Origin of the sequence: Nocardia sp. NPDC057455, assembly GCF_042802775.1 — a bacterium.
In the GTDB taxonomy this organism is placed as follows: domain Bacteria; phylum Actinomycetota; class Actinomycetes; order Mycobacteriales; family Mycobacteriaceae; genus Nocardia.
Genome location: NZ_JBHVDM010000040.1, coordinates 1 through 54,930 on the forward strand (window position 1 = coordinate 1; position 54,930 = coordinate 54,930).

Sequence of the window (54,930 nt, forward strand, 5' to 3'; positions counted from 1 at the left end):
TGGCCAGACCGATACCGCTCCCGCCGCCGGTGACGACGGCGACTCGATCCTGTAAGCGCTGCAACGTATCTCCTGTCGGATGTGCGGGTGTCACTGCGTGGCGAGGAAGACGTTCTTGGTCTCGGTGAAGGCGCGCGCCGCGTCCGGCCCGAGTTCGCGTCCCAGCCCGGATTGCTTGAAACCCCCGAACGGCGTCCAATACCGCACGGACGAATGCGAATTCACCGACAGATTGCCCGCCTCCACACCGCGGGCCACGCGCAGCGCCCGGCCGACGTCCCGGGTCCAGATCGAACCGGACAAGCCGTAATTCGTGTCGTTGGCGATGCGCAGCGCATCGGCCTCGTCCTCGAACGGAAGCACCGCGACCACCGGGCCGAACACCTCCTCGGTGAGCACCCGGTCGGTCGGAGCCCCGGGCAGCACCACCGTCGGTGGATACCAGAATCCCGGTCCATCGGGCGCGCTCCCGGTGAACGCGACCTCGGTGGACGGCTGCACGAACGCGGCGACGCGCTCCCGGTGCGCGGCCGAGATGAGCGGCCCCATCTCGGTGGACTCGTCGGACGGGTCACCGACCCGCACACCACGCACCGCCGGTTCCAGCAGTTCTAAGAAACGGTCGAATACGGTGCGCTGCACGAGTATTCGCGAGCGGGCGCAACAATCTTGCCCGGCGTTGTCGAAGACGCCGTAGGGCGCGGTCGCCGCCGCCTGTTCCAGATCGGCGTCGGCGAAGACGATGTTCGCGCTCTTGCCGCCCAATTCCAGCGTCACCCGCTTCACCTGCCGGGCGCAGCCCGCCATGATCTGCGTGCCGACCTCGGTGGAACCGGTGAACACCACCTTGCGCACGGCCGGATGGGTGACGAAGCGCTGCCCCACCACCGACCCCTTGCCGAGCAGCACCTGGAATACGCCCTCGGGCAGGCCCGCCTCGAGCGCGAGCTCACCGAGCCGCAGAGCGGTCAGTGGCGTAACCTCGGCGGGCTTCAGCACCACCGTGTTGCCCGCGGCGAGCGCGGGCGCGAAACCCCACGCCGCGATCGGCATCGGGAAGTTCCACGGCACGATGACCCCGACGACGCCGAGCGGTTCGTGGAAGGTGATGTCCACCCCTCCCGCGACCGGAATCTGTTCCCCCAGCAGACGTTCCGGCATTCCGGCCGCGTAGTGCAGGACATCGCGGACGTTACCCGCCTCCCAGCGCGCGTTGCCGATGGTGTGCCCGGAATTGACCACCTCGAGCCGGGCGAGGTGCTCCAGATCCGACTCGACCACCTCGGCGAACCGGCGCAGCAACCGTGCCCGGTCCCCCGGCGCCACCTCACGCCACGCGGCCGCGGCATGCTGCGCGCGGGCGATGGCCGCGTCGGTCTCCGCTTCCCCGACGAGCTCCACGGTGGTGACCACCTGTTCGGTCGCCGGGTTGACCACCTGCGCTGTCGTCACCGGTCACGCTCCCTTCCATAGGTATCCGCCGCCTCGACCAGTGCCCCGACCAACCGGCGATCGGTGGCGTCGGCCTCCGGATGCCACTGCACACCCACCAGGAACGACCCGTCGGTGGACTCCGCGGCCTCGATCGTGCCGTCGGCGGCGTACGCGGTGGCGGTCAGGCCCTCGGCCAGCCGATCGACGGCCTGGTGATGGTGGCAGTGCACCTTCACCTCCGGACCGGCCAGCCGCGCGACCCGGCTGCCCGCGATCGTCAGCACCCGGGTGGCGGTGAACCCGCCCTCGACGCCGGAGTGCTCGTCGTGACCGACGACGTCGGGCAGATGCGGGATCAACGTGCCGCCGAGCGCGACATTCGCCAGCTGCAGACCGCGGCACACCGCGAGAATCGGCAGGCCCGCGGCCCTGGCCAGCTCGAACAGACCGAACTCCGATTCGTCGCGGTCCGGCCGGGTGTAGCCGGGTATCCCGGCCGAAGGGCCACCGTAGCGAGCGGGATCGACGTCCGCGCCGCCGGTCAGCACCAGGCCGTCGAGCCGCCCTACCAGTTCGGGGCGCGCGACGCCCGCGGGCGGGAGCAACACCGGGATGCCGCCCGCGGCCGCCACCATCTCGACGTAGGCGTGCGGCAGGACCGCGCTCGGCAGATCCCACGCGTTGAACCGGGTCCGCTCCACATAGGTGGGCAGGCCGATCACGGGACGGGGTTCGGCGATCTCAGAGTCGTTCGAAACCACGGATACGCTCCCAGTCGGTGACCGCGGCGTCGTAGGCGTCCAGCTCGACCCGCGCCGCGTTGCGATAGTGCTCCACTACATCATCACCGAAGGCCGCGCGGGCCACCGTGCTGCCGGCGAACAGCTGGGCCGCTTCGCGCAGCGTATGCGGCACCCGGGGGCGCTCGGAGTGGTAGGCGTTGCCGTGGAACTCCGGCTCCAGCGGCAGCCGCCGATCGACGCCGTGCAGTCCCGCCGCGATCAGGGCGGCCACGGCCAGATACGGGTTCACGTCGCCGCCGGGCACGCGGTTCTCGAACCGCAGCGAATGGTCCTCGCCCACCACGCGGATGGCACAGGTGCGGTTGTCCCGGCCCCACGCGATCGCGGTCGGCGCGAAGCTGCCGGCGACGAATCGCTTGTAGGAGTTGATGTTGGGCGCCAGCAGGTAGGTGAACTCGCGCAGGCAGTCCAGCTGGCCCGCGATGAAGTGCCGCATCAGCGGCGACATGCCCTCCGCCCCGTCACCCGCGAAGACGGGCTCGCCCGCGTCATCGCGCAGGCTCAGGTGGATGTGGCACGAATTGCCCTCGCGCTCGTTGTATTTCGCCATGAATGTGAGGCTGCGCTGTTCCTGGGCCGCGATCTCCTTCGCGCCCGTCTTGTAGATGCTGTGGTTGTCGCAGGTGATCAGGGCCTCGTCGTACCGGAAGGCGATCTCGTGCTGGCCGGGGTTGCATTCGCCCTTGGCCGACTCGACGTACATACCGGCGCCGTCCATCTCCTTGCGAATGCGACGCAGCAACGGTTCGATCCGCCCGGTGCCGAGCATCGAGTAGTCCACGTTGTACTGGTTGGCCGGCGTCAGCCCGCGATACCCGGCGTTCCACGCCGCCTCGTAGCTGTCGTCGAACACCAAAAACTCGAGTTCGGTACCGACGAACGCGTGCAGGCCGCGCTCGGCCAACCGGTCCAGCTGCTTGCGCAGCACCTGCCGCGGCGAGGCGGGCACGGGCCGCCCCTGCGGCACCGCGTGCTCGACGTCGCACAGCACCAGCGCCGTGCCCGGCCACCACGGCGCCGTCCGCAACGTGCGCAGATCCGGCCGCAGCACGACGTCGCCGTACCCGGTCTCCCAGGACGACAGCGCGTAGCCGTCGACGGTCGTCATGTCGACATCCACCGCGAGCAGATACCCGCACGCCTCGGTGGCGTGCTCGACCACCTCGTCCAGGAAGTAGCGTGCCGCGCAACGCTTTCCCTGCAGTCGCCCCTGCATATCGGTCATGGCGACCAGCACCGTGTCGATCTCGCCCGTGTCGACCCGGTCCCGCAATTGCGCCACACTCAGCATCCCGCTACGCATCCACGACCCCTCTCGGCACCAACCGTGCTCACGCTAGAGCAAAACGGACACCTTTGTGAGGCGACACCCGAATCACGTCCGCACGGCGGCCCGGTGCACGATCAGGCCAGCTCAGCGGCACTGCTGGTGTGCGAGCGGAGGTCAGGACAAGGGATTGCGGAGGGCGGAGGAAAGGACTGGCAGGCGGCGCGGACGGGGACGCGCCCGCACCGGCGGGCGCGCAGCGCGGATCGGCCGTCCGAGCCACATGCGGGCGAGCAGGGCCGCGAAACGCAGGTGACCGCTCAGCGCCGGACCGGCAAAGGCGAGCGACCACCGGGTCTGCGTACCGGCCGCGGGCAGCTCGTGGCCGGCGAAGCGACCGGCGAGCCAATCGACCATGACCGGCAGCGCCAGGAACTGCAACAACAGGTGGGTGCTGAGCCGATCGCGCAGGTAGCGCACGTGGACGCCCGCGTCGACGTAGCGCGCGACGTGACCGTCCACGTCGGCGACCGCGATCACCTCGTCGTGCACGCCTTGCAGCACGAGCATGGGCATGGCGGGCGCCCGGCGGCCGGGGTGGATGTCGTCGAGAATCCGCTGCAACCCGTCCTGCGCGATCATAGCGGCGAGCCCAGCGCCGCTGTGTTTGTCGATATCGCGCCGGGCGAACCGATACAGCAGCGGAAACGTCGCGGTGGTCTCGGTTTCGGCCAGCCAGCCCAGATACCGTGCGTCCAGGTGAGCGCGCAGCATGCGGTCCAGTTCCGGGTACCCGCGGCGCAGTCCGGCGGTGAAGACGGCCGCGAACCCCGCGAAGAGCGTGCCGTTGAGCCGAACGAACGCGGCCGCCGGATCACCCACCGGCGACCCGGCGACCGCGCCGACGACATGTAGCTCGGGCGCGTACTCGGCGGCCGCCTCCGCGGCCCATGCGGTGGCCAGGCCCCCGCCCGAATATCCCCAGAGCGCGACGGGTGTAGCCGGATCCGCTCCCGGCGGGAGGAAGGTGAGCGCGGCGCGGACCGCGTCCAGCGCGCGATACCCCGGCTCCCTGGCCACGCCGAACCGGCCGGCCGTTCCGCCGTGATCCGGAACCGACACCGCCCAGCCCCGCTCCAGCGCGCTGGCGATCAGCGGCAATTCGAGCTGCGGAATGGATCCCGCCGCCCGCGCTCCGCGCCGAAGCGAGTAGGAGGGCAGACATTTCGAGGCGACGGCGTCGATCGCGCACTGGAACGAGACCAGCGGGCGGGGCTCGGCCGGATCCACGCCCCACGGCAGCAGCACCGTGGTCACCGCGACCTCGGGCACGCCATGCAGATCGCAGGTGCGATAGAGCAACTGCCAAGCCGAGATACGCTGGGGCACGATACCGAAGAATCCGATCTCCACCGCGCGTGTGCGGACGATCGCGCCGGGACGCAAGCGCCCGACCGCGGGCGGTGGGACGTAGAACGGATCGTCTTCGGGCAACATCGGCCGATGCGAGAAAGCCACCGGATCCGGCGGCACCGGGCCGCCGTCCCACTCGAGCCCCACACTCATCCGGATCTTCCTTTCCGACGGCACGGCCGTGATAGTGGGCGCGCCGTGCCGACGACAGCGCGAGTTGCCCGTATTCCACCCAATCAATGTCGTGGCCGGAAAAGAATTGGCTCGGACGCCAATCAAGCGCTCGCGATTTCTCGCGCCGATGCAGTGACAGCGTGGCTCACAGGCTGCCGGTGCCACCGATCATCCACGGATTGAAGGTGCATTCCAGCGACGAATGCGCGACCGGATCCAGCGCGTGCAGCACGATCGAAGCCGCCCGGGGGGAATACATCATCGTCAGGTGATCGGACATATCCTGCTCGCACCCGTCCTGCAGTGTGACGTTGTCCACCGTCGCGTCCGGACCCGCCTGCAGGAATGTCCACTGAAAAGGGTTGGTGACCTCGTCGTGCCGGGAACCGACCGCCGTGTAGGCGACGCCGGCCACCGTGTCGCCTTGCGCGTTCAGGCCGGAGTAGAACGACGAGCCCACCGCCTGCTGGATATTGGCGATGCCGACCAGCGGTTCGTAGAACCCGAGAATGTCGACGCCCAAGTTGTTGATGATCCGGCCCAGCGTCGCGATGCCCATGAGGGAGGTGCCGTGGTGGGTGGCGCCCAGACTCACCAGCTTGCCCACTTTGCCCTGACCGCCTTCGAATTTCAGATAGTGGTTGGCGACCGTGCCGCCCTGGGAATGTCCGACGATATCGACGGCCTGCGCACCGGTCGCGGCCAGCACGCGATCGATGAAGTCCCGCAACTGCGCCGACGAATCCTCCATTCGCCCCACGCCGAAACGCCCGGGCAGGATCGGTCCGAGTCCGCCGCCCTGCATCAAGCCGGATCGCCCGAAATTGAAAGCGAACACGCAGAATCCGGCGCGCCCCAGCCGCGGCGACAGGGAGGCGAAGGTGTCGTAGGCGTTGAGCCAGGTGCCGTGCAACAACACCACCGGACGCGGGTGTTCGGCCGACGGCGTGCAGTTCCAGCGGTTGGCGCCGGGCGGGGCCGCGTCGGGATGAGTAAGCCCGTAACCGAACGCGGCCAGATACGCCGACATCTCCGGGCCTTCGCCGGAGGCATCGGAAGCGACGCTGGTCGCCCATCCCGACGAACTGCCGGTGTCCACGATCGCGCGCGGCTGCCTGCCGTCCGGAGCGGGGTTCAGGTCCGCGCTGATGTAATCGGCGAGTGCCTGCGTTGTGGGTTCGATCTCCTCTTGCGCGTGCGCCACCCCGCCCCCGAGTGCGGTCGCCATCGCCACCCCCGCGATCACCGCGGCCCCGAGAATCGCCTGCCGAGCGTTGTGCATCATTGCCACCATCGAGTTCACTTCCATTCGCACCGAACGAGCGCGACCCGGCGGTGCGGTGAGCACCGTCGCCGAATGTATCCCGCGCCACATTCGAAGCGAATTGTGATCGGGGCCATATCTACGAGCCGCTTTCCGAATGTAGGGCGCACTCCGGACCGATGTCACTGCACCTCGAGGAGAACATTGCATCCGGAATATTGGCGTGCGAGCCAAAATTCGGGCGACGGCGCGCGAGGCCTTGCCGCGGTTTGTGTGGTCGGAAACAATCGGCCCATGTCCGTCGTGTTGTCCCCGGTGGCCGGAGACGTCCCGCTTGTCGCCCGGTTGCTGACTCGCTGGCCGCAGATCGCCGAGCGCATGCTCGCCGCGGGCCTCGGCACCACCCCTCCGGCCGCCGACCTGCCGGAGGGCCACTTCACGGCCGAGGTGCTTCCGGCGATCTACGCTTGCGGTCGCGCGGTGCTCCAGGCGATCGGCGAACAGCGCAGCTTCACCCAGGCCGAGGTCGCGACGTTCGTCGCTCCGGTAGCCGAGCGGCACGCCGAGGACCGGTTTCCCTTGCCCGTGCTGATCGAGGCCATCCACGGTTCGGCGCAGTCGGTGCTCCAGGAGGCGGCCTCGCTGGCCTCCCGCGAAGAACTCGACGAACTGGTCCTGGTCGGCAGCAGGCTGCTCGACCTGCTCATGCAGATCAACATCACGGTGGTGGAGGCGTACACCGAGGTCGAGCAATCCATCTACAACGCCGAACGGGAGGCGCGCCGCGCGCTGTGCTCCGCGCTGCTGCACGGGTTGCCCGCCGCGGAGCTGGCGGCGCGGGCGGACACCGCGCTGGCCGAGCACTACACGGTGCTCGCGATCCACATTCGGCACCACGACCAGCCGAGCACGGTCGCGACACTCGTCGGGCGGCGGCGCATCCGGCTGCTGCACCGGGCCTTGGACGCCCTCGCGGGCACCACGACACTGGCCACTTTCGACGGCTGGACCGGAATCGCGTTGCTGCCCAGCGCTTCCGACACCGAACTCGACGAGACGCGCTACCACCGGCTGGCCGCGGAACTGACCGAACACCTCGGGGCTCCGGTGTTCCTCGCCGAATACGCGTCCGTGCCGCGAGAAGCCATCGCGCGGACCGCGAAGGAAGCCACCGACCTCGCCGAACTCGCGCGGCTGCTCGGCAGGCCTGCGGGCGTCTATCGGCTCGACGACCTGCTGCTGGAGTATCAGCTCACCAGACCGGGTACCGCGCGCGCACGGCTGGCCGAGCGCATCGCCCCCATTCTGGACAGTCCACACCTGCTCGAGGCGCTCGACGCGCACCTGCGCCACGGCTCCGACCGCAAGGCCGCGGCCGCCGAGATCCACGTGCACCCCAACACCTTCAGCTATCGCTTGCGCCGGGTCGCCGAACTCACCGGCATCGATCCCACCGATCCGCACGACTCGCGGCTACTGGCGGCCGCACTGACGATTCAGCGCCTGTATCCCGTCCGGCCGGCCGGTGAGGGCAAGTCCTAGACGGGAAACTCGCTCGCACCGCGCGCCGGTCGTGGCTACCGTCCGACGCATGGCAGACGAGCACGACTCGATCGAGACGGGCGGCTACCTGCTGACCGGTCGATCGCTGAGCGAATACCGGGCGATGTTCGCGCTCACCGACGACGACCTGCGCGGCGACATCCTCGACTGCCCCGGTGGCGCCGCGAGCTTCGCGGTGGAGGCGGCCGCGCTCGGCGCGCGAGTGGTCGCGGTGGATCCGGTCTATCGCATGCCCGCCGCGGAGCTGATCGCCCTGGCCGCCACGGAACTCGAGCACGGCGCGTCCCACACGGCAGCCGACGCGGACCGCTACCTCTGGGATTTCTACGGCGATCTCGACGGCCATCGGGACGTGCGGAGAGCCGCCGCGGCGCGGTTCGCCGAGGATCTGCACGACAACCCCCGGCGCTACCGCTTCGGCATCCTGCCCGCCCTCGACTTCCCCGATCGCGCCTTCGACCTGGTGCTGAGCTCGCATCTGCTGTTCACTTACGCCGACCGGCTGAATTTCGATTTCCATCTGGCGGCATTGCGGGAACTGGCGCGGCTGAGCCGTGGCGAGGTCCGGGTGTTCCCACTCGTCGATCATGCGGGCGGGCCGCTGGACGACTTGCTCGATCGCCTACGAAAGGCGTTGCACGCCGCCGGAATTCGATCGGACATCGCCGACGTGGATTTCGAGTTCCAGCGCGGGGCACGCTCGATGCTGCGCTTGATCGTGAGTTGACCTCGGGCCTGATCACACCGCTTCCGCTCCTCGTCTGCGCTCTCGCGGCGCCTCCGCGCGACACCGGCCCTGACGAAACCACCTGATTCGCATTCACCCCGCACGAACCGCACCCGGCATGGCTCAATGTGGCGAATCTGTGTTAACTTAACCGTGAATGGCAGTTAACTTAACTGATCGGAGAGGGCTATGAGGTCCGCCGTCATCGTCGATGTCGTCCGTACACCGTCCGGTAAGGGCAAGGCAGGCGGGGGCCTGTCGGAGGTGCATCCGGCCACCCTGCTGGCGGGCGTGCTCGCCGAACTCGTCGCCCGCAACGACCTCGATCCCGCCCTGGTGGACGACGTGGTCGGCGGGTGCGTCACGCAGAGCGGGGAGCAGGCGTTCAACATCAGCAGGACCGCCGCGTTGGCCGCCGGGTTCCCCGAGTCGGTGCCCGCCACCACGGTGGACCGGCAATGCGGATCCAGCCAGCAGGCCGCGCACTTCGCGGCGCAGGGCGTCATCGCGGGCGCCTACGACATCGCTATCGCCTGCGGTGTGGAGTCGATGAGCCGCGCACCGATGTTCTCCAACGGCCAGGGCAAGGATGCCAACCGCGGCCCGCTCGCGCACCGCTACCCGGAAGGCTTGATCCAGCAGGGCATCGCGGCCGAGGTGATCAGCGCGCGGTGGAAGTTCGATCGCGCCGCGCTCGACGAGTTCGCGGCCCGCTCGCATCGGCTCGCCGCCGAGACCGCGGCGGCGGGCGGTTTCGGCAACGAACTGGTCGCGGCGGGCACGCTGACGGCCGACGAGACCATCCGGCCCGCCACAACCGGTGAAAGCCTCGCGAAGCTGCGGCCTGCCTTCGTCGACGATCAGTACACAGCGCGCTTCCCCGAGATCGAGTGGTCGATCACCCCGGGCAACTCCTCCCCCCTGACCGACGGCGCCTCCGCCGCGCTGATCATGAGCGAGGAGGCGGCGACGAAACTGGGCTTGCGCCCGCGCGCCCGATTCCACTCGTTCTCCGTGGTGGGCGACGATCCCCTGCTCATGCTCACCGCCGTCATCCCGGCCACGCGCAAGGTGCTGGAGCGCGCCGGACTGAGTATCGATGACATCGACGCCTACGAGGTGAACGAAGCGTTCGCGCCCGTGCCGCTGGTCTGGCAGCAGGAGCTGAACGCCGATCCGGACAAGCTGAACCCCCGCGGCGGCGCGATCGCCCTCGGCCACCCGCTGGGCGCCTCCGGCACCCGCATCCTGTCGACGCTGGTCAACCACCTGGAGCAGACCGGAGGTCGCTACGGCCTGCAGACGATGTGCGAGGCGGGTGGCCTGGCCAACGCGACGATCATCGAACGCCTCCGATGAGCGACCGCACCGCACTGGTCACCGGCGGGTCCCGCGGCATCGGCGCCGAGGTGGCGCGCCGCTTGGCGGGCGAGGGTTATCGGCTGACTCTTGCCGCGCGCACGCCCGACACTCTCGAACAGACCGCGGCCCGCCTGCGCGAGGAGACGGGCGCCGACGTGCACACAGCGGTCGCACAGATGACCGACCTCGATCAGGTGCGCGCCCTGGTACAGGCACACGAGGAACGCTTCGGTGGGATGAATGTGCTGGTCATGAGCGCGGGCACCGGCACGGCCGGTGCCGTGGCCGACCTGCCGGCGAAGGCGTACGAGCGCATGCTCGACGTGAATTTCCGGGCGCCGTTGACCCTGATCCAGGCGGCGCTTCCGCTGCTGCGCAAGAGCGCGAGCACCGACCGCGAGCGCGGCGCGAAGATCGTCGCACTCGCGTCGATCACCGGCGTCGCCGGGGAAGCGGGCCTCGCCGCGTACGGCGCCACCAAAGCGGCGCTCATCTCGCTGTGCGAGACGGTTTCGCTGGAGGAGTCCGGGAACGGCGTCAGTGCGACGGCGCTGTCTCCCGGCTACGTCGACACCGACATGACCGCGTGGAAGCGGGACGTACTCGACCGGTCCACCATGCTCACCACTGGTGACATCGCCGAGATGGCGCTGGCGATCACCCGGTTGTCCCGCAACGCGGTGGTGCCGAACATCGTGCTCTCTCGCGCCGGTGACCAGCTGTGGCGCGCTTGAGCACCGTTACCCGACAGCGACCGAAAGCGCGGATCGGTCATCATAAGTGCAGCGCGAATCCGCGTTCGGTGAATTCTTATTCGGGCCGGAAAATTCGACGCTGAATATTCCGACGCGACTGTGGCGACAACAGATGTTCGCCGATCGGCATTCAATGCCGAGAAATAGCCCGGCGCCTACCCGAACTCAGTGGTAGGCGCCGGTGGCGCATCAGAGGTAGGCGCCGCACACAGGCCAGGCACCCGGACCCTGGGTCGCGAGCACGTTCTCGGCGACGCGGATCTGCTCTTCGCGGCTGGCGTTGGAGGGGTTGCCGGAGCCACCGTTGGCCTCCCAGGTGCTCTGGGTGAACTGGAGGCCGCCCGAGAAGCCGTTACCGGTGTTGGTGGACCAGTTGCCACTACTCTCGCACTGCGCGACGGCGTCCCAGTTGTGGGCCGACGCGGTAGCGGTCGAGAGGCCGAACGGCACGGCGACGAAGGCGCCGATGGCCGCGGTGAAGCCGAGAACACGAGTGGTGAATTTACGGTTATGCGACATGAGATTTCCCGCCTGCGCCCACCGGCTCGGCCAATATCGCCGCGCCCCTGTCCCCAGGAAGGTTGTGGACACTCGAACCGCGGGACAGGGTTTCCGGCGTTCTGCGATTCGAGCTCGATCTCGGTGTTGCCCCGAGCCGTCACCGACGTTAGCGGAGATATCGCGGCAGATCACGTTCGAATAACGTGCGAACAGTTTTGACCTCTAGTCGAGACTCCGCGCCATCACCCCAGGTCGGTTGCGGGAAACTTAGCCATACCGTACGCCTGTTATGCTTCCGTTATGTGTTCGAGATCACCGTTTGATAGTGAAACGAGTCGCATTTTCCCAGGTCCACGACTTGCGGTAGTAGGCAGAACACCACCGTTGGGCGCCCCGATACGCCTTCAGCGACCGACCCGTTATCTTCCGTATCGAAAAGCCACTGTCCCGCCCCCATGCTCGACGCGGACCGTGCCGCGACCTCGGCGCGGGACATCGGCACACGCCACCGCGGCCGCACCGACGAAGCCGGGTGCACTCACGCCGACGCGGCGAAACGGCGCGGACCAGGCATTACAGCCGATGGGCCGCGGAGACGAGGGCGCCTCGACCCCCGCGGCGCCCGCCGACGAACACACCACGGCCCCTACCGTCCCACGGCTGCGTCCCCGCAGGTAACGACTCGGACTACTTCCCGTGCGCCCGCAATTGATAGAGCCCCTCGGTTTCCGCGACGACCACGCCGTCGACATCGGTCACCACCGCCCGCAACGTGAAGTCGGCCTTGCCGTTCGCGGCCGCCTCGGCGGTGACGCGCGCGATCTCCTCCGCCGACAACGTCGCCTCCGCCCGCACATCGGTCTTGGCCGGCTTGCGGAAGAAGACGTGCAGATCCTTCACCAGCGGATAGAACGCCGAGTTGTCGAAGGTCGCGATCGCGATCGCGCCGCCGAGGATCTCGGCCACGGTGAACAGCACACCGGCGTACATCACGCCGAAGTGGTTGCCGTTGCCCTCGACGGGCACCGACGTCGCCGCGAAACCGCGGCGCACCTCCACCGCCTGCACACCCATCTTGTGCGCGATCGGAATAGTGAATTCCAGTGCCCCGTTGACGATGTCCTCGAACGGAGGAGTCTCGACGTCGCTCATCGCAATCGTCCCTTCACGCGGGAGGTGGCCGGCACCTCGCTGTCTCTGCTTCGGCCACCTCGGTGGACCTCACCGAAGCGTAAGCCCCCGGGTTCGCGCACCGACAGGGTGTTGGCCGTTTGCCAACACCGTTGGCCACACCGCTCAGAGGCTGCGAGCGATGATCTCCTTCATGATCTCGTTGGTGCCGCCGTAGATCTTCTGCACCCGGTTGTCGGTCCACATCCGCGAGATCGGGTATTCGCTCATGTAGCCGTATCCGCCGTGCAGCTGCAGGCATTCGTCGGCGACGGACGCGGCGCGGTCGGTGGTCCACCACTTGGCCATGGCGACGGTCGGGATGTCCAATTCGCCCCGCAGATGCCGCACGATGCAGTCGTCCAGGAAGACCCTGGCCACCCTGGCCTCGGTGGCCACCTCGGCGAGCTTGAATTTGGTGTTCTGGAACGCGAACACCGGCTTGCCGAAGGCGTGCCGCTCCTTGGTGTAGCGCAGCGTCACCTCGAGGGCGGCCTCCATCGCGGCCACCGATCCCACGGCGATGATCAGCCGCTCCTGTGGAAGCTGCTGCATCAGCTGGATGAAGCCCTGTCCCTCTTGGGTGCCGAGCAGGTTCGCCACCGGGATGCGCACGTCCTCGAAGAACAGCTCGGAAGTGTCCTGCCCCTTCTGGCCGACCTTGTCCAGCACGCGGCCGCGCCGGAAGCCCGGCCGGTCGGCTTCGACCAAGATCAGCGAGATGCCGCTGGCGCCCGCGCTGGTGTCGGTCTTGGCGACGACGATGATGAGATCGGCCTGGCTGCCGTTCGTGATGAAGGTCTTCGAGCCGTTCACCACGTATTCGTCGCCGTCACGAATCGCCTTGGTCTTCACATTCTGCAGGTCCGAGCCGGTGCCGGGCTCGGTCATGGCGATCGCGCCGACGACCTCACCGCTGGCCATCTTCGGTAGCCACTGCCGCTTCTGCTCCTCGGTGCCGTAGTGCAGCAGATAGTGCGCGACGATGCCGCTGTGCAAGGTGGCGCCCCAGGCGGTGTCGAACGCCTTGGCCTGCTCCTCGATGAGCACGGCCTCGTGCGCGAAGGTGCCGCCGCCACCGCCGTACTCCTCCGGGATCGACGCGCACAGCAGGCCGAGCGCCCCGGCCTTCGTCCAGAAGTCACGGTCGACGTGGTGCTGCTCGATGAACTTGTCGATGTTCGGCGTCAACTCCTTCGCGAAGAACGAGCGGGCGAGCTCGCGCAGGGCGTCCAGGTCGTCATCGAGCCAGGCGGACCGGTAGGTCGTCGTCATCGGGGTGTCCTCGCGAAAGTCTGATACCGATAGTTACGGGTACAGTGTGTACCACTAGACCGCCGGGTACAAGGTGTACCACCAGATCGACCCGGCCGATACGCTGAGCACCGTGGCACGACAACCTTGGGTGGACACCGCCGACGCGCGACGTTCTACCAGCAATCGGCCCGGCCGCGACGAACGCCGCCGCGCCATCGTGCAAGCCGCGATCGCGGCGATCGAGGAGGACGGCCCGCACGCGCTCACCGGCCGGATCGCCGATCGCGCCGGGTTGGCCCGGACACACGTCTACCGGCACTTCGCCAGCAAAGAGGAACTCGACTTGGCGGTCGCCCGGCACGCGCATCACGATCTGACCGAACGGATTCGCGCGCAGTTGGCCGTGCACGGCACACCGCTGGACATCATCCGCGCGCCGTTGGCCCAGCACGTGCGGTGGGCCGCCGAACATCCCAATCTCTATCGCTTCCTGGTCGGTCGCGACTACCGGCGCGGCCGCAACGAGCCGCGCGTCGGCGGGAGCGCTTTCGCCGCCGAGATCTCCGCGGCGGCGGCGCGCTACCTGCCGGAATTCGGGGTCGACCCGCTGGCCGCGGACCGGGTGGTGGTCGCACTGCTCGGCTTGGTCGACGCCTCGGTGCGCTGGTGGTTGGAGCACCACGACACCACCGAGATCGCCCTCGTCGACCGCCTGACCACCGAATGCTGGCTGCTCATCGACAACCGGCTGCGCGATCTCGGCATCGCGATCGACCCGCGAGAACCGCTGCCCGCCCATTGAATCGGCAGGCTCGGCAAGATCGGCGGGTCACCTCGAGGCAGGAACCACTTCACGCGTGATGGCGTGCGTGAAATCGGGGAGATCGCCGGGGTTGCGTGAGGTGAGCAGCGTCCAGCCGTCCTCGGTGGAGCGGACCGCCGCTTCGTCGACCCACTCGCCGCCCGCGTTGACGATGTCGACGCGAAGCGAGAAGTACGAGGTCAGCGTCTTACCCTGCACCAGTTCGGCGTTCACCAGCAGCCAGGGCCCGTGGCAGATCGCGGCGATCGGCTTGCCCGCACCCGCGAACTCCTTGGCCAATTCGATCGCGCGGTCGGTGACCCGCAGCTTGTCCGCGTTCACCGTGCCGCCGGGCACGACGAGCACGTCGAAATCGTCCACGGAGACTTCGTGTAGCGACGTATCCGGTTGCACGACGGCGTCTTTCTCCGTGTCGTGCTGATACGTCTGCACCTCTTCCCGCTTCGGCGCGGCATGGGTGACCTGCGCGCCGCGCTTGCGTAGTTCGTCGCGCGGCACCAACAGCTCGTCCCGCTCCACTCCCGTGTTCGCGGTGATGATCAGCACACGCGTTCCATCCAGCTGGCCGGTCATGAGCGACTCTCCTTTCGCCTCGGGTCGGTCCTCTATTCGGCATGCCGCGCGAAGGCCGGGCTAAACCTCGCCGCGGCCGCCGTCCGCGGCGTCGCCGGGCGGGAACATCGTGCTGGACAGATGTTCCTGCGCCAGCCTGCGCAGCGCGGCGAGCATGGTGTCGCCCAGAATCGTTCCGACGATCGCGGTTTCGGTCATCCGTTCCAGGCCGGGTTCGTCGCGGACCAGGGCGATGTCGGTGGCCGCGATGGCTTCGCTGGCGCCCGCGTAGTCGTCCATCGCGGCGACCACGTCGTCATGGCCGAGCAGACGCAGGGCGGCGCAGACGTCTACCAGGGTGCCGCGCGCCGGGCTGTCGTCGTCGATCTGCCAGCCGCGCCGATCCAGCAGTGCCGCCACGTCCTTCGCGGCGGCCTCCTGTCGCGCGTCACCGACCTGCGACCTCCGCCCGCCCAGCGCGTATTGCACATGGCCGAGCGAGTCCCGCGCCGACAGACTGCCACTGTCCAGCGCCGCGAGCAGTTCTTTCGCCGCTTCGATGGACACGCCGCCGATGTCCACCAGCGCCCGGATCAGTCGCAGCCTGCCCACGTGGGCATCGCTGTATTCGGCCTGATTGCGATGGGTTCGCACACCGGAGGGCAACAGCCCCTCGCGCACGTAGTACTTGATCGTCGCGGAAGGGACACCGCTGACGCGGCTGAGCTCGGCGATCCGCATCGGACTCCTCGGACTGGGTCGGCTTCTTGACAGTAGATAGTACAGCTATCCATAATTTAAACTGATAGTGCAACTATCGATAGTTACAGTTCTCGAAAGGTCTACCTGTCGTGACCGCCCTCTTCCAGCGTCTTCCCGCACTCTCCTGGCATCGGCCCCTGATGCTGCTCGCCGTGGCGATGGCACTCCTGGTCATCTGGTCGATCGGGGGCATGATCGTCGATGACCGCACCCTGACCGGCCTGCCGATCTGGGCCAAATCCGCGAAGTTCGCCCTTTCCGTGCTGATCTACGCCGTGACCTGGGCGTGGCTGTTCGCCCAGCTCACTCGATGGCGGCGAATCGCCTGGTGGGCGGGGACGGTCGCGGCGCTCGGCCTGGCGGTGGAACTCATCGTCATCACCACCCAGATCGTGCGGGGGACGACCAGTCACTTCAATTTCACGACGCCGTTGAACGCGGCGCTGTGGGAGGTCATGGGGTCGTCCATCGTGGTGGTCTGGATCGCCACCCTGATCGCGTCGGCGGCGCTGTTCGCCGACCCGGCAACCGACCCCGCGCGCAACGCGGCGATCCGATCCGGCGCCGTGCTCTCGCTCGCGGGCGCCGCACTGGGAATGCTGATGGTGCCGCCGACGCCCGAGCAGCGAGCGACGGGCGGCGCGATCAGCGGCGCCCACACCGTCGGGCTTTCCGACGGCGGGCCCGGGTTGCCCCTCCTCGGCTGGAGCACGGCCGGCGGCGATCTGCGCGTCCCGCATTTCCTCGGCATGCACGCGTTGCAGGTTCTTCCCCTGATACTGCTCGTCGTCGAGTACGGGTCCCGGCGAATCCCGGCCTTGCGCTCGGCGCAGACCAGGCGAACGCTCGTGGTGATCGCCGCGGCGACCTACACCGCGCTGCTCACGGTGCTGACCTGGCAGGCGCTGCGCGGGCAGTCGGTGGTCCATCCCGACGCGGCCACCCTTGCCGCGTTCGCCGCGATCGCGCTCGCCGCGGCGGTGATCACGGCCGTCGCGATGCGATCGAAAGATGTTGTGGCGCGGCACTTCCCGGTAGGAGCGAGCCGATGACGCAACTGCTCTTCGACCTCACCTTCTGGTTCGCGGCGCCGTTCTGGGCACTGATGATCCTCGCGCCCAAATGGCGGCGAACCGCCGCCCTCGTCACCTCACCGCTCATCTGCCTTCCTCCCCTGCTCATCTATGCGGCACTGGTCGCGCCCGAGTTCGGCGCATTCGCCGCGGCGCTGATCCGCCCGGAGCTGTCCGGGCTCAGGACAGTACTCGGGGAAAGTTCCGGAGCCGCGGCGGCATGGGCACACTTCGTGGCCTTCGACCTGTTCCTCGGGCGCTGGATCTTCCTGGACAGCCGCACCCGCGGTCTTCCATCACTGCTGATCAGCCCGCTACTCGCGCTCACCATCCTGTTCGCGCCGCTCGGCGTCCTGCTCTTCCTGCTCATCCGGCTCACCACCACCCCGGCCCCCGGCCGGACTGTCGCCATGGAGGCGTGATGGAAACCCTCATCGTTCTGCTCACCACCCTGCTCGCATCGCGCACGGCGGGCGCCCTCGGCGCGCGCCGGTTCGCCGCCTGGCCCACCTGCGCCGCCTACGCCCTCGGCGTGATGCTGATCATGACCGGCACAACGCATTTCCTGCCGGAGGCATTCGCGGACTCGCCCGTTCCCACCCACGCCGATCTGCTCCCGATGGTGCCGCCGTTCGCCCCGTTTCCCGGCGCGATGGTCTACCTGACCGGTGTCCTGGAGCTGCTCGGCGCGGCCGGCCTGTTCCTCGCGCGCACCCGCCGGGCCGCGGGGCTCGGGCTCACCGCCCTGTTCGTCGTGCTGCTGCCCGCCAACATCTACGCGGCCGTCTCCGACATCCCGTTCAACGGCGCACCCGCGACGCCGCTGTGGGCACGCATCCCGGAGCAGGCGCTGTACATCGGCGTGGCGCTGTGGGCGGCCGGTGTCCTGCGGACCACCCGACGAGGCGACCGTGACCAGAGCTCTCGAGCGGGAACGCTCCGGAGCGTGCCGTGACCTGACGAGGCAGCGACATTTCTCTGCGGACAATCGGTTCCATCGACACGACACCCGAAAACGTTGATCTCATTGATGTTCGACGCCATGATTGCCGAGAAACGTTCCGGTACAGGGAGTGCCGTCGGCGCAGATGGGTACAACAGAATAGTGAGTGCTTCTAAGTATTTGGGCGCGCTCGCCAGCGCGCTGGCGACCGTTGTCGCAGTATCCGTCTTCGCCGTTCGACCTGCCGCGGCCGAGCCGGTGCGCGCACACGTGGTCGGACAGGTTCCTCTCGGCGGCTCGGCCTCGCAGATCGATGTCTACTCGCCGTCCATGGATCGGGTGGTCACCAATCGGGTGATCCGTGCGGCGGGGGGCGGTCCGGCGCCCACCCTGTATCTGCTCACCGGCATCGGCGGTGGAGTCGACGGGATCTCGTGGTGGGACGACACCGACGTCCGCGAGTTCTTCGCCGACAAGCGGGTCAACGTGGTGATGCCGGTCGGGGGCGCCTACAGCATGTACACCGACTGGCTCGCCGACGATCCGGCGGTCGGACGCAACCGGTGGCAGACCTATCTCACCCGGGAACTTCCGGCGACCCTCGACGCCGAACTCGGGACGACCGGGCGCAACGCGATCGCCGGGGTGTCGATGAGCGCCGGCTCCGCGATCGACCTCGCGATCCAGGCGCCCGAGGTGTACGACGCCGTGGCGGCCTACAGCGGGTGCCCGTGGGCCGCGGACGCCGCGGGCGCGGCGATGGTCAGTGCGCAGGTCATTCGTGGCGGGGGCAACCCGGGCAATATGTGGGGTTCGCCGGGTGACGCCGTCTGGCGGGCACATGACGCTTTCGCCAATGCGACCGCGCTGGCCGGGAAAACCATCTACTTGTCCGCCGCTTCCGGCACTCCGGGCGCGATAGATCGCGGCCTGCCCTTCCCGCCGCTCGAGGCGATCGCGGGTTCCTGCACGGCGGCCTTCGCCGATCGTCTCGCGGAACTCGGGCTACCGGCGATCCACGTCAACCGCTCGGAGGGCTCGCACACCTGGGGCCAGTTCGAGACGGACCTGCACGACTCCTGGCCGCACCTGGCCCGCACGCTCGGTGCGTAACGGTCCCTGACGAACCGTCGAGCACTCCTCCTCTTCCACCCCGGGGCGGAGCCGCGGCGACTGATCGTCATCACAGGCCTTCGTCGGAGGGGTAACGCTCGGCGAGCGCGGACCGGTCGCCGAGACCGAAGTGCATGACGAGATCGTCGGCGACCCGGACCAGCACGTCGCGCCCCTCGACCGCCGCCGCCCACTCCATCGGCAGCCCCGAGACACCGTGCACGGCGCCGATCAAATTGCCCGCCACCGCACCGGTGGAATCGGAGTCGCCGGAGTGGTTCACCGACAGCAGCAGCGCCGCGCGCACATCGCCCGTCCTGGCCGCGTACAGAGCGCAATACACCGCGATGGCCAGGCACTCCTCGGCGATCCACCCCTCCCCGATTCGCTCCACCTGTTCGGCGGAGACCGCCTCCTCGGACAACTCGACCGCCCGGGTCAGCGCTTCCACGGTTTCCGCGCTCGCCGGATGAGGCCGAAGCTGATCGACGGTCTCGCGCACCGCGATCGGCAACTCGATGCCGTTCACCACGCGATCGATGAGTGCCGCCGACGCACCCGCGGCGAGGTACCCCGTGGGATGTCCGTGCGTCAGCTGGGCGGCCCGTGCCGCTGTGCTGAAGGCCTGATCCGGCCCCACACCGGCCAGCCCGAACGGGGCGGACCGCATCACCGTGCCGCAGCCCTTCGAATGCGCATTCACCGGTCCGGGTTCGCCCAGCGCCGCCGGCGCGACATATCCCCGCGCTTGCTGATTCAGACCGGACAGACAAGCGTTCCCCGGTGCGCGCACCGCGTACAGGAAAGGCAGACTCGCCAGCCACCCGTCGACATAGGGTGCGGGCTCCTCTTGGCGCTGGGTCTGCAACCAGCGCAGATAAGCCCGGCGCAGCGCGGGCACCGGATCGGCGCCCGGCTGCGAGCGCAGCAATCCCTCCGCGGTGAACAGCGTCATCTGGGTGTCGTCGGTGATCTGCTGCGGCGCGTCCACGGCATGCTGCGGCAGGAAGCCCGTCACCCCGTCGTCGCCGTAGCGCTGCCTGATCTGCTCCAGCCGCAGGAATTCGATGGGCCACCCCAGCGCGTCCCCCACCGCACCGCCCAGCAGGGAGCCACGGACCCGATCGAAAATCGTCGTGTAATCCACCACGAGACAGAATCATCGCGCATGCGGCGCGCGGTCCACCACCACGGTGCGGGCCAGGCCGGTCCGGTGCCGCATCGGTGCTGCGCAAGAAGGTCAGGGCTGCCGGGACGCGCCGGCTGTCGAGCCAGCCGCGCCGGTTCGAGCCGGTCGTCTCGGTCGAGGTCAGTGCGAATCACCACCCGTACGGCCCGTCGGCCGACGGCGCGGGCCTTCCCCGGTTCGCCTGCGAGAATGCGGGAACCGAAAGGAGTCGCCCATGGCCCGACCGCGGCGGCCGCTACTGACCCGCGACCGCATCATCGAGACCGCGCTGGCCCTCGTCGACGCCGAGGGCCTCGCCGCCGTCTCCACGCGGCGGCTGGCCACCGAGCTCGGCGTGCAGGGGCCGTCGCTGTACAACCACGTCCGCACCAAGGACGACCTGATCGACGCCGTGGTCGACGCCGTCCTGGGCGAAGTCGACATCTCGATGTTCGACGGGCTGTCGGCCCGGAATCCGGACTGGCGCTCGTCGCTGCGCGAGTGGGCGCGCTCCTACCGCACCGCGATGGCGGCGCACCCGAACATCGTTCCCGCGCTGGCCGGCGGTCCCGGTCATCGACCGAACGCCTTGCGGATGGCCGACGCGGTCTTCGGCGGCCTTGTCGCGGCGGGCTGGCCGCGCCGCGAGGCCACCACCGTCGGCACGGCCATGCGCTACTTCCTCACCGGAGCGTCACTGGGATCGTTCGCCGCGGGCTTCCCCTCCGACGTCGCGGTCTACGCCGACGCGTACCCGCATCTGCACGAGGCGCACCTGGTGGCCGAGCGGCAGCAACGCATCGATCGGGACTCCTTCGAAGTCGGTCTGGACTCGCTGCTCGACGGGTTGGAGAGTCGATACCGGCTCCTCGCCCGGAGCGGGTAGCTCGAACGCCGCCGGGGAGTCCTCACTCCGGAATGCGCACCGAATCCGCATCCTCCCACCGACGTGCCGCGAAGATCCGCCGCCCGAGCACACCTTGGCGGGGCGCGAACAGGTACACGGCCGTGAAGACCAGGCCCTGGACGACCACGACCATGCCGCCGGGAGCCGTGTCCAGGTGGTAGCTCAGGTACAGACCCGCCACCGCGCAGGTCACCGAGACGGAGGGGGCGATGATCAGCATCCGGCCGAAGCGGTCGGTGAGCAGGTAGGCCGTCGCGCCCGGGATGATGAGCATGGCGACCACGAGGACCACGCCGACCGCTTGCAGCGCTACCACGGCGGTGAGGGCGAGCAGGCCGAGCAGTGCCGTACCGAGCAACCGGGGGCTCAGGCCGATGGCGTGCGCGTGCGTGGGGTCGAAGGCGTAGAGGGTGAAGTCGCGACGTTTGACGACGAGCGCGGCGAGGGTGATCGCGGCCAGGATCACCACCTGGACCAGCTCGCCGCGGCTGACGCCCAGCAGGTTGCCGAACACGATGTGGTTGAGGTCGGTCTGGCTGGGCGTCACGGAGACGAGCACCAACCCGAACGCGAACAGCGTCGTGAAGACGATGCCGATGGCGGCGTCCTCCTTGATCCGGCTGGTGTCGCGCACCACGCCGATCAACGCCACCGCCAGGAACCCGAACACGATCGCGCCCACCGCGAACGGCAGCCCAAGGATGTAGGCCAGCACTACGCCGGGCAGCACGGCGTGCGAGACGGCGTCCCCCATCAGCGACCATCCGATCAGCACCAGCCAACAGGACAGCACCGCGCACACCAGCGCCGCGGTCACGGTGGTGGCCAGCGCACGCACCATGAACTCGTAGCGCAAGGGGTCGGTGAATATTTCGGTGAAGCTCATGCGTCCGTCCCACACTCGGCCGGGCTCACACCCGGTTCATCACATCCAGGCCGAACGCCCTGGCCAAGTTCTCCGGGCGCAGCACCTCCTCGGGGCTGCCCTGGGCGAGCACCGTGCGCATCAGCAGCACCGCCTCGTCCGCGAGGCCGGGCAGGGCGTGCAGATCGTGCGTCGACACCAGGATGGTGGCGCCGTCGCCGGCGAGCTCACGCAGCAATGCGGTGATCGTGGCCTCCGAACGCTTGTCGACCCCCGCGAACGGCTCGTCGAGCAGCAGAACGGTCGCGCCCTGTGCCAGGCCGCGCGCGACGAAGGCGCGTTTGCGCTGCCCGCCGGACAATCGACCGATCTGCCGGTCGGCGAGATCGGTCAGTTCCACGCGTTCCAGCGCCTGCGCGACGGCCTCGCGATCGGCCTTGCGGGCCCGGCGGGTGAGACCGAGCCTGCCGTATCGCCCGGTCATCACCACCTCGCGCACCGACAACGGGAAAGTCCAGTCGACGTCCTCGCTTTGCGGGACGTAACCGAGGATGCCCGCCCGGCGCGCCGCGACGGGGGCGCCGCCGCCGATCCGCACCGTCCCCCGGTCGGGTCGCGCGAGACCCATGATCGTTTTGAACAAGGTCGACTTACCGGAGCCGTTCATCCCGATGAGACCGCACACCTGCCCCGGATCCACGGTCAGATTCACATTCTCGAGCGCGGGCACCTCGCCGTAACGGACGGTGACGCCGCGCACCTCGATCGCGGGCGCGCTCATGGGCGGTGACCCGTCAGCGCGGAGCCGATCGTCTGCGCGTCGTGCCGGATCAATGCCAGGTAGGTCGGCACCGGACCGTCTGCTTCCGACAGCGAATCGACGTACAGCACGCCCCCGAACGCCGCGCCGGTGGCCTCGACCACCCGGCGCATCGGCGCGTCCGACACCGTGGACTCACAGAACACCGCGGGTACCCGCTGCCCTCGGACGAAGTCGATGGCCGACGCGATCTGCTGGGGCGTGGCCTGCTGCTCGGCATTGACCGCCCAGATGTACTTCTCGGTGAGTCCGGCGTCGCGGGCCAGATAGGAGAAAGCGCCCTCGCAAGTGACCAGAGCGCGCTCGTTCGGCGGTAGGGCGTTCAAGGTGCCGGTCAGTTCGTCCTGCACCGTGCGCAGCTCGGATTTGTACCGCTCCCCGTTGGCGCGGAAATCGGCCGCGTGGGCGGGCGCGAGCTCAGCGAACGCGCGCACCATGTTGTCGACGTAGATCTGGGCGTTGTGCGGCGACATCCACGCGTGCGGGTTCGGTTTGCCCTGGTAGGCGTCCTCACGGATCGGCAGCGCGGTGATGCCGTCACTGACCACGACGTGCTTGACCCGCAAGTCGGAGACGAACTGGGCGAACCACGCCTCCAGGTTCAGGCCGTTGTCCAGGATCAGATCCGCCTTGGCCGCCTTCTTGATGTCGCCCGGTGTCGGCTCGTAGCCGTGGATCTCCGCACCCGCCTTGGTGATCGACTCCACCGTCAGGTGCTCGCCCGCCACGTTCCGGGCGATGTCCGCGAGCACCGTGAACGTGGTGAGCACCACCGGCCGGTCGCCGGCTCCGGCCTCCGTCCCGGCGCAGGCGGTGAGAGTGCATGCCAGGGCGCTCACCGCCATGGCCGCCACCCATCGGCGCGGAGACAGAGCGAGCACGCGGTGGAGCCGAACCTTCATGCACAGAGATGATAATGTTCGGCGTCCCGAACTTTCAAGTTCGATTTGATGAAACAACCGCTCGTTACGTCCGGCCGCCCGCGGCCTACAGCAGCGGCAGCGGCGGGGACTCCGGGAAGACGACCGGCAGAGCGGTCAGCGCTCGGTGGAACGGGCCGGGACGCCAGGTCAGCTCACCGAGCGGGACCGCGAGGCGGATCTCCGGCAGGGCGTCGAGCAGCTGGTCGATCGCGTCCTGGGCGATCAGGTAAGCCAGGGAATTCGCCGGGCACGCGTGCGGACCTCCGCCGAACGCGAGATGGGCGCGATTGCCCGCGTATCGTCCGGCGCGGATCGCGGGATCGGTGTTGCAGGCGGCGATGCTGATCACGACCGGCTGATGGGCGGGCAACCAGACGTCGTCGATCAGGATCGGTTGCTTCGGGAAGCTGAAGCAGAAGTTGGCCATCGGCGGATCGTTGAACAGCACCTCGTCCAAGGCGTCCCGGGTCGACAGGCTGCCACCGAGCACACTGCCGCCGAACCGCTCATCGGTGAGGATCAGCAGCAGCGTGTTGACGATCAGATTCTGCTGGGGCTCGATGCCCGCGCCGTACAACGTGCCGAGTTGATGCACCATTTCGGTGTCGCTCAGCCCGGCCGGGTGCCGCAGCATGCGCGAGGTGATGTCGTCACCGGGTTCGGCCCGTTTCAACACGGTCAGCTCCCCCAGCGAATCGATGAGCATCTTGTTCCCGCGCTCGGCCTCGACACCCTCGAAGATCGCGGCCATGCCGGTGGCGGCGCGCTGGGCGATCTCGGCCGGGCAGCCAAGCATGGCGTTCAGCACCGCGAAGGAGAGCGGAAAAGCATACTGGCGCACCACATCCGCGGATCCGTCCGCGCAGAACGAGTTGATCAGCGGTGTCGCCAGCTGCGCGACCGTGTCGCGCAAGCCGTACAGGTCGATCTTCTCCAGACCGGCGACATTGGCTTGCCGGTAGCGGGCATGCTCGGCCCCGGCATTCCGCAACGCGTTCGGCCGCCACTGCATCATCGGCAGCACCGGGCAGTCGGCGGCGATGTCCTGCTGCCAAGTGCGGGGGTCGGCCGGAAAGTGGTCCGGGTCGTTCACGATCCGCACGGCGGCGTGATACCCGATCACCAAGGTCGCCGGTACGCCGGGCGCCAGTTCCACCGGCGCCAGCGAGCCGTACCGCGCCCGCATCTCACGATAGGCGCTATGCGGGTCCGCGGCGAATTCGTTGGAATACAGGAGGATCCGCGGGCCGTCGGTGTCGATCGGCGAACCATGCGGCGCGCGGCTGTGCGCGGAGGACGGGGACATCGTCATCGGGGGGCTCCAGGCGGTCGGACAACAAGATCCGAAGCCTAGGCAGCTTGCCGAGCGTCCGTACGGCAAATGACTCGAGATGACCGGCCAGCGCAAGTTGCTATAGAATTGCCCGAGATTCGACGCGTAGACCTGATCGAAGGCGAATCGCACCCGCTGTGCCGAGTGCGCCGATCGAGCGCAGGTAACACGGCGGCCGTGCGCGTTACTGCGACCCGAGGACGGCACGCCATGACAGATGTCGACTTTTGTGTGATCGGCGGGGGATTCGCGGGACTGACGGCCGCGCTGCGGCTGAAACAAACGGGCCGATCGGTAGCGCTGCTGGAAGCGCGGGACCGGCTCGGGGGGCGCACGTTCACGCAGGTACGCGACGACGGGTCGTGGATCGATCGCGGCGGCGCCTGGATCGGACCGGGTCAGGACCGCGTCCAGGCATTGATGACCGAGTACGGGGTACCGAGCTACAAGCAGTACACCGACGGCGAGGCCATGATGGTCATCGACGGCAAGCAGCACCGCTACACGGGCACGATCCCGTGGACCATGAGCCCATGGGCGGCGATGAACCTCGGCGCGGTATTCCTCGAACTGGGGCATATGTGCAAGTCGGTCCCCCTGGAGGCGCCGTGGTCGGCGAAGAAGGCCGACAGGTGGGATCAGGTCAGCTTGGCGCACTGGCTGGAAGGCAATGTCCTGTCCAAGCCCGCGCACGATTTGCTCGAGACGGCCATAGCCGGCTGCTACACATCGGCGGCCTCGGAGGTGTCGTTGCTTTTCGTGCTGTACCAAATGGCGTCCGGCGGCGGACCGAGCTTCGTCCTCGGCGTCAAAGACGCGGCGCAGGACGCGCGGCCGGTCGGTGGCATGGGCGCGATCTACCGGCCGATGGCCGCCGAACTCGGCGATTCGATCCACCTGTCACAGCCGGTGCGCTGCATCCATCAGGACGACGAGGGAGTCATGGTCCGCGCGACCGATATGACGGTGCGCGCGCGCCGGGCGATCGTGGCCGTTCCCCTCGCGATCGCCGGCCAGATCTCCTACCGGCCGATGTTGCCCGTCGATCGGTCGTTCCTGCATCAGCGCATGCCGAGTGGCTCGATCATCAAGGTCTCCGTCGTGTACGACGAACCGTTCTGGCGCGCCGACGGCCTGTCGGGGCAGTCGGTCGCCCCGGACTCGCCGGCCACCATCACCATCGACGCGTGCACGGACACCGGGCGCCCCGGCGTGCTGTGCGTCATCGTCGAGGGGCCCATCGCTCGACAGGTGGGCCGGCTGGACGAAGCCGGACGACGCGGCGCGATACTCGGCGCACTCGTCGAGCGGTTCGGCCGCCAGGCGGGCTCACCCGTCGACTACATCGAGCAGAACTGGAGCGCCGAGCGGTACTCCGGCGGCGGGATGCTCAGCCACGCGCCGACCGGCGTGCTCACGCAATTCGGCCACGCGCTGCGCGAGCCGTGCGGCCGCATCCACTGGGCGGGCACGGAGAGTTCCGCGGTCATGTGCGGCTGGATCGACGGGGCCATCCGCTCCGGCGAGCGCGCGGCCAGCGAAGTCATGGAGCACGAGACCGCAGTGGTGGGCTGAGGGGTAGGGGTGCGGCTATGCGAACCGATGGAGACGTTTGGGACATCGTCAGTAGTGTCGGGCTCACCGCGTTGGGGGTGGCGACGTTCCGTGCGCTGGAGGCGGCCTCCCCCGATCCCTTGATCCGCGACGACTACGCGCCGATGTTCGTCGCAGCCGCGGGCCATCCGCATTTCACCGGCTTGTTGGCCGATCCCTCCCCGCTCGCGGACACACCGCTGGTCCCCGGGTTCATGGGCTTCCGAACCAAATTCTTCGACGAGTTCTTCCTGTCGGCCGTCGCGGACGGTGTCCGGCAAGCCGTGATCGTCGCGGCGGGGTTGGACGCGCGGGCGCACCGTCTCGACTGGCCCGCCGGTACCACGGTGTTCGAGATCGATCAGCCCAAGGTCCTGGCGTTCAAGGAGAAGGTTCTCACCGACAACGGCGCCCGACCGAAGGCCGAGCGGCGCACGGTGGCGGTGGATCTGCGCGCGGACTGGCCGGCCGCACTGCGCGGCGCGGGCTTCGATCCCGGTGCGCCCACCGCATGGTCTGCCGAGGGACTGCTGCCTTATCTGCCCGGCGCGGCGCAGGACAGATTGTTCGAACACATCGACGAACTGTCCGCACCCGGCAGCCACCTCGCCGTGGAGAGCTTCGTGACGGGCGTCGACGTCAAACGCTTCGCGAGCATCGAAACGAAGTACTTCGACCGCTTCAACCCGTTCGGCGACATCGACCCGGCCGAACTGTTCTACGACGACGAGCGGGCCGACCCCGCGCAGTGGCTGTCCGGCCACGGTTGGTCGGTGCGCGGCTTCAGTCCGAGTGAGCTGGCCGCGTCCTACGGACGCTCGGTCCCGGACCTTCCCGAGGAACTCGACGACCTGTGGCGGCAACCCCGGCTCCTGACCGCCGTGCGCTAGCCGGGCCTACATCTTCGCGCTGCGAGCCATGACGAAGCTGTAGAGCCCGTAGGTGATGATGCCGAGCCCGGCAATGAGGAGCAGGGCCACGCCGAAGGGTTGCGCACCGAGCGTCTTCAATGCTCCGTCCAGCCCGGCGGACTTGTTCGGATCGGATTTCGTGGCGGCGAGAATCACCAGCAACCCGACCGCGGCGACGGCGAGCCCCTTCGCGATGTATCCCACGGTGCCGAGCCGCCGCACGAAGGCGCCCTGGCTCCCTCGGAGATCGTCGAGGAAGTTCTGGCTCGCTCCCTTGTACACGTGGTAGCCGCCCACCCCGATGATGATCAGCCCGCCAACGACCAGAGCGATCGTCCCCGCCGTGTGCTGCATCAGACGCGCGGTGAGCCCGACGCTCTGGCTGCTGCTGGATTGTCCACTGCCCTGCGCGAAGCGGAAGGCGGTAATCGCGAACGCGATATAGACAACCGACAGCGAAAGCGCCTTGACCCGGTCGAACACTTCGGACTTCACGCTGTCGGAGCCCGGCTCCGACGCCTTCCCGAAAACCACCTCCGCCAGCCGCCACAGCGCCATCAGCACGAACGCGACCACGCCGATCCAGAGGGTGATCACCCCACCCGGCTTATCGGCCAGCTCGGCCATCGCCCCCGATTGATCGGCGCTACCTCCGCCACCGAACGCGAGCCGGATCGCGATGTAGCCGATCAGCAGGTGGACCAGGCCGGACATGATGTAGCCCGCGCGGGCGAACCGGGCGAACAGGTCGTTCTGGGCGATCCGACCGGCGGTGGACGAGGCGGGCGAAAGATTTGTCTCGGTCATGATGCTTCTCCATACGGGTGCTGCGGCACGGGGGCCGGTCACAGAACATCGACCGGTTACCCAGATAGGCCGGGAAAGCACCCGGTACCGATCGATCCGATGGTCGTTGTCGGTTGCGTCGATCAGCATTCGCTCGCGGAATGCCGAGCAATCGCGTGCCACTCGCGCGCCGGCATGGGCGTTGACGAACCGATCGAGTTCGCTGCCACCACGTGGCCGCACGCCTCCGATACAAGTGTCACCACATCCACCATTACCTCGCCCACATCGTCGTACAGCGGAGCGGGCTGCATTGTGTTGGTACAGGTCAGGGCTCGAGCACGATTTTGCCGTGGGTGTGTCGGCGTTCGAGTTCGGTGTAGGCCCGGCGGACCTGTGTCAACGGGTAGACGTTCGCGATAGGAACTTCGAGGTGTCCTTCGGCGATCAGGGCGGCCAATTCGGCGAGTACCTCGGCACCCGGCCTGGCGTTGGTTCCGGGTTCGGTCTTGACTCCGTACTTCGCGGCCGCTGCGAAATCGGCGATGGTGTCGATCCGCTCGACTGCGACGCCGAGGGCAAGGGCCAGTTCGACGTACCCGCCGCCGTGGGTGTCGATGAAGGCATCGATGCCGCCCGGTGCGGCGGCCTCGATCCGCTCGATGGCGCGGTCACCGTATGCGACCGGGATCACGCCGTGGCTTTGCAGCCACTCGTGGTTGTGCCGGCTCGCCAGGCCGATGACTGTGGCTCCGGCACGGCGAGCGAGCTGAACGGCGAGCGAGCCGACTCCTCCGGCTGCTGCGGAGACGACAACGGTCTCCCCCTTGTCGAGTTGCACGGAATGTACTGCCCCCCAAGCGGTCACCCCGGCGACGTACAGGCCGCCTGCCACCGCCCAAGGGACGCCGTTCGGTTTGGGTGTGAGGTTGTCGACGTCGACCAGGACCAACTCGGCCTGCGCGGCCCGCTTCTCGGAGAACCCGATCACCTCGTCGCCGACCGAGAATCGGTCGACTCCGGCACCGACCTCGGCGACAACCCCGGCGAGATCGCTGCCTTGCCCGGACGGAAACGTCGAGGGAAAGATGCCGGCCATCGCACCGGTTCGAATGGCCGCCTCACCGGGGTTGATGCCTGCCGCCTTCACCCGAACCAGGACCTGCCCGTCGTCAGGCACGGGGCGGTCGACATCGTCGACCCGCAACACCTCGATTCCGCCGAACTCGTCGTATCTGACTGCCTTCGCCATGGTCTTGCTTCTCCTCCGGTGCGCGACGCGCGGCTGATCGCGATAACGGGAATGGTGGGCACCGGTGTGCCCGTCACCAAGGCACCGTTCCGGCGTCGTCGAAGAATCCGCCGGTCGGTCCGTCGTCGGGCAGGGTCGCGAGGCGAATCGCTATGGCCGCACCCTGTTGCGGTGTACGGACGCCGCGAAAGCCGTTGAGGTCGGTGGCGGTGAAACCGGGACAGCCGGAGTTGATCAGGATGTTGGTATCACCCAGTTCCTTGACGTATTGGATAGTGAGGGCGTTGAGGAAGGTCTTCGAGGCCGAGTAGGCAGCGGGAACCTGGCCCAGGTCGATGCCGGGCGTGGTTTGCAGCGCGAGCGAGCCGACGCTGCTGGACATGTTGACGATCCGCGGTGAGGCCGAGGCGCGCAGCATCGGCAGCATCGCGTTGGTGACCCGGATGACCCCGATCACGTTGGTTTCCACGACAGCTCGCACGGTCGCGGGATCGACCGTGGCCGGTGTCTGCGGCATACCGCCGGTGATCGCGGCGTTGTTGACCAGAACATCGAGCCCTCCGGCATGGTCGGCGATCGAATCGGCCGCCGCGGCCACACTTGCGTCGTCGGTCACGTCGAGCGGCACACCGAACGCATCGGTCCCGGCCGCGCGCAGCTTCTCCACCGCGGTGTCGCGGCGTCGCCGATCGCGCGCGCCCACACCGATTCGCCAGCCGAGCGCGCCCAGACCCGCGGCGATCTCGTATCCGATTCCCTTGTTCGCGCCGGTCACCAGCGCAATCGCCTGTTCACTCACACCGCCGATCCTGCTGCGGCTCCGGGTGCGGCGTCCAAGACCGATCGGGTGGGCGGCGATACCGCACGGGTATTGGTCGTGGTCACCGCCGGATACCATGACCTGGTGGAGACGCGGGAGATGCGATACTTCGTCGCCGTCGCCGAGGAATTGCACTTCGGGCGGGCGGCACAACGGCTCGCGATCGCCCAACCACCACTGTCGCGAGCCATCCAGCAGCTCGAACGGCGGCTCGGAGTCGTCCTGCTGCACCGCACCGCTCGCGCCATCGCCTTGACCGAGGCCGGGGCGGTGCTACTGCGGGAGGCCCGGACCGCGCTCGACGCGGTCGAAGCCGCCGAGCGGCGAACCCGCCGTGCCGCGGCCGACCAGCCCGGTGTGGTGCTGGCCACCAAGGCCGGAGCGGCCAGCGAACTGTTGTCGAAGCTGCTGCACGCCTACGCCGCCGAACCGGGCGCCGTGGCAGTCGAGGTGATGCTGTGCGGGCCAGGCCAGCCGGAAAGTCTGCTGCGCAACGGGCGTGCCGACGTTGCTCTGCTCCACCGGCCCTACGACACGACAGCCGGATTCGACACCGAGGACCTGCACACCGAACAGCAGGTCGTGGTCCTGCCTGCGAACCATCCCCTCGCCAACCGGACGCATGTGCCGTTGGCCGAGATCAACACCCTGACGAACCCACCCCTGCCGCGCTGGCCTGGACGGGATGGCAGCTATCCGGACGGCCCCGGCCCGCAGGTGCGCGACCATACCCAACTATTCCAACTGATCGCGCTCGGCCTGGCCTGCGCGGTCGTGCCCGAGTCGCTGCGAACCCAGCTACGCGACGATCATGCCGTCGTCCCCGTGCCAGACGCACCGGCCGTCACGACCGTCATCGCTTGGCCACCACACAGCAGATCCAAAGCCGTTGCCGACCTCGTCCACACCGCGACACGCCTCTAACCGACACCACTGTTCGCCGGCCGTATCGAACCTCACCAATCTTTCGGGATACATCCGGAAATGCCGCATTCGGGCGCACCGAAACTCGGCTGTGCACTTTCGGATGCAGGGATCACCACACCCACCGGCCTATCCGATACGAACCAGGATGCAAACCGTGGGGTTCCGTGAGTCGGGCCAAATAAAACAGGTCAGGCCCGGTTGAAAACCGAGCCTGACCTGATGTTCTGTGGAGCTAAGGGGACTCGAACCCCTGACCCCCACATAGAGCGTCATGCGCTCGTCGGCCCGGACAGGATCGGTGTGGGGAGCCCAACCCCAACGATCAGCCCGGCGCGGCGACCACCGTGATCGGGTAGGTACGTTGTCGAATTCGCGAATCATGCTCGGCTGCAACGGAATTTCGACGCCTGATCGCAACTTTCTGCGGAGGCCGAACCGCGCGGCGCCTCTCCGCGGGTTACCCCGAGACCAGCAGCAGGTACTCGACCCCCGCTGATCGTTGATCAGAACGTCAAATCCCCCGACGGACGACAGGAAAGCGGCCCGGTTCACCGCGCCGAGATGGTCAGGAGCACGGAAAGAGCACTGACCAGCACAAAGGGGAAACCCGCCGCCGGTGCCGCCTTCAGTTCTCGAACAATCGCCTCTCGGCAAAGCCTGATACCGATGCCACCTCGACGACGAAAGCGCGGGGTTACCGGTGGGCACCGGATGGTCAGCGGGAGTCGCCGTGATGACGACACTCGAGCGTGCGCAATGGCACCCGGCCGAAGCCGCCCGGCGCCCAACTCACCCGCGAGGTCGGCGAGCGGGGATACCCCGGTACCCGACGGCAGGTTCAACGCTATCTGCGTCGTCGCCGCACCAGGACCGGCAACATGCCGGTCCCCGCGCCGCGACCGCCGTCGGTCCGCGACATGACCCGATGGATCATGACCGATTCGACCAACCTCACGGCCGACGACACCACCAGCCTGCACCGGCTCGGTAAACGCAGCAAAGTTCTGAGCCGGTTGGCGAACCATGTCGAGGTCTTTGCGGTCTGCGCCTGAGACCGCAGAAAAATAGCGTGCCAGGCCGTCAACAACAAGCGCGACCGACCGGTCTGTTGCTTGACAGGTGCAGAGAAAGCCTGCGCTACGCACCGACCGGAAGTTCGTGGTTGAACCAGGTGGAATACTAATTGTTGCTGTCCAGGGCGTTCGGGACGATCTAGAGTGCGCGGTCGAGAATCAAGCGGGCGAGGGCGTCGCGGTCCTCGAGCATCGCGATATGCCCGACTCCGCGAAGGTATTCCAGCTTGGCGCCCGGCACCGCCTCATACTGGTGCGCCGATGCCGGGTCCCAACGGGGGTCGGAATCCCCGAAGATCACGAGGAGGGGCTTTCCGGCGTCGATGAGGCGCTGGGGCACGGTCCGCTCGGCGATATAGTCGCCGTTGGCGGCGAGGATCGCGCGGAAAGTTCGATAGGACGTCCTTCGCAAGTCGGCCAAAGCCCCGTCGGGCACCGTGATCGGAGCCGCCGCTGTCGCTGCCAGTCCGCGCCGGATCATCGAGTCGGTACGGATCGCCCACACGAGCCGACCGAAGGGCGGCGAGGCGAGTACCCGGATGATCGCCGGCTCGGGGAGAAGCGCTGCGTGACTCGGCCCCGTGCTGAGCAGGACCAGCTCGCCGACCAGGTCTGGACGACGCTCCACGAGGGCGGTAGCGACGTACCCTCCGCTGGAGTGGCCGACCACCTTCAAATTTCGGACGCCGAGCTCGTCCAACACCGTCGCAGTCCGATCCGCCTGCTGCGGAACGGCATACGTCGACGCCGGCGTGGACTGGCCGCATCCCGGAAGGTCGATCGTGATCACCCGGTACTTCGTGGCGAGCGACGGCACCACTGGCGCCCACATCGAACCGGTTGCGCCCGAGCCGTGGATGAGTAGCAAGGGCGGTGCCGCCGGGTTCCCGTCGATGACGACGTGCAATCCGCGGACTGTCGTGTCATCGCGTGTCTGGGTGGGACTCGATTCGCTCATACCGACAGCTTCGTCGCCGGCTCGTCACGCCGTATTGGACGAATGTCACGTTCTCCCGCTCCGGCTAACCTGGGGTGCATGACCGCAACGGGCGGATTGGACTGGAGTCGGGTCGACGTCGCCGTCCCGGTCCGACTACCGACTCCGGGAGTCCGGATGGCGGGTTTCCAGTACCACGACGTTGGTCCCGTTGACATCACGATGATCCCGCATCCCTTGGTTACGCTCCTGCTCGATCTCAGCGAGCACGGAGTCGTCTACGACGTTCTCGGGCGCCCGGTCACGGGGAACGCGATCGTCGGCCTCCATGCCGGCGCCTTGCGCATCACCAGCGCAGGGGTCGGCGACGTCCTGCAGATCCGCGTGTCCCCCGTCGTCGCCGCAGCGATTCTCCGAGACATCGACATCATCGGCGGCGCCGTGACACCGCTGCCGGAACTGTGGGGCAGCTGCGCTGCCATCTTGACCGAGCGACTCCGCTCGACGCCGTCGTGGGACGACCGGTTCGCAATCGCAGCCGCGTTCCTCCAAAGCCGGGTACCTCGCGGATTCGTTGTAGCACCCGAGATCGCGTACGCCTGGGACCAGATCGTCCGCACCAAAGGCCTGCTCCGCATCGAGACCCTTGCCGCAGAGACCGGCTGGACCCGCCAGCGACTCTGGTCTCGCTTCCGGACCCATATCGGGGTCTCGCCCAAGCATGCATCCGAACTCGTCCGCTTCGACCATGCCGCCCATCTCCTAGCGACAGGGCGCTTGCCTGCGGATGCCGCCGTCGAGGCCGGCTACGCCGACCAATCCCATCTTCACCGTCGAACCAAGGCGATTACCGATATGACTCCCACCGTCGTCGCGAAGGCACCGTGGCTCGCGATCGACGAAGTCGCCTGGCCGACAACCTGATCCCGCAGCCGAACGAAAATCGACGGTCTATCCGACGGGCACATGAGGATTGGAGTGAGCACACTCGTCCCGCGAGGTCAGCATGCGGTCCCGCCAGATCTGCTGGGGTCGCGATCCTGTTGCGAGCTGGTCTGCTCCGTTCAGACTGCGCTTCGTGCCGAAAACGCCCCAAGTGCACGTATGGCCTCCGCGGTCTCCCGCTGGGCTTCCGCCTGCGCGAGGGCAGCATGTGCCTGCGCCTGAGCGATCACGTTCCGCCGCTCCGCTCCGCTGACCGCCTCCCCGGCGGTGAGGCCACTGAGTAGTGCCTCGGCGCGCTGCTTGTGAGTGGTGTAGTCATCCATCGGGCGATTCTCGCACCCTGCCCCCTCGTGGGCGATCCACCCCCGCACGCTCATCGGAGTACCACCTCGAGCCGACGGCAGCGGTCCCCGGGACTGCGGCGTCGAGTCAAGCCCTTCGTCGACAGCGACAGTCCCGCGCGGCGCAGAGATAGTTCTCGGGGCGAGCGCACGGCCGGAGTGACCAACATCTGTGAGATGGCGGCGGGGCTGCCGACAGAAATCCCGGCTGATGAGAGCGCGTTTGGCGCGGTTTCGCCCGTTTCGAGTCGCGTTCCCAGTTACGCTGGCTTAATGGGGGCCAGCGAATTACCAAGCGCCACAAGTGCGACGGGCCTCAGGCAACCTCGTGCAGGGGACGAGACCGTAAAGGTCATGATCACCGTCAAGACCTACCCGAACCCGAGCGACACATACGGCGAGACCGTCTGCGTGGCGGGCGTCAGGCTCGATCGGGAGCGTCCCGAGTGGATCCGTCTCTACCCGGTGAAGTTCCGCAACGAGGACTTCGACAAACAGTTCAAAAAGTACGAGATCCTGCGCCTCAACGGCACATACAGACAACCCAACGACAACCGCCCTGAGTCGTTCCGCCCGCGCCAAGACGAGCTGGAACACATAGAGCTGCTGGACACAAGCAACAATTGGCAGCGGCGCAGGATGAACCTCGACGGTCTCATCGGCGCCGCTACCATGTGCGGGCTCCTCGCACAAAACCCTATCGGCGGCATGGGCACCCCGTCACCGTCGCTCGGACTCGTCAAACCGACCGACGTCGAGGTCAGCGTCGTCGCCGGAGACCCTGGTCCGCAGCGGAGCGGGCAAAGATCGACAAGTCGTCGGCTCCGGACCTGTTCGGCACCTCGCTCAGACCGCTGGAACCCGCACCATTCGCTGTGCGATACAAGTACCGCTGCGAATCGTCGAAATGCCGCGGCCACGACCAGAAAGTGCTCGACTGGGAGGCAGGCCAAGCCAGCCGACGCTGGCTGAAGTCCCACGGTGCCCTCCGAGCGCACGAGATACTCCTCCAGAAGTGGCGCGACACAATGCTCTCACCTGACCGCGATGTCCACTTCTACGTCGGCAACCAGAACCAGCACCGCCGATCCTTCTCCGTCCTCGGCGTCTGGTACCCCAAGACCGAACTCGCCTTGTTCTAGACGTGTACCACCGCCGCGTTGAGGCGGGCTTCGAGCAGTCGATGCACCACCATGTCACGATGGCACTCGGCATGGTCGTGCTCAAAGCACAGCAACGCCACCACACCACCATCGAGAAGCTCGGACACGTGCGCAAGAGCGTCCGTCGCAGCGGCACTATCGAGTAAGTCGTGATACCGGGCGCGGGATTCTGGCTCACCGGCGCGGAAACCATCCCGATTGCTCTTCGGATTGCCGAGTGCACGGTGGTGGACGTAACCGATGCCCACCGCAGCAAGAGCCTCGGCGAGCTTCGTCTTCGACAACCCAGGTTTGCGGCTCAGCGGAGTCAGGCGTACATCGACGAGCACCTGGACGTCTTGTTCGACGAGCTGGGCGACGAGATCGTCGATGGTTTTCCCCTCGTAGCCGATACTGACGAGGGTTCCTTCGGCGGCGTCGTAATCGGCGGCAGTGTCAGAGGCTCCCATAGGTTCCTATGGTGCACCAGCCACTGCGATGTAGCGCGATGGACCCAAAAGCGCGCCCGAATCACGACCACAGCTCAGTCCGACCTGCCACAATGACTCCCGGTCCCGGCCATACACCCGGATCAGGTCCCACCGTTCCGCTGGTAGCACAACGGCAGAGCCATCATCAACAAATTTTCAGGGCCAAACCGGGGGGTAAACGGGGGCCAGGTCCAATAGAAAAGGTCAGGCCCGGTCTAAGACCGGGCCTGACCTGCTATTTCTGTGGAGCTAAGGGGACTCGAACCCCTGACCCCCACACTGCCAGGCATGGGCGCGGGCGATGGTCAGCGTAGATCCGGTAGTGGCTCGCATGTTGGGCAAGCGGTGGAGATGCACAACTGTCGTCGTTGTTGTCGTCAGAACTGTCGTCGCCACCCGCTGCGGACTGATGCTGTCAGCACTCCTGGGGCGCCCGTCGCCTTGCAGGTGCATCCAGCATTGGGGTGGCGAGGACGACTCGGAAGAGTGATCATCAGTGTTTCGCGCTCGAAATCGTTGCGAGTACGGCAGGATTGAGACAGCGATAGGACCATCGCCTTGCGAGGGTCGGCGAACCGTCAAGGGGGCTGGGAGAGCGGCGTGACTGTTCAAGACGATTCTGCGGTCCTGACCTCACGTATCCATCAGTCTGGGTGCCCGTGGGCGTGGAGCAATGAGTGCGAGGAGCATTTCGCGCAGCTCCACAGGGAGGACCAGGCCGCCTACTTTCACCTGGTTGCGTTAGCGAAGCGTGCCTTCGAGCAGGGCCTTCCGGCGACGTCCAACAACGAGTTACCACGGGCTCGGAAGGCCACACATCGGTGTCCCGTGGGTGCCCGGGTGATGGAGCTAGAGGGAGTGAGGTTTGGGGACTCGCGCCCGCTGCCTTGGGCGGGTGAGCTCTATGCTGAATCTCACGATCAGAAGAGTATGTACCGTCTCTACTTCGTTGAGCGACGCCCCGACTGGCATGCGCCAACGGACCTGATCGTGGGGGGTGGTATCGGGAAGAAGCCGGTCAGCGACACGACCAGGTGGACTAGCGCTGACCAGACCCGGGACATCCACGAGGCCATGGACTCGGCGGTTCAGCGGTGTGAGAGCAACTCAAGCAAGTGGCGCCGATGGGACTCAAGGTAACGATAACGTGCTAGTTTGCGGTATAACGCATGCAACGATCAGGTTGATCAGGCATCCTAGAAGGGGAGAGGAGAGCGCGATGGGTGTACCGATGTTCCCAGGGATCAGTAACCCGACCACCAACGATCTCCTTGGCTTGGAACTTGCCGAGGAGCAGGTCAACTTTATACACGAGTTGCGAGCTATCCGACTGAAGCATGAAATGTCCGTATCAGCCGTAGCTGAGCTTATGGGCGTTGATGCGGCACAGGTTTCACGCCTGGAAAGCGGTTCGACCAATCCTACGATGTCCACTATTCGGCGCTACGCGCAGGCGATTGGAGCAATCTTCCGCATAAAGTCCGAGCCTTGGCATGTTGAGAAGGCTCGGCGCGTCGAGGACGCTGCTAGCACGGTTCAGGTCATGCAATTCCTGACGTCGATTCCTGCCGATGCGCAACATCAATTGCGGCCTGTCAAGCCATCTCTTCCCGAAACTGCGCCGACCACTTCGGGCTGGGTGCGGTCGTCCGCGAGGGCTAGCTAGTGGGCGGCGAGCAAGGCTCTGAACATCAGATGCCGTTGTTCGCTGTCAAGCTGGTGCGGGTTGAAACTCTCGGCGTGCGAGCGGAGCGATGGGACGGAGAAGCTGACGTTCCGTCCTGGGTGCTGGAGCGCGACCACGATGGCTTGAGTGTCTCGGTTCGGTCTATGTCAGATAGCCAGGTGGGGGTGACTTTGTCCATCCTTGCCCGGGAGGATGGTTCTTGTGCGGTTGAGACACAACTTGCTGCCATCTACTATGTCGCCCTCCTCGCGGAGGGGGAAGAGCCCCCGGAACAGGGCAACATAGAAGACACCGCAGAATTCCTGAAAAATCTTGGAAAATCGGTTCTTTTCATCGCCAATCAGGGCATCGAAGATTTGGTACCATTTGTGCGGGAATTAGTGCATTCAACTTCCGGGCGCATGAGGCCAGGGAAGCCGATCGTTGTAAGTCACATTCCGCCCTTGACCGAGGATGCCGAAATGGTCGAACATACTAACATCTATTCGGTCGAACCGTAAGCCATTGAATCGGTGACTTCCTCAATCGCGCGAGTGGACCCCGGCCCTGCTGTGTGATGGCCTGCACCAAGAGGCGGGCTGGCTGCGCCTGCCCCTTATCGGCCTGCCTTTCGCGCGTAGAGGCTCCGGGGTCAAGAGTGGCGATAGCCATCACGCAGTGACGCCGTAGGCGCTCTTGACGCTGGAGGGGCGCGTGAACACAATGCAGGCCACCACACAGCAAGGCCAAGCGGCCGAAGGACGCTCAGTAGTTCGGCAACCGTGAGAATGGGGGCCGGAGCCCCCTCCGGGTCAGTACGGGTAGCGGTCGAGCATCTCGAGGTTGCGGCGGTGCTGGGTGTTGCAGGGGGTGCAGTGCCAGATGACTTGGTCTTGCGGGCCGTACTTGGAGGTGAACGGGACGGCGGCGGGGTTCTCACATCCGCGGAGTTGGCAGGTGGTGGGCTTAGGGTCATTTCGCGGGTTCCTCTCCGGTTGGGGTGGTCTGGCTGAGGGCGTCTCGATCACGGCTCCGGTGGGTGTCAGGAGTGGCGCCAGCCATCACGGAGTGACGCCGTAGGCGCTCTTGATGCCCGCTGGTGGCGTGATAGCCCTCGGATCAGTCAGACCGCCACGGCCGGTGAGGAACTGGTGACCGGCGAGCCCTGTCGGCTGGATGCGGTGACCTCGCTCGTGGTATTCGGGGACCTCGGCGGGACCACAGCCGGTGGACCGGGCAGAGTGCCGGCCGATTCGTGCTCGGCTGCGGGAGGTAAGTCGGGTACGGCTCTCGTCGTGCCCAGCACTGCTTCGGTTGATGCAGAAAGTGACCAGACAGGAACTGTGTGCGCCCCGGCGGCCGAGTGTCGCCGACGCGCTCGACGCGCCGCGAGCGACGCCCCATCAGCCGCGCTGCGTGTCGCAGCGCGGCGGCGGCGCGAAGCGCCGCCGGGGCGCTCTTGATCCTGTATGGCGAAATTCGGCAACAACTCGCGCAATGCAAGGGCCGCACGGAGAATCGAGTTCATGACTGGTCTCGCGCTGACGCCGGAGCGTCGAACGGAACTGGCCGAACTGCTCGGAGACGAGTCTCGGCTGAAGGCTGAGTACCCGAAGGTGGCCGAGTACCTGGACACGGCACCGATGCTGTCAGGGACAGGCAATGAGGAGACGGACGCAGCGTTTGACCTGCGGTTTGTCCACTACATGACCGGTGGTGAGTCCGCCTCGGGGAATCCGTACTGGGACGTCGTGGGGCCTTCCGTCGCCGTTGACGGGCAACGTCGGCTAGTCAATGGCGGAAGCTCGACCGGCAGTGTCCGGCTGGGCTTCGTGCAAACGATCTTGCAGAGCACCTATGCCTACGCGATTCCGTCCCCGGAGACGCTTGACTGGGTGAAGACATGCAGCAAGAAGCGGACGGTCTTCGAGTTGGGAGCGGGGCGCGGCTACTGGGCGCGGCTGCTCGCCGAGGTCGGAGTGCACACGCGTGCCTTCGACTCTGAGCCGCCGCACAAGGTACCGAATGCTTCTTTCCCCGGTGCGGAAGGTCAGCGGGATGCCTGGTATCCAGTCGACGGTCTCGACGAGTTCGAAGCAGAGCTTGACCGCGACTCGGTGATGTTCCTGTGTTGGCCTCCGGGATGGGGTGACCCGATGGCGTCCAGAGCCTTGGACCTGTTCGAGGCGCGCGGAGGTCGACGTCTGATCTACGTCGGTGAGCCGAAGGGCGGCAAGACTGGTGATGACGCGTTCTTCGACCGGCTGACGAACCGGTGGACGCTGGAATCACAAGATGCCCGGTTCGTCTCGTGGTGGAACCTTGCCGATGTCGCGCAATGCTGGGTTCGCAACCAGTAGGCCGAAATGAAGCGTGGCCCGATCGACGGTGCGACCGGGCCACGCGGGATTTGCACTGTTCAGGGCTGGGTGTCGAGCGCCATCCGGAAGACGAACGACTCGTAGCGGTCTCGCGGATACGACACGTCCGACACCATGAGTACTTGGCCGTCGGCCTTGAGGAAGCGCTGACGGACTGCCTTTACGAGTTCCCCGGACGGCACCTCGAGCCATACAGCGTGTGTCGGTACGGGAGGCCGATCGGCGAGCGTTTCCTCGAGGATGTCAGCGGCGGCCACATCCGTGCCGGGTCGCTGATAGCTGTCAGATATTGAGATAGGTCGCCCCTGCTCTGATGCCATCGTGATGATGTGCTCGACGTCGTCGCCTGGGGCGATGCCGAGCAGGGCGGCAAGCTCATCATCGGCCGACACGGTGGACGACTCGCGGTCAATCCGAACCTCGTCTTCTCCGGCCGCTGCTTCGTTGCCAAAGGTGACCTCAGGGTCTTCCATCTGCCGTTCCGGAGAGACACGAACCAATGTCGGGCGAGCCGCGACGAACGTTCCCCGGCGCTCGATGGTGTAGACGAGTCCTTGGCGCAACAACAGGTCGATCACCTTCCGGATGACAATCTCGGACACGCCGTGCTGCTTGGCCAGCTCGGAGTAGCTCGGTAGCTGCGTCCGAGCAGGCAAAGCACCGCTGCGGATGTCCCGCGCTATCTCTCCCGCGATGGAAACGTACGCCGGTTCACTCATTCGCTTACTCCTCTTCGTAGGCCGTCTCCGCTGATGATACGCAACTGCGTATACGCACAGGTCAGCTCGCGCACTCTTCTATGTCAAGCCGCCTTGCCACTGCGTATACGCAAGCCTCTTGTGTGTATACGCTGCTGCGTATACGCTGTTGTGTATGCACAGAAGTGCAGATAGGTACTCCGCGAGAAGTCAAGGCGACAAGGAGATTTAGAGATGGCATTGAAAGACATGTGGATCCCGACCGACTTCCGTTCCGTGTTCCCGAAGGGCGTGCTGCTGCTTGGCGACATCGAGGCGCAGACCGAGTTCAGCGAGGACCGCAACGCGCCGAAGCGTCAGGCGGTCGACTACGACCGGGAGGGCAACGGCTCGGGTAAGCGCTTGTGGAAGGCGACGATCATGGACCGGGCGGGAGGCAAGGCGAACCAGGCCGGCTTCGACATCACGTTTGTTGCTGACCAGATGCCGGTTCCTTCGGAGCCGGAGGTTATGGAGGGGCTGCGTCCGATCGAGCTGGAGGGGCTGCTGCTCAAGCCTCGTGTGGTCGGTAACGGCCAGTTCAAGTCGATCGGCTTCTACATCCGCGCGACGGGGATCAAGGGTGACAACTCGGGTTCGAGGCAGGCTCCGGCCGACCCGGGTGCTGCCCGTCCCGGTACCGGTAAGGCGGCGTGATCATGTCGTTCTTCAGCACCACGGATCACGGGTATGAGGGGATCACAGTCCGCTACTGGCCGCAGAGGCAGGACGCCTACGGCGGGCTTCCGGCGCGGGTGGCGGTGTCGTTGAACCGGTCGGAGAGCTACCTGTGCCTGGACATTGAGGATGCCCGGTCGCTGCTGGCCCAGTTGCCCGTGGTGTTGGCCGAGCACGATGCGGTCGAGGCTGCGGCGGCGTCGTCGGACAAGGCGGCCTGACGATGAATACGGCGGATCGGTCGGCGGGGATGCGTCTTGCGCGCTGGTCCGCCGTCGTCATCATCATCGCGGTCGGGGCCGCGGCGTTCCGGCTGTCGTTCGCCACGCTCAAGGACCTGGCGGTCCTGGCGCATATCCCGGCGTCGGATGCGTGGCTGTTCCCGCTGATCGTGGACGGCACGATCCTGCTGGCCACCTTCGGGGTGCTGGTCCTGGCCAACGCCCCGGAACGCCGGTTCTTCGTCACGGTCCTGGTCATCGGCTCGGTGGTGTCGGTGGCGGGCAACTCGCTACACGCGGTGGCGGCCGGGCGGGAACTGCCGTGGTGGGCGTCGGCGCTGGTGGCTGCGATCGCCCCGATTTCCCTGCTGGCCGATACACACGGGTTGGCGCTGCTCATTCGTGCGGCACAACGAGATTCGGCACCCGTACCGGCTCCTGTTCCGGTGGTCGAGCCTGCCGCGGAGCAGGCAACACCTGAGCCCGATCCGGAACCGGTGCCTGAGCCTGAGCCCGTGCCTGTCCCGTTGCCGGTGCCTGAGCCGGTGCGGGTGGCTGAGCTTCGTCCGGCGCCTGTCGCGTCGGTTCATCCTGTTCGTTCTTCGCGACCGCAGCAAACGATGCTGCCGATCGCTGTTCCTGTTGGGGGTTGAGATGACTGCTTTTGTTCCTGCTATAGCGACGGGCGTGTCCGCGCTGGTCACCGTGCTGGCCGGGGTCGGGGTGCTGGTGGACCAGCCTTCGGATACTCCGGTCCCGGTTGTCCCGGCCGCTGCGTCCTCGGTGGTGGCGACCACGCCCGCGAGTCCGGCTCCGGCTCCGCGCGGGTGCGTGATGTTCTGCGAGGACTCCGGGCCGGGTCGGTCGGAGGTCGAGATGGCTCCGGCGTCTCCGGTGCCGGAGGGGTGCCGCTGGTTCTGCGAGTTGGAGCGCGGCCGGGAAGGTGGCGGGTTCTGATGAGTGTCGCGGGAGCGGTCATGCTCGCCAGCGGGATGTGCACGGGCGCGTCGGCGTGGTGGTGGCTGCGGTCGATCGCGGCACGCGGCTCGGAGATGCAACCGACCGGTGATGTCTGTGAGGCTGCTGCGGCGGCTCCGGTCGAGTTGCGCACGGCGGTGTTGGTGATCGCTGATCCCGAGCAGCGTCCGCGCATGTTCCTGGCGCTGAAGCTCGGGTCGGTCGATAGCGGTTTCCCGGTGCTGGAGGACTGGGTGTACACCGACTACGGCCTCCAGGTGGATCTGTTGATGTTGTCGGGTCAGACCCGCAACGACTGGTCCAAGGACGAAACTCGCGACGCGCTGTGCCAGGTCCTCGGTGTGCCGGAGGTGCGGGTGGTGTTCCCCCATCCGGGCGTGGTCCGTCTCGAACTGCGGGTGTTCGACACTCTCGCGGATACGGCCGTCCTGCCGGGCTCGGTCTCCGCGGCGGGTGTGGACCTGGAAGCGGTTCCGGTCGGGGTGACCGAGGACTTCGACACCTGGCGGGTGCGGGTGCTCTACGGACACATCCTGCTGGCCGGCGCGACCGGTTCGGGTAAGGGCTCGGTGCTGTGGTCGATCATCGCCGCACTCGGCCCAGCGATCAAAGCCGGATTGGTGGATCTGTATCTGGCTGATCCGAAGGGCGGCGCGGAGTTCGGCAAGGGCGAAAACCGATTGTTCGTCCGCTTCGCCACCGACAACACCACCATCCTCGCGATGCTGGCCGAAGCCGTCGAGCTGATGCGCGAGCGACTTGCGCGGATGCGTGCGGCGGGTCTGCGCAAGATCGTGCCCAGCACCGATGAGCCGCTGATCCTGATCATCATCGATGAAGCCGCGTCGCTGTCGTCGTACGCCACCCGGGAGGAACAGCAAGAGTTCCGCCGCCTGACCGGGCTGTTGTTGTCGCAGGGTCGTGCGGGGGCGGTGTCGGTGATCGCGGCGTTGCAGGACCCGTCGAAGGAGACGATGCCCAACCGGCAACTGTTCCCCGTCCGCATCGGCCTGCGCCTGGACGAGCCGACTCAGAGCGCGATGGTCCACGGTCAAGGCGCCCGCGACCGCGGTGCCCGCTGCGACGAGATCTCCGACCTGACTCCGGGTGTCGGCTACGTCGGTGAGGACGGCAGCAGCGAGTTCGTACGGGTACGGGCGTTCTTCGTCTCCGATGACGACATCGACGCCATCGTGGATGCCTACTCGCCCGCACCGGAGATCGCCGCTCCTATCGAGGATTACAGCGGATTCGACCCGGATGACCTGGGTGATGAGCCTGAAGATGGGCCGGTGGCGGCATGAAACGCGGTCTGGTCATCGAACAGCACGTGGTTGTCTACTGCGATACCTGCGGCGACCACTACACCGAGGGCGAGAACGAAGCGATCTGCTTCGACTCCATCACCCAGGCCATCGCCTATCTGACTGTCCATTCCGCGGGCGGTGTCGGCTGGGTCTACGACGGCGACCGCGTCGTCTGTGACGGCTGCCAGGCCGCCAACCGGTGCGTCGAGCACGGTCATTCCTTTCCTGAGTCCTGGCGTACCACGGTGTGGCCGCTGGGCAATTCCACCCGTTCCCGCACCTGCACCGTGTGCGGCGTCCCCGAGATCGAGGCCCAGCCATGAGCAACCACCGTTACGACGACAACGTGATCGACCTGGCGGCTCGTCGCCGCTGCCATCTGGAGCGTTCTGGTTTGGATTCGGCCGCGATCGCTGCGCACCTGCTGGTGGAGACCGGGGTTGTCCCGCTGTGGGACAACAGCGACGACCACGACTTCGACGGCGGGGACTGGGCGGCATGACTCGCATCGGCTCGTTGTGCTCCGGCGCCGGAATGCTGGATGTGGCGGCTCTCGGGTTGTTCGCGGACTCGTCGATGGCTTGGCACGCCGACACCGACCCGGCGGCATCGATGGTGCTGGCTCACCATTGGCCGGCGGTCCCGAATCTCGGCGATATCGCCGGAATTGATTGGAATACAACGGAACCGGTAGACGTGTTGTGCGCCGGGTATCCGTGCCAGCCTTACAGTGCGGCGGGCCGGAGGAAGGGAGATACCGATGGACGCGACATGTGGCCTGCGGTCCGGCGCGCAATTCGCGGAATACGACCCCGACTCACGCTCTTGGAGAATGTGGCCGGCCACCGGTCTCTGGGGTTCGATCGAGTACTCGGGGACTTGGCCGAAGACGGGCTTCATGCACGATGGACGTGCCTGCGAGCTTCCGACGTGGGCGCCTGCCATCACCGTGAACGGCTGTTCATCGCCGTCTTCGATCCTGCCCACACCGCGGGCGATGGATTCCCGCGGCTCGCTGACCGCCCCTGCGGCGCGGCGGCACGTAGCCGACGGCAACGGCACCCTGCCGGAAGTACTCGGTGCCCACGTGGCGTAGACGTACTGCCCACCCCGCGCGTGTCGGACGCCAACGGGATCGGCGCGCATGGCAGCGGCGGCGGTGACCTGCGTACGACTGCGTCGTGGTTGCCAGCCTCGAAGGCGTCGGACAGCTCCGGCGGCGGCATGCAGTGGGGCAAGTACCGGGCCGCCGTCGAGCGCCAGGAATCGCTGTCGCGCCCAGCGCCGCCACCGACCGAACTGAACTCCCGCGGCAACCTGTGCCTGTCGCCGGCATTCGTCGAGTGGATGATGTTCTGGCCGCCCGGCTGGGTCACCAACCCGGTGCTCAACCTCTCGCGCGCGCGGCAGCTGAAAATCCTCGGCAACGGCGTAGTCCCCGTCCAAGCACACGCCGCGTTCGCCTGGCTGCTCGACCCGCTGTGCGCCGTCGAGGCGGTGACGGCCGCGTGACCACCAAGAAGAACACGGCGCCGAACAGCGCAGCCGCGCAGATGAATCCGATCGTTCGAGCGGCAGCGGACCAGGTGGCCAATTCGACGCGACGTCGCCACACCCCTAAAACCAGGGACCTCCCGCGGTGGGAGTGCCCCGACCAGATGACCCTGTTCGACCCCTGCGCCTCGGAGGCGGACCGATGACTACCAAAACCGTTCAGATTCGCAAGGACACCCGCTTGGACGGGTTCGACCTGTTTGCGCTCGGCCTGCTCAATCTGCTGTGGGCGGCCGTGATCGGCCTGTGGTGGCTGATCCTGTTCCCGATGATCTCCATCCCGCTCGCCCTCGTTGTCACGGCATGGGTCGTCGTGGGGTGGCCGGTGGGTCTCGCGGCGGCCGGAGTATCCGTCGCGGGACTCCTGCTCTGGCAGCGTGCCTACCCGCAGATGTTCGACCGTTGGGTCACACGGCGCGCTCGGACTCGGTTCCTTACCTGGCACCGGTATCGCCGGCGGTGGGTCAAGCTGATGCGGGCCTGCCATTTGAGCATCGACCGCGGCGACCGCACGTTCATCCCGCGCCTGCTGGGTGTCCAGATCGGCCCGGTGACGGATCGGGTGCGGGTGCGGATGCTCGACGGGCACTGCCCGGCCGACTTCGAAAACCGGGTCACGCATCTGGCGCACGCCTTCGGCGCCCTGGACTGCCGGGCCACCATCACCGGACCCGGCACGGTGGAGTTGGCGTTTCGCCGCTCGGACTCGCTCGCGGAGACGGTCATCTTGCCGCGAGTGGATCACTGGACCAAGGGACGGGGGCAGGCGGCATGACCACGCCTATCGACCTGGACAACGACAACAACGAGGCTGCTCCGGTTCGCCAGACGGCGGCTGAGCGGCGTGCGCTGCCGAACTTCACCGATGTCGCCCACGCTGCGGCGGAGAAGTTCGGGGTGTGCACGCGGCCGGTGACGATGCGGTCGTTCGACCCCCGGACCGGGAAGGTCGAGTACGTGGCCTCCCCGTGCAAGTCGACCGTCGCGTCGGTGTGCAAGCCATGTGCGGACAAGGCGCGCTGGTTGCGGATGACCCAATGCCGCGAGGGCTGGCACGCCGATATCGAACCGGTGGAGGAAACCCGCGACCCGTCCGAGCCGCAAACCGAGTTGCTCACCGCCCGCGCCGATCTGGCACAGCAGTACCGGCAGGCTCGCGACGACGGTGATGACGAGATGGCCGACGCCATCGGAGACCTGGTCGGCAGCCTGGACCGCGACCTGCGGGACTCCGGGTTCCGCGGCCCCATCCCACCGTTGGAGCCGAAGGAGCGGAAGCGGCGGTCCCGGTCTACCAAGCGCCGGCAAGATGTGCCGAACCTGCCGCGCAAGAAGGTCGAACGCCACACGATCGGGCGGGTGATCGGCGGCTACCGGTCCTCGATGATGGTGACGCTCACGATGCCGTCCTACGGGTCGATCAACCAAGACGGGGCGGTGGATTCCGAGGGTAAGCCGTGCTCGGACGGTTCACCCCGCAACCCCGACACCTACGACTACGCGCGGGCGGCTCGGGACATCGTGTTCTTCTCGAAGCTGGTCGACCGGTGGATTCAGAACCTGCGCCGCTGCGTCGGCTACGACGTGCAGTACTTCGCCACCGTCGAACCCCAGAAGCGCGGTGCCCCGCACCTGCACCTGCTGCTGCGTGGCGCGATCTCCCGAGAGATTCTGCGCATGGTCACCGCGGCGACCTACCACCAGGTGTGGTGGCCGCACTTCGACCCCGACAACGAGGTCTACTCCGGCGACCGGATGCCGGTGTGGGACTACCGGGCCATGACGTTCGTGGACCCCGACACCGGGCAGGCCTTGACCGGCTGGGATGACGCCCTGGACGTGCTCGAGGCGGTGGATGATCTGGAACCGGCGTACACGGTGCGGTTCGGCGAACGTATGGACCCCGGCCACATGAAGGGCTACATCCCCGGCCAGAAGGCCGACCGGGCGATCGGGTACGTGACCAAGTACCTCACGAAGTCGATCAGTGAAGTTCTGGAGACGGACTCGACGCGCACCGCGATCCACTACGACCGGTTGCACGCCGAGTTGCAGCACACGCCGTGCTCGCCGCGGTGCGCGGTATGGCTGCGCTACGGCATCGTCCCGAAGGGCGCCAGCGACAAGACGATTCCCGGCCGCTGCAAGGGCAAGGCCCACCGGCGGGACACCCTTGGCCTGCCTGGTCGGCGCGTGCTGGTGTCGCGCCGCTGGTCGGGGAAGACGCTGCCGGATCACAAGGCCGACCGCGCGGAGTTCGTTCGGCAACTGCTCGCCTCGGTCGGCATCCACAAGCCCGACACCAGTCACCTGATCATCCGGCCCGTCGAACCCGGCGACCAGTCCGCCCCGCCTCGCGATCACCTGATCCTGGCCGCGATCGCCCAACGCACGAAATGGCGCGCGGAATACACCAACGCCCTGCTCGCGGCGGGACCTGCTGCGCAGCAAGAACATTCGGCAATTCAGCAAGCAGCGTGAGGGAGGAGACGTGAGCGACACATTCATGACAGTGCAGGAAGCCGCGGCAGTGCTGAAGGTCAGCCGGTACAGCATCTACCAGTTGATCTGGTCGGGTGAGGTGCAGTCGGTGACCATCGGCCGATGCCGGCGGATTGTTCGGCAATCGTTCGATACCTACGTGGCCGACCTGATCGACCAGGCGGCGTGATGGCGGAGAAGAAGTCGCGCAAGCGCAACCCGAACGGCTCCGGCACGATCGGCGCCCGCAAAGACGGCCGCTACGAATTGAAGTTGTTCGTGGAGACCCCGGAGGGCAAGCGCAAACGGATCAGCGTCTACGGCGCAACATGGGAGGAGGCGGATGCTGAGCGTACGCGCCTGAAGGAGTTGCAGCGCAGGGGTATCCCCGTCGACGTGACGACGATGACGGTTGCGCAGTACATGAGGTACTGGCTGGAAGAGATCGCCGAACCGAAGATCCGGCGCACCACCTACGCGACCTACGAGGGCGATGTCCGGCTGCACATCATTCCCGGGCTGGGCAAACGGAAGCTCAAGAGTCTGGAGAGCCGTCACGTTCGGGAGTTCGTCAACAACCTGCGCACCAAGTGCCAGTGCTGCGGTCAGGAGAAGGACGCGCGGCGGACCAAGCCACGATGCTGCGCGAAGTCGCCGGCTGAATGCTGCAGCAACGTCCTGTCCATTCACTCCATTCGGCACGTGCTGCGAGTTCTCCGCGTCGCTTTACAGGATGCGGTCGAGGAGGAGTTGGTCAGCCGGAACGTTGCCCGGTCGGTGAAGCTCCGCGGTGGCGGCGACTACAAGGTGCGGGCGTTCACCAAATCGGAGGCACAGCGTCTGCTCAGGGCCGCTGAGGAACACCGGTTGCACGCGTTGTGGGCGGTGGCGTTGGCGATGGGATTGCGCCGCGGTGAAGCGCTCGGCTTGGAGTGGCATCACGTCGACCTGACTGCCGGGCGCCTGGTGGTCCGTCGCGGACTGCATCGGGTGGACGGAGAGCTGAAGCTCGAGGAAGTCAAGACCGATGGCTCTCGTGCGACGCTGCCCATCCCCCGGCCGCTGCTGGCGATTCTGCGTGAACATCGCAAGCGGCAGATGGAGGAACGATTCACCGCCGGCAACCAATGGCGTGAATCCGGGTTGGTTTTCACGACGAAACTCGGGCGTCCGATCGAGCCGCGCAATGTCAATCGCATGTTCAAGCGGCTGTGCGAGAAGGCGGGTGTTCCGCAGGTGCGGGTGCAGGATCTTCGCCATTCGTGCGCCACGCTGCTGTTCACGAAGGGTGTAGAGGCCGCGACGGTTCAGAAGATACTCCGACACAGCTCGATCACTGTGACGACCGGGATCTACCTGGAGGTGATCGAGGCGGTGAAGCGCGACGCGCTGGATTCGATGGACACCTTGTTCGACTCCTCCGACGACACCGCGATCTGAACTGTCGTCAGTCGTGTCGTCAGCCCGAGATTCGCGAGGTGCCGGAACGACAAAGACCAGGCCCGGGAATCCGCCGGACCTGGTCTTTTGTTCGAGTGGAGCTAAGGGGACTCGAACCCCTGACCCCCACACTGCCAGTGTGGTGCGCTACCAGCTGCGCCATAGCCCCTGGTTAGTTGCGCTTCGAGCTACCCCGCCGCGCCTGAATGAAGTTACACCAACGGTGTGTCGGCGACCAAATCGCCTCGATTCGGGGGTGACAAGAGAGGGTGGATGCGCCTAGTATCGAACACGTGTTCGAACGATTCCAGTGGTAAGGGCGGTAGTTGGTAGGACACTCGGAACGGCCAGAGCAGATGGGGTTGCTGGTTTGTTCGTTCCGAGCGTCCAGCTCCCCGGAAGTCGCGCGGACGTGAGACACCTCGAGGTGCGGTCTAGGGACAGGGGGCCGGATCGCGCTGTCGAGTGCGCGGGCCGGGCAGCGGCAGGTGGAGCCGCTGCCCGGCCCCAGGCCAACTGAAAACTCGGCGAGCGGTGATCCCGGGGGCTGGGGATGTCGGGTCGCTCCGCCGAGTGGGCCGGGGCGTCGATTTGGTGGAGTCGGCGTTCCGGCCCTTCGGTTCGCCGGAAGCGTCCGGATCGTAAAAAGGGACCGGACTACGGTGTCTGTCCGTGCGGCGACAGAAGCGGCCCCCGCTCAACCGGCGAGCGAGACCACCCAATCCTCGTCGTTGGTGTCCACCTTGGTCGTGCCGTCGAATACCGCGGGTGTGGCCGCGGAACCACCCAGCGCCTCGCCGAGCGCCGCCGTCTGCGCCATCGCGGTGGCGCGCGCGGAGTCGACCTCGGCACCGGCGGCGATGCATTGCCGCACAGGTTCGGCGGCTCCGGCGTCGCCCGCGATCGCGGCGAGCTCCTCGTTGCTCAGGTCGGCGCCCCCTTCGCTGGGACGCTTGGTGGTGAACAGTTCCGTGTGGAACTTGGAGTAGATCGGGCCCGAACCCGCTTGGGCCACACACCGGTTCGCGGCGACGGCGCGGGTCGAGTAGTCCTTGCTCCGGGAGCGGGCGTCGAGGAAGTTCACCAGGCGATAGCGCACGGCCAGCGCGCCCTCATCCATCTTCTGCGCGATCTCTTGGCCGTAGATGCGCTCCAGGCTGCCGCAACCGGGGCACAGTGGGTCCTCGAAAATGTCGATGGTCTTCTTCGCGTCCGGGCGACCGAGCAGAATCGAGCCGTTCGGCTCCAGCATCGAGTGCACCGCCGGGTCCCGCACCGAACCGTAGCCGTCGTTGCGGACGGCCGCGTCGTCGCGCCCCCAGCGGATCGCCGCGATGACGATCAGCACGATCAGCACGAGAGCTACCGCACCGAGCCCGTAGGTGGTCGCACTGGACATCGGCCGTGGTGTGTAATTCGAACGCGATTCACTCACATGGACACTTTGCCGCAACGAACCACCATTCCCACCGCCGGGCCACTGATCCGACGGACGCCCGCACGCTGACCGCACGGCATCTCCCTGCACGGGCCACGCGGTACCCGGCGCGGTTCGCACCGGCCTGGCGTCTGCCGTACCGCTTATCTAGAGTTCAGCGCCTGCGGGTGCGTCGCTCCGGTCGCCGGCGTTTGCCGCGAGACATCGGGCGCCCCGGCGGATATTCCACCTCGTTCGTGTCGACGACCGCGGTGCCCGGTGCGGTCCGCACCGGCCTGGCGTCTGCCGTACCGCGGCGATCGCCGGTCACAGCCGAGGGTCCACCCGCCGGTCCGTCGGATTCCACCACCGTCCTGGCGCCATCCGACAAGCGGCCCGCCATGCTGTCCGAATCTGCCGAGTCCTCTCGAAGATCGCTTCGAATCGCACCGGGCTCGGCCACCACCGGCACCGGGCTGTCGGCGACCGGCGCGCCGGACACCTCGTTCAGCACACGGTCGATCCGAGCCGATGGCCGCTCGGCGTCGTCCGCTCCTCCGGAACGTTCGGACGGAATCTCCGAATGAGCGGAGACTCCGCGCCGCAGCGGCTCGGGGACGACGGCCCAGACGAGCGCGGCCACCGCGAGCAGGGCGCCGGTCACGCCGAGCGCGAGCCCGTAGGACGCCCGCTGCGCCAAGGCGCCGACAGCGACTGGTCCGATGACGGTGCCGAGGTCGGCGGCCATCTGGAAACCGGCCAGCACCGGCCCACCGCGCGCCTTGGGCCCGATGATGTCGGCGACGGCCGCCTGCTGAGTGGGTGTGAACATGCCGGAACCCAGCCCGGCCAGGAACGAGGTGGCGAGCAGCCACGGCAGATCGGTTGCAAGCCCGAGGCCCGCCGTGCCGACCGCACACACCAGCGAGCCGCTGATCACGAATGGTTTCCGCCCCCACCGGTCGGACAGCCGCCCCGCCGCGAACAGCACCGTGACGTTGCCCGCGGCGAATACCGTCAACGCGACGCCTGCCATACCCGGCGATTGGTGCAGCACCTCGACGACGAGCAGCGGCACCAGAGCCATCCGGACACCGAACACGGCGGCTCCGTTGGCGAAGTTCGACAGCAGCACTGCCCGGTACTCCGGCCGCGCCAAGCCCTCGCGGAAGGACATCATGCGGGCGCCGCCGAACGGCTCCGGCGCGGCAAGCTCCGAATTCCGCAGGCTCAGGTACACCACGACGCTGACCACGAACAACGCGACCGCGTAGATCACGAACGGCCAGCGCAGCCCGAGCCCCGACAATCCGCCGCCAACGAGCGGCCCGCTCACCGAGCCGACCAGGAAGCTGGTCGACCACAATCCGGAGACCCGGCCGCGCTGGTCGGGCGGCGACATCCGGATGACCAGCGCCAGCGACGACACGGTGAACATGGTCGATCCGATGCCGCCGAGCGACCGCAGCACCATGAGCTGCCAGTAACTCTGAGCCAGTGCGCTCGCACCGGTGGACAACGCGACGATCAGCAGCCCGCCGAGGTAGACCGAGCGCTCCCCCAGCCGCTGCACCAGCCGTCCGCTCACCGGCGCGAACAGCAACCGCATCAGCGCGAACGCGGAGACGATGGCCGAGGCGGCCGCCACGCCGACGCCGAACCCGCGCGCGAACTGCGGCAACACCGGGGCGACCAAACCGAACCCGATGGCGATGACGAACGCGCCCCCGACCAGCACCCAGATCTCGCTGGGCAGGGGCTTGGATCTACCGGTCACCGGACAGCGCCTGCCCCACCAATTCCTCCGCGGCCGTCTGCACCTCGGCGAGGTGCTCGGGTCCGTGGAACGACTCCGCGTAGATCTTGTACTTGTCCTCGGTGCCGGAGGGGCGAGCGGCGAACCACGCGTTCTCGGTGGTCACCTTCAGGCCGCCCAGTGGCGCGCCGTTGCCCCGCGCCCTGGTGAGCACGGCGGTGACGGGCTCCCCGGCGATCTCCTTCGTCGTGATCATGTCCGGAGTCAACTTCGCGAGCAGCTGTTTCTGTTCCGCGGTGGCGGGTGCGTCGATCCGCGCGTAGGCGGGGCTGCCGTAGCGGCGTTCGAGTTCGACGTAGCGCGCCGACGGGCTCTGCCCGGTGACCGCGGCGATCTCGCCGGCGAGCAGCGCGAGCAGGATGCCGTCCTTGTCGGTGGTCCAGACCGTGCCGTCCATCCGCAAAAACGACGCGCCCGCGCTCTCCTCGCCACCGAATGCCAAGCTGCCGCTGAACAATCCGGGAACGAAGAACTTGAATCCGACGGGCACCTCGTGCACGTCGCGGCCGAGCACGGAGACGACCCGGTCGATCATCGACGAGGTCACCGCGGTCTTGCCGATTTTGGTCAGCGCGTCCCACCCCATCCGATTGGCGACCAGGTATTCGATGGCCACCGCGAGGAAGTGGTTCGGATTCATCAACCCGCCGTCGGGCGTCACGATGCCGTGCCGGTCGGCGTCGGCGTCGTTGCCGGTGGAGATGTCGTAGTCGTCCTTGATCGCGATCAGCGAGGCCATCGCGTAGCGGGAGGACGGGTCCATCCGGATGTTGCCGTCGCTGTCGAGGGTCATGAACCGCCAGGTGGGGTCCACGAACGGGTTGACCACCTCTAGCTCGAGATCGTAGCGCTGGCCGATCTCCTCCCAGTAGTCGACGCTGGCGCCGCCCATCGGGTCGGCGCCGAGCCGGATGCCCGCTCCGCGGATCGCGTCCAGGTTCAGCACGTTGGGCAGGTCGTCGATGTAGTGGTCGAGGTAGTCGTAGCGTTCCACGCCGCTGTCCAGCGCGCGTTGCAGTGTCGTGCGCTTGACCTCGGTGAGCCCGTCGCGCAGCAGTTCGTTCGCGCGCGCGGCGATGGCGTCGGTGGCCGTGTTGTCGGCCGGGCCGCCGTGCGGCGGGTTGTATTTGAAGCCGCCGTCGCGGGGCGGGTTGTGCGACGGGGTGACCACGATGCCGTCGGCCTGATGCTTGGTGCCGCCTCGATTGTGGCGCAGCACAGCGTGACTCAGCGCGGGCGTGGGAGTGTAGCGATCGCGTGCGTCGATCACCGCGGTGACGTCGTTGGCGGCGAGCACTTCGAGCGCGGTGGTCCAGGCGGGCTCGGACAGGGCGTGGGTGTCCCTGGCGAGATAGACCGGCCCGGTGATGCCCCGCGTGGCGCGGTACTCCACGATCGACTGGGTGATTGCGAGGATGTGCGCCTCGTTGAAGGCACCGTCCAGGCTGGAGCCGCGATGTCCCGACGTTCCGAACGCCACCCGCTGGGCCGGATCTCCCGCGTCCGGAACACGGCTGTAGTACGCCGTCACCAGGTGCGCGATATCTTCCAGATCGGTGGGACGTGCGGGACGCCCGGCTCGATCGTGGGCCATGCTCGGGTCTCCCTTCCGTATCGGCTGCGCCCGGCTCGTCATGAGGATCATGCCCACGACCGCCCGGTTACCGCCGACCCCACGGCCACGTCGTTCACGTCGGCCACCCGCCGCAACGTCTTGTAGCCGTACATGCTGAACGTGGTCGGCACGGTGCGGAAGCCTGCTTCCGCGACGGCGAGCGGCCGATGGCCCGCCGACGCGCCGCTCAGATCACCGAGCCGCGCCGAACCGACAATGGTAACGGCCGCTGTGTGCGACGGCATCAACGAGATGAAACCCGCTGGTGCCGCGCAGGCTACGGAAGACCCGGCGGGGGCATCGGGCTTGCCGCGCGGTCTTGTCATCGCTCGCCTTCCTGCCACTGGTCCACCGGCGCCAAGGTGACGTTGACCGAGCCGAACAGCTCGGCGTTCCGCTCGACGAAGGCGCGCAGGCGTTCCGGCTCGTCGACCAGCATCAGCAGCAAT

The 54,930-nt window shown here is 67.1% G+C and carries 57 protein-coding genes, 1 tRNA gene and 2 pseudogenes (1 of these 60 only partly in view); 32 read left to right on the forward strand and 28 right to left on the reverse strand.

The features are described 5' to 3' along the window. Nucleotides 1-90: 90 nt before the first annotated feature. The 5 genes from ACFU5M_RS17890 to ACFU5M_RS17910 form a co-directional block, all read right to left on the reverse strand. A complete protein-coding gene (locus tag ACFU5M_RS17890; RefSeq protein ID WP_379050219.1) occupies nucleotides 91-1,452 on the reverse strand; it encodes an aldehyde dehydrogenase family protein in 1,362 nt (453 codons plus the stop codon). Next, on the reverse strand, nucleotides 1,449-2,195 hold the full coding sequence (locus ACFU5M_RS17895) for a gamma-glutamyl-gamma-aminobutyrate hydrolase family protein (protein WP_379050221.1): 747 nt from the start codon (nucleotides 2,193-2,195) through the stop codon (nucleotides 1,449-1,451). Before ACFU5M_RS17895 ends, ACFU5M_RS17890 begins: the two co-directional genes overlap by 4 nt. Then, nucleotides 2,176-3,540, reverse strand: a complete 1,365-nt coding sequence (locus tag ACFU5M_RS17900) for a glutamine synthetase family protein (protein WP_379050223.1) — start codon at nucleotides 3,538-3,540, stop codon at nucleotides 2,176-2,178. The genes ACFU5M_RS17895 and ACFU5M_RS17900 overlap by 20 nt, the downstream gene beginning before the upstream one ends. 141 nt (nucleotides 3,541-3,681) lie before the next feature. Beyond that, nucleotides 3,682-5,070: a lipase family protein gene (locus ACFU5M_RS17905; RefSeq protein ID WP_379050226.1), complete on the reverse strand. Its 1,389-nt coding sequence runs from the start codon at nucleotides 5,068-5,070 to the stop codon at nucleotides 3,682-3,684. A gap of 166 nt (nucleotides 5,071-5,236) precedes the next feature. Continuing rightward, nucleotides 5,237-6,376: an esterase/lipase family protein gene (locus ACFU5M_RS17910; protein ID WP_379050353.1), complete on the reverse strand. Its 1,140-nt coding sequence runs from the start codon at nucleotides 6,374-6,376 to the stop codon at nucleotides 5,237-5,239. Between the two features lie 273 nt (nucleotides 6,377-6,649). Between ACFU5M_RS17910 and ACFU5M_RS17915 the strand changes: the two genes are divergently transcribed. The 4 genes from ACFU5M_RS17915 (at nucleotide 6,650) to ACFU5M_RS17930 (ending at nucleotide 10,741) form a co-directional block, all read left to right on the forward strand. Further along, entirely contained in the window at nucleotides 6,650-7,897 is a 1,248-nt protein-coding gene (locus ACFU5M_RS17915; RefSeq protein WP_379050229.1) for a PucR family transcriptional regulator, read from the forward strand. A gap of 49 nt (nucleotides 7,898-7,946) precedes the next feature. Continuing rightward, nucleotides 7,947-8,645 carry a hypothetical protein gene (locus ACFU5M_RS17920; protein ID WP_379050231.1) on the forward strand — a complete coding sequence of 233 codons (699 nt, stop codon included), beginning with the start codon at nucleotides 7,947-7,949 and terminating at the stop codon, nucleotides 8,643-8,645. 189 nt (nucleotides 8,646-8,834) lie between these two features. After that, nucleotides 8,835-10,004, forward strand: coding sequence for a thiolase family protein (locus ACFU5M_RS17925; RefSeq protein WP_379050234.1), 1,170 nt, complete (start codon nucleotides 8,835-8,837; stop codon nucleotides 10,002-10,004). Next, the gene (locus ACFU5M_RS17930) at nucleotides 10,001-10,741 is read left to right on the forward strand and encodes an SDR family NAD(P)-dependent oxidoreductase (protein WP_379050237.1); all 741 of its coding nucleotides are present in this window, start codon (nucleotides 10,001-10,003) and stop codon (nucleotides 10,739-10,741) included. The genes ACFU5M_RS17925 and ACFU5M_RS17930 overlap by 4 nt, the downstream gene beginning before the upstream one ends. A 210-nt stretch (nucleotides 10,742-10,951) precedes the next feature. Here the strand turns inward: ACFU5M_RS17930 and ACFU5M_RS17935 are convergent, their stop codons facing one another. The 3 genes from ACFU5M_RS17935 to ACFU5M_RS17945 form a co-directional block, all read right to left on the reverse strand. Then, a complete protein-coding gene (locus ACFU5M_RS17935) occupies nucleotides 10,952-11,281 on the reverse strand; it encodes a transglycosylase family protein (protein ID WP_379050240.1) in 330 nt (109 codons plus the stop codon). A 669-nt stretch (nucleotides 11,282-11,950) separates the two neighbouring features. After that, on the reverse strand, nucleotides 11,951-12,415 hold the full coding sequence (locus ACFU5M_RS17940) for a PaaI family thioesterase (protein WP_379050241.1): 465 nt from the start codon (nucleotides 12,413-12,415) through the stop codon (nucleotides 11,951-11,953). 144 nt (nucleotides 12,416-12,559) lie between these two features. Next, nucleotides 12,560-13,708 carry an acyl-CoA dehydrogenase family protein gene (locus ACFU5M_RS17945; protein WP_379050244.1) on the reverse strand — a complete coding sequence of 383 codons (1,149 nt, stop codon included), beginning with the start codon at nucleotides 13,706-13,708 and terminating at the stop codon, nucleotides 12,560-12,562. 112 nt (nucleotides 13,709-13,820) lie between these two features. On the opposite strand from ACFU5M_RS17945, the gene ACFU5M_RS17950 reads away from it, so the two are divergent. Beyond that, nucleotides 13,821-14,492 (forward strand): TetR/AcrR family transcriptional regulator, encoded by a 672-nt coding sequence (locus ACFU5M_RS17950; protein WP_379050247.1) that lies wholly within the window; start codon nucleotides 13,821-13,823, stop codon nucleotides 14,490-14,492. Between the two features lie 27 nt (nucleotides 14,493-14,519). Here ACFU5M_RS17950 and ACFU5M_RS17955 read toward each other — a convergent pair whose 3' ends face one another. Beyond that, nucleotides 14,520-15,086 (reverse strand): type 1 glutamine amidotransferase domain-containing protein, encoded by a 567-nt coding sequence (locus tag ACFU5M_RS17955; protein ID WP_379050249.1) that lies wholly within the window; start codon nucleotides 15,084-15,086, stop codon nucleotides 14,520-14,522. A 60-nt stretch (nucleotides 15,087-15,146) separates the two neighbouring features. Then, nucleotides 15,147-15,806 carry a MerR family transcriptional regulator gene (locus tag ACFU5M_RS17960; protein ID WP_379050251.1) on the reverse strand — a complete coding sequence of 220 codons (660 nt, stop codon included), beginning with the start codon at nucleotides 15,804-15,806 and terminating at the stop codon, nucleotides 15,147-15,149. Between the two features lie 110 nt (nucleotides 15,807-15,916). On the opposite strand from ACFU5M_RS17960, the gene ACFU5M_RS17965 reads away from it, so the two are divergent. From ACFU5M_RS17965 to ACFU5M_RS17980, 4 genes are all read left to right on the forward strand, one after another. Then, nucleotides 15,917-16,879, forward strand: coding sequence for a hypothetical protein (locus ACFU5M_RS17965; RefSeq protein ID WP_379050253.1), 963 nt, complete (start codon nucleotides 15,917-15,919; stop codon nucleotides 16,877-16,879). Beyond that, nucleotides 16,876-17,322: an ABA4-like family protein gene (locus tag ACFU5M_RS17970; protein WP_379050256.1), complete on the forward strand. Its 447-nt coding sequence runs from the start codon at nucleotides 16,876-16,878 to the stop codon at nucleotides 17,320-17,322. The genes ACFU5M_RS17965 and ACFU5M_RS17970 overlap by 4 nt, the downstream gene beginning before the upstream one ends. Then, nucleotides 17,322-17,855, forward strand: a complete 534-nt coding sequence (locus ACFU5M_RS17975; protein ID WP_379050258.1) for a hypothetical protein — start codon at nucleotides 17,322-17,324, stop codon at nucleotides 17,853-17,855. The genes ACFU5M_RS17970 and ACFU5M_RS17975 overlap by 1 nt, the downstream gene beginning before the upstream one ends. A 150-nt stretch (nucleotides 17,856-18,005) precedes the next feature. Further along, nucleotides 18,006-18,956, forward strand: a complete 951-nt coding sequence (locus tag ACFU5M_RS17980; RefSeq protein WP_379050260.1) for an alpha/beta hydrolase — start codon at nucleotides 18,006-18,008, stop codon at nucleotides 18,954-18,956. A gap of 70 nt (nucleotides 18,957-19,026) precedes the next feature. Here ACFU5M_RS17980 and ACFU5M_RS17985 read toward each other — a convergent pair whose 3' ends face one another. Then, nucleotides 19,027-20,106: an ADP-ribosylglycohydrolase family protein gene (locus tag ACFU5M_RS17985; protein WP_379050263.1), complete on the reverse strand. Its 1,080-nt coding sequence runs from the start codon at nucleotides 20,104-20,106 to the stop codon at nucleotides 19,027-19,029. Between the two features lie 253 nt (nucleotides 20,107-20,359). Between ACFU5M_RS17985 and ACFU5M_RS17990 the strand changes: the two genes are divergently transcribed. Then, on the forward strand, nucleotides 20,360-21,010 hold the full coding sequence (locus ACFU5M_RS17990) for a TetR/AcrR family transcriptional regulator (RefSeq protein WP_379050265.1): 651 nt from the start codon (nucleotides 20,360-20,362) through the stop codon (nucleotides 21,008-21,010). Between the two features lie 22 nt (nucleotides 21,011-21,032). Here the strand turns inward: ACFU5M_RS17990 and ACFU5M_RS17995 are convergent, their stop codons facing one another. The 4 genes from ACFU5M_RS17995 to ACFU5M_RS18010 form a co-directional block, all read right to left on the reverse strand. Then, nucleotides 21,033-21,917, reverse strand: coding sequence for a metal ABC transporter permease (locus ACFU5M_RS17995; RefSeq protein WP_379050268.1), 885 nt, complete (start codon nucleotides 21,915-21,917; stop codon nucleotides 21,033-21,035). Nucleotides 21,918-21,942: 25 nt separating this feature from the next. Then, on the reverse strand, nucleotides 21,943-22,677 hold the full coding sequence (locus ACFU5M_RS18000; RefSeq protein WP_379050271.1) for a metal ABC transporter ATP-binding protein: 735 nt from the start codon (nucleotides 22,675-22,677) through the stop codon (nucleotides 21,943-21,945). After that, entirely contained in the window at nucleotides 22,674-23,618 is a 945-nt protein-coding gene (locus ACFU5M_RS18005) for a metal ABC transporter substrate-binding protein (RefSeq protein ID WP_379050272.1), read from the reverse strand. Before ACFU5M_RS18005 ends, ACFU5M_RS18000 begins: the two co-directional genes overlap by 4 nt. An 85-nt stretch (nucleotides 23,619-23,703) precedes the next feature. After that, nucleotides 23,704-24,951, reverse strand: coding sequence for a cytochrome P450 (locus ACFU5M_RS18010; RefSeq protein ID WP_379050274.1), 1,248 nt, complete (start codon nucleotides 24,949-24,951; stop codon nucleotides 23,704-23,706). A 231-nt stretch (nucleotides 24,952-25,182) separates the two neighbouring features. On the opposite strand from ACFU5M_RS18010, the gene ACFU5M_RS18015 reads away from it, so the two are divergent. Together ACFU5M_RS18015 and ACFU5M_RS18020 are read left to right on the forward strand one after the other, a co-directional pair. Further along, the gene (locus ACFU5M_RS18015) at nucleotides 25,183-26,547 is read left to right on the forward strand and encodes a flavin monoamine oxidase family protein (RefSeq protein WP_379050275.1); all 1,365 of its coding nucleotides are present in this window, start codon (nucleotides 25,183-25,185) and stop codon (nucleotides 26,545-26,547) included. Nucleotides 26,548-26,564: 17 nt separating this feature from the next. Next, entirely contained in the window at nucleotides 26,565-27,455 is an 891-nt protein-coding gene (locus ACFU5M_RS18020; protein WP_379050278.1) for a class I SAM-dependent methyltransferase, read from the forward strand. Nucleotides 27,456-27,461: 6 nt separating this feature from the next. On the opposite strand, the gene ACFU5M_RS18025 is transcribed toward ACFU5M_RS18020, so the two are convergent. The 3 genes from ACFU5M_RS18025 to ACFU5M_RS18035 form a co-directional block, all read right to left on the reverse strand. Beyond that, complete coding sequence (locus ACFU5M_RS18025; RefSeq protein ID WP_379050280.1) at nucleotides 27,462-28,283, reverse strand: DUF1206 domain-containing protein; 822 nt, start codon at nucleotides 28,281-28,283, stop codon at nucleotides 27,462-27,464. Nucleotides 28,284-28,590: 307 nt separating this feature from the next. Continuing rightward, the gene (locus ACFU5M_RS18030; RefSeq protein ID WP_379050282.1) at nucleotides 28,591-29,514 is read right to left on the reverse strand and encodes an NADP-dependent oxidoreductase; all 924 of its coding nucleotides are present in this window, start codon (nucleotides 29,512-29,514) and stop codon (nucleotides 28,591-28,593) included. 73 nt (nucleotides 29,515-29,587) lie between these two features. Next, complete coding sequence (locus tag ACFU5M_RS18035) at nucleotides 29,588-30,313, reverse strand: SDR family NAD(P)-dependent oxidoreductase (protein WP_379050284.1); 726 nt, start codon at nucleotides 30,311-30,313, stop codon at nucleotides 29,588-29,590. A gap of 105 nt (nucleotides 30,314-30,418) precedes the next feature. On the opposite strand from ACFU5M_RS18035, the gene ACFU5M_RS18040 reads away from it, so the two are divergent. Both ACFU5M_RS18040 and ACFU5M_RS18045 read left to right on the forward strand, forming a co-directional pair. Further along, nucleotides 30,419-31,258 (forward strand): LysR family transcriptional regulator, encoded by an 840-nt coding sequence (locus ACFU5M_RS18040; RefSeq protein WP_379050287.1) that lies wholly within the window; start codon nucleotides 30,419-30,421, stop codon nucleotides 31,256-31,258. Nucleotides 31,259-32,010: 752 nt separating this feature from the next. Then, nucleotides 32,011-32,313 carry a hypothetical protein gene (locus ACFU5M_RS18045; RefSeq protein WP_379050289.1) on the forward strand — a complete coding sequence of 101 codons (303 nt, stop codon included), beginning with the start codon at nucleotides 32,011-32,013 and terminating at the stop codon, nucleotides 32,311-32,313. 160 nt (nucleotides 32,314-32,473) lie between these two features. Here the strand turns inward: ACFU5M_RS18045 and ACFU5M_RS18050 are convergent, their stop codons facing one another. Further along, nucleotides 32,474-33,292, reverse strand: a complete 819-nt coding sequence (locus ACFU5M_RS18050) for an alpha/beta fold hydrolase (RefSeq protein WP_379050292.1) — start codon at nucleotides 33,290-33,292, stop codon at nucleotides 32,474-32,476. Between the two features lie 156 nt (nucleotides 33,293-33,448). Between ACFU5M_RS18050 and ACFU5M_RS18055 the strand changes: the two genes are divergently transcribed. Further along, complete coding sequence (locus ACFU5M_RS18055) at nucleotides 33,449-34,195, forward strand: helix-turn-helix domain-containing protein (protein WP_379050294.1); 747 nt, start codon at nucleotides 33,449-33,451, stop codon at nucleotides 34,193-34,195. Between the two features lie 140 nt (nucleotides 34,196-34,335). Here ACFU5M_RS18055 and ACFU5M_RS18060 read toward each other — a convergent pair whose 3' ends face one another. Further along, complete coding sequence (locus ACFU5M_RS18060) at nucleotides 34,336-34,539, reverse strand: hypothetical protein (protein WP_379050295.1); 204 nt, start codon at nucleotides 34,537-34,539, stop codon at nucleotides 34,336-34,338. Nucleotides 34,540-34,911: 372 nt separating this feature from the next. On the opposite strand from ACFU5M_RS18060, the gene ACFU5M_RS18065 reads away from it, so the two are divergent. Then, on the forward strand, nucleotides 34,912-35,529 hold the full coding sequence (locus tag ACFU5M_RS18065) for a hypothetical protein (RefSeq protein ID WP_379050297.1): 618 nt from the start codon (nucleotides 34,912-34,914) through the stop codon (nucleotides 35,527-35,529). A 166-nt stretch (nucleotides 35,530-35,695) separates the two neighbouring features. Here the strand turns inward: ACFU5M_RS18065 and ACFU5M_RS18070 are convergent, their stop codons facing one another. Then, nucleotides 35,696-36,169, reverse strand: a complete 474-nt coding sequence (locus ACFU5M_RS18070; protein WP_379050298.1) for a DUF488 family protein — start codon at nucleotides 36,167-36,169, stop codon at nucleotides 35,696-35,698. A 1,240-nt stretch (nucleotides 36,170-37,409) separates the two neighbouring features. Here ACFU5M_RS18070 and ACFU5M_RS18075 point away from each other — a divergent pair. The 3 genes from ACFU5M_RS18075 (at nucleotide 37,410) to ACFU5M_RS18085 (ending at nucleotide 40,216) form a co-directional block, all read left to right on the forward strand. Continuing rightward, nucleotides 37,410-37,856: a helix-turn-helix domain-containing protein gene (locus ACFU5M_RS18075; RefSeq protein WP_379050300.1), complete on the forward strand. Its 447-nt coding sequence runs from the start codon at nucleotides 37,410-37,412 to the stop codon at nucleotides 37,854-37,856. Beyond that, nucleotides 37,856-38,377 carry a hypothetical protein gene (locus tag ACFU5M_RS18080; RefSeq protein WP_379050302.1) on the forward strand — a complete coding sequence of 174 codons (522 nt, stop codon included), beginning with the start codon at nucleotides 37,856-37,858 and terminating at the stop codon, nucleotides 38,375-38,377. Before ACFU5M_RS18075 ends, ACFU5M_RS18080 begins: the two co-directional genes overlap by 1 nt. Nucleotides 38,378-39,382: 1,005 nt before the next feature. Beyond that, on the forward strand, nucleotides 39,383-40,216 hold the full coding sequence (locus ACFU5M_RS18085; RefSeq protein ID WP_379050304.1) for a hypothetical protein: 834 nt from the start codon (nucleotides 39,383-39,385) through the stop codon (nucleotides 40,214-40,216). 59 nt (nucleotides 40,217-40,275) lie between these two features. Here ACFU5M_RS18085 and ACFU5M_RS18090 read toward each other — a convergent pair whose 3' ends face one another. Continuing rightward, the gene (locus ACFU5M_RS18090; RefSeq protein ID WP_379050307.1) at nucleotides 40,276-40,956 is read right to left on the reverse strand and encodes a GntR family transcriptional regulator; all 681 of its coding nucleotides are present in this window, start codon (nucleotides 40,954-40,956) and stop codon (nucleotides 40,276-40,278) included. 213 nt (nucleotides 40,957-41,169) lie between these two features. On the opposite strand from ACFU5M_RS18090, the gene ACFU5M_RS18095 reads away from it, so the two are divergent. The 13 genes and pseudogenes from ACFU5M_RS18095 to ACFU5M_RS18155 all read left to right on the forward strand — a co-directional run bounded on the left by ACFU5M_RS18095 (nucleotide 41,170) and on the right by ACFU5M_RS18155 (nucleotide 49,633). Next, a complete protein-coding gene (locus ACFU5M_RS18095) occupies nucleotides 41,170-41,631 on the forward strand; it encodes a hypothetical protein (protein ID WP_379050309.1) in 462 nt (153 codons plus the stop codon). Between the two features lie 2 nt (nucleotides 41,632-41,633). Further along, nucleotides 41,634-41,873: a hypothetical protein gene (locus ACFU5M_RS18100; RefSeq protein WP_379050311.1), complete on the forward strand. Its 240-nt coding sequence runs from the start codon at nucleotides 41,634-41,636 to the stop codon at nucleotides 41,871-41,873. 2 nt (nucleotides 41,874-41,875) lie between these two features. After that, on the forward strand, nucleotides 41,876-42,526 hold the full coding sequence (locus ACFU5M_RS18105) for a DUF2637 domain-containing protein (RefSeq protein WP_379050313.1): 651 nt from the start codon (nucleotides 41,876-41,878) through the stop codon (nucleotides 42,524-42,526). Nucleotides 42,527-42,560: 34 nt separating this feature from the next. Beyond that, entirely contained in the window at nucleotides 42,561-42,830 is a 270-nt protein-coding gene (locus tag ACFU5M_RS18110) for a hypothetical protein (protein ID WP_379050315.1), read from the forward strand. Next, the gene (locus ACFU5M_RS18115) at nucleotides 42,830-44,155 is read left to right on the forward strand and encodes an FtsK/SpoIIIE domain-containing protein (RefSeq protein ID WP_379050318.1); all 1,326 of its coding nucleotides are present in this window, start codon (nucleotides 42,830-42,832) and stop codon (nucleotides 44,153-44,155) included. Before ACFU5M_RS18110 ends, ACFU5M_RS18115 begins: the two co-directional genes overlap by 1 nt. Beyond that, nucleotides 44,152-44,481: a hypothetical protein gene (locus tag ACFU5M_RS18120; protein WP_379050320.1), complete on the forward strand. Its 330-nt coding sequence runs from the start codon at nucleotides 44,152-44,154 to the stop codon at nucleotides 44,479-44,481. The genes ACFU5M_RS18115 and ACFU5M_RS18120 overlap by 4 nt, the downstream gene beginning before the upstream one ends. Beyond that, complete coding sequence (locus ACFU5M_RS18125; protein ID WP_379050323.1) at nucleotides 44,478-44,660, forward strand: hypothetical protein; 183 nt, start codon at nucleotides 44,478-44,480, stop codon at nucleotides 44,658-44,660. The genes ACFU5M_RS18120 and ACFU5M_RS18125 overlap by 4 nt, the downstream gene beginning before the upstream one ends. After that, nucleotides 44,657-45,124, forward strand: a pseudogene (locus tag ACFU5M_RS18130) (DNA cytosine methyltransferase); the annotation flags it as partial. The gene ACFU5M_RS18125 and the pseudogene ACFU5M_RS18130, both read left to right, overlap by 4 nt. Nucleotides 45,125-45,343: 219 nt before the next feature. Then, the gene (locus tag ACFU5M_RS18135; protein WP_379050356.1) at nucleotides 45,344-45,670 is read left to right on the forward strand and encodes a hypothetical protein; all 327 of its coding nucleotides are present in this window, start codon (nucleotides 45,344-45,346) and stop codon (nucleotides 45,668-45,670) included. A 184-nt stretch (nucleotides 45,671-45,854) separates the two neighbouring features. Next, a complete protein-coding gene (locus tag ACFU5M_RS18140; protein ID WP_379050325.1) occupies nucleotides 45,855-46,487 on the forward strand; it encodes a hypothetical protein in 633 nt (210 codons plus the stop codon). Next, complete coding sequence (locus ACFU5M_RS18145) at nucleotides 46,484-48,193, forward strand: replication initiator (RefSeq protein WP_379050328.1); 1,710 nt, start codon at nucleotides 46,484-46,486, stop codon at nucleotides 48,191-48,193. Before ACFU5M_RS18140 ends, ACFU5M_RS18145 begins: the two co-directional genes overlap by 4 nt. A 10-nt stretch (nucleotides 48,194-48,203) precedes the next feature. After that, nucleotides 48,204-48,383 carry a helix-turn-helix domain-containing protein gene (locus ACFU5M_RS18150; protein WP_379050330.1) on the forward strand — a complete coding sequence of 60 codons (180 nt, stop codon included), beginning with the start codon at nucleotides 48,204-48,206 and terminating at the stop codon, nucleotides 48,381-48,383. Further along, a complete protein-coding gene (locus ACFU5M_RS18155; protein WP_379050331.1) occupies nucleotides 48,383-49,633 on the forward strand; it encodes a tyrosine-type recombinase/integrase in 1,251 nt (416 codons plus the stop codon). Before ACFU5M_RS18150 ends, ACFU5M_RS18155 begins: the two co-directional genes overlap by 1 nt. A 96-nt stretch (nucleotides 49,634-49,729) precedes the next feature. On the opposite strand, the gene ACFU5M_RS18160 is transcribed toward ACFU5M_RS18155, so the two are convergent. The 6 genes and pseudogenes from ACFU5M_RS18160 to ACFU5M_RS18185 form a co-directional block, all read right to left on the reverse strand. After that, a tRNA-Ala gene (locus ACFU5M_RS18160) sits at nucleotides 49,730-49,802 on the reverse strand. 528 nt (nucleotides 49,803-50,330) lie between these two features. Continuing rightward, the gene (locus tag ACFU5M_RS18165) at nucleotides 50,331-51,032 is read right to left on the reverse strand and encodes a DsbA family protein (protein ID WP_379050334.1); all 702 of its coding nucleotides are present in this window, start codon (nucleotides 51,030-51,032) and stop codon (nucleotides 50,331-50,333) included. Nucleotides 51,033-51,648: 616 nt separating this feature from the next. Continuing rightward, nucleotides 51,649-52,827: pseudogene (locus ACFU5M_RS18170) on the reverse strand (MFS transporter); the annotation flags it as partial. Next, on the reverse strand, nucleotides 52,817-54,460 hold the full coding sequence (pgm, locus tag ACFU5M_RS18175) for a phosphoglucomutase (alpha-D-glucose-1,6-bisphosphate-dependent) (RefSeq protein ID WP_379050336.1): 1,644 nt from the start codon (nucleotides 54,458-54,460) through the stop codon (nucleotides 52,817-52,819). The pseudogene ACFU5M_RS18170 and the gene pgm, both read right to left, overlap by 11 nt. A 47-nt stretch (nucleotides 54,461-54,507) precedes the next feature. Further along, nucleotides 54,508-54,726 (reverse strand): hypothetical protein, encoded by a 219-nt coding sequence (locus ACFU5M_RS18180; protein ID WP_379050339.1) that lies wholly within the window; start codon nucleotides 54,724-54,726, stop codon nucleotides 54,508-54,510. Nucleotides 54,727-54,803: 77 nt separating this feature from the next. After that, on the reverse strand, nucleotides 54,804-54,930 hold the end of the coding sequence (locus ACFU5M_RS18185; RefSeq protein WP_379050341.1) for a DUF190 domain-containing protein. Its footprint extends 236 nt past the window's final position; the window shows 127 of its 363 coding nt (coding positions 237-363); the start codon falls outside the window, past its right edge; the stop codon is at nucleotides 54,804-54,806.

Bases quoted from the DNA above. Each gene is read 5' to 3' on its own strand.
- ACFU5M_RS18070 (WP_379050298.1), bottom strand. From the start codon at position 36,169: ATGGGAGCCTCTGACACTGCCGCCGATTACGACGCCGCCGAAGGAACC.
- ACFU5M_RS17915 (WP_379050229.1), top strand. From the start codon at position 6,650: ATGTCCGTCGTGTTGTCCCCGGTGGCCGGAGACGTCCCGCTTGTCGCC.
- ACFU5M_RS18140 (WP_379050325.1), top strand. From the start codon at position 45,855: ATGACTACCAAAACCGTTCAGATTCGCAAGGACACCCGCTTGGACGGG.
- ACFU5M_RS18120 (WP_379050320.1), top strand. From the start codon at position 44,152: ATGAAACGCGGTCTGGTCATCGAACAGCACGTGGTTGTCTACTGCGAT.
- ACFU5M_RS17995 (WP_379050268.1), bottom strand. From the start codon at position 21,917: ATGAGCTTCACCGAAATATTCACCGACCCCTTGCGCTACGAGTTCATG.
- ACFU5M_RS18015 (WP_379050275.1), top strand. From the start codon at position 25,183: ATGACAGATGTCGACTTTTGTGTGATCGGCGGGGGATTCGCGGGACTG.
- ACFU5M_RS17925 (WP_379050234.1), top strand. From the start codon at position 8,835: ATGAGGTCCGCCGTCATCGTCGATGTCGTCCGTACACCGTCCGGTAAG.
- ACFU5M_RS17960 (WP_379050251.1), bottom strand. From the start codon at position 15,806: ATGCGGATCGCCGAGCTCAGCCGCGTCAGCGGTGTCCCTTCCGCGACG.
- ACFU5M_RS18090 (WP_379050307.1), bottom strand. From the start codon at position 40,956: ATGAGTGAACCGGCGTACGTTTCCATCGCGGGAGAGATAGCGCGGGAC.
- ACFU5M_RS17970 (WP_379050256.1), top strand. From the start codon at position 16,876: ATGACGCAACTGCTCTTCGACCTCACCTTCTGGTTCGCGGCGCCGTTC.
- ACFU5M_RS17910 (WP_379050353.1), bottom strand. From the start codon at position 6,376: ATGATGCACAACGCTCGGCAGGCGATTCTCGGGGCCGCGGTGATCGCG.
- ACFU5M_RS18075 (WP_379050300.1), top strand. From the start codon at position 37,410: ATGGGTGTACCGATGTTCCCAGGGATCAGTAACCCGACCACCAACGAT.
- ACFU5M_RS17940 (WP_379050241.1), bottom strand. From the start codon at position 12,415: ATGAGCGACGTCGAGACTCCTCCGTTCGAGGACATCGTCAACGGGGCA.
- ACFU5M_RS17935 (WP_379050240.1), bottom strand. From the start codon at position 11,281: ATGTCGCATAACCGTAAATTCACCACTCGTGTTCTCGGCTTCACCGCG.
- ACFU5M_RS18100 (WP_379050311.1), top strand. From the start codon at position 41,634: ATGTCGTTCTTCAGCACCACGGATCACGGGTATGAGGGGATCACAGTC.
- ACFU5M_RS18115 (WP_379050318.1), top strand. From the start codon at position 42,830: ATGAGTGTCGCGGGAGCGGTCATGCTCGCCAGCGGGATGTGCACGGGC.
- ACFU5M_RS18085 (WP_379050304.1), top strand. From the start codon at position 39,383: ATGACTGGTCTCGCGCTGACGCCGGAGCGTCGAACGGAACTGGCCGAA.
- ACFU5M_RS17975 (WP_379050258.1), top strand. From the start codon at position 17,322: ATGGAAACCCTCATCGTTCTGCTCACCACCCTGCTCGCATCGCGCACG.
- ACFU5M_RS18055 (WP_379050294.1), top strand. From the start codon at position 33,449: ATGGCGGGTTTCCAGTACCACGACGTTGGTCCCGTTGACATCACGATG.
- ACFU5M_RS17955 (WP_379050249.1), bottom strand. From the start codon at position 15,086: ATGACCGGCCAGCTGGATGGAACGCGTGTGCTGATCATCACCGCGAAC.
- ACFU5M_RS17990 (WP_379050265.1), top strand. From the start codon at position 20,360: ATGGCCCGACCGCGGCGGCCGCTACTGACCCGCGACCGCATCATCGAG.
- ACFU5M_RS18020 (WP_379050278.1), top strand. From the start codon at position 26,565: ATGCGAACCGATGGAGACGTTTGGGACATCGTCAGTAGTGTCGGGCTC.
- ACFU5M_RS17900 (WP_379050223.1), bottom strand. From the start codon at position 3,540: ATGCGTAGCGGGATGCTGAGTGTGGCGCAATTGCGGGACCGGGTCGAC.
- pgm (WP_379050336.1), bottom strand. From the start codon at position 54,460: ATGGCCCACGATCGAGCCGGGCGTCCCGCACGTCCCACCGATCTGGAA.
- ACFU5M_RS18095 (WP_379050309.1), top strand. From the start codon at position 41,170: ATGGCATTGAAAGACATGTGGATCCCGACCGACTTCCGTTCCGTGTTC.
- ACFU5M_RS18010 (WP_379050274.1), bottom strand. From the start codon at position 24,951: ATGACGATGTCCCCGTCCTCCGCGCACAGCCGCGCGCCGCATGGTTCG.
- ACFU5M_RS18005 (WP_379050272.1), bottom strand. From the start codon at position 23,618: ATGAAGGTTCGGCTCCACCGCGTGCTCGCTCTGTCTCCGCGCCGATGG.
- ACFU5M_RS18060 (WP_379050295.1), bottom strand. From the start codon at position 34,539: ATGGATGACTACACCACTCACAAGCAGCGCGCCGAGGCACTACTCAGT.
- ACFU5M_RS17920 (WP_379050231.1), top strand. From the start codon at position 7,947: ATGGCAGACGAGCACGACTCGATCGAGACGGGCGGCTACCTGCTGACC.
- ACFU5M_RS18180 (WP_379050339.1), bottom strand. From the start codon at position 54,726: ATGCCGTCGCACACAGCGGCCGTTACCATTGTCGGTTCGGCGCGGCTC.
- ACFU5M_RS18165 (WP_379050334.1), bottom strand. From the start codon at position 51,032: ATGTCCAGTGCGACCACCTACGGGCTCGGTGCGGTAGCTCTCGTGCTG.
- ACFU5M_RS18065 (WP_379050297.1), top strand. From the start codon at position 34,912: ATGATCACCGTCAAGACCTACCCGAACCCGAGCGACACATACGGCGAG.
- ACFU5M_RS18145 (WP_379050328.1), top strand. From the start codon at position 46,484: ATGACCACGCCTATCGACCTGGACAACGACAACAACGAGGCTGCTCCG.
- ACFU5M_RS18000 (WP_379050271.1), bottom strand. From the start codon at position 22,677: ATGAGCGCGCCCGCGATCGAGGTGCGCGGCGTCACCGTCCGTTACGGC.
- ACFU5M_RS18105 (WP_379050313.1), top strand. From the start codon at position 41,876: ATGAATACGGCGGATCGGTCGGCGGGGATGCGTCTTGCGCGCTGGTCC.
- ACFU5M_RS18030 (WP_379050282.1), bottom strand. From the start codon at position 29,514: ATGGCGAAGGCAGTCAGATACGACGAGTTCGGCGGAATCGAGGTGTTG.
- ACFU5M_RS17905 (WP_379050226.1), bottom strand. From the start codon at position 5,070: ATGAGTGTGGGGCTCGAGTGGGACGGCGGCCCGGTGCCGCCGGATCCG.
- ACFU5M_RS17930 (WP_379050237.1), top strand. From the start codon at position 10,001: ATGAGCGACCGCACCGCACTGGTCACCGGCGGGTCCCGCGGCATCGGC.
- ACFU5M_RS18050 (WP_379050292.1), bottom strand. From the start codon at position 33,292: ATGAGCGAATCGAGTCCCACCCAGACACGCGATGACACGACAGTCCGC.
- ACFU5M_RS18155 (WP_379050331.1), top strand. From the start codon at position 48,383: ATGGCGGAGAAGAAGTCGCGCAAGCGCAACCCGAACGGCTCCGGCACG.
- ACFU5M_RS17945 (WP_379050244.1), bottom strand. From the start codon at position 13,708: ATGACGACGACCTACCGGTCCGCCTGGCTCGATGACGACCTGGACGCC.
- ACFU5M_RS18025 (WP_379050280.1), bottom strand. From the start codon at position 28,283: ATGACCGAGACAAATCTTTCGCCCGCCTCGTCCACCGCCGGTCGGATC.
- ACFU5M_RS18125 (WP_379050323.1), top strand. From the start codon at position 44,478: ATGAGCAACCACCGTTACGACGACAACGTGATCGACCTGGCGGCTCGT.